The following is a 42,455-nucleotide window of genomic DNA, read 5'->3' as shown; positions in this document are numbered from 1 at the left end:
ATCAAAGGCGCCTGATGGCTTCCATCAGGCGCCTTTGATCCAACCCGGCAGCTCAATGCACAGCATTGAGCGGGAGGGGCATACGGCCGACGCCTTTAGGCGTCGGCCGTATGAGGCGTCGAGGGGGCACCAGCTTGGGCATCAAGGCGCCAGCCGGGCCGCCCATCCATGGGTACGCACGGCGCCCGACACCGTCGCCGCGACGCTGGCGGAGCTGGAGGCCCAGCTCTCGCGCGCCGAGGCGACGGCCGCCTCGTGCATCAGGTCAGTTCGGCGAGCGCCGCGGCGCGGGCGGACCGGGTCGCGGCGTGGTGGTCCTTGGCAAGCACCGTGTAGACCGCCGGCAGCACGAACAGCGTGAACAGCGTGCCGATCAGCATGCCGGCGACGATGACCAGGCCGATGGAGAACCGGCTGGCCGCTCCGGCCCCGGACGCCGTCAGCAGCGGCACGAGGCCGACCACCATCGCCGCCGTGGTCATCAGGATCGGACGCAGGCGGACGCGCGCCGCGTGCTCGATGGCGGTGCGGCGGTCCACCCCTTCGTTGATCTGCATCTCGCGGGCGAACTCCACCAGCAGGATGCCGTGCTTGCTGATCAGGCCGATCAGGGTGACGAGGCCGACCTGGGTGTAGATGTTCATGGTCGACAGGCCGAAGAACAGCGGCAGCAGCGCGCCGCAGATGGACATCGGCACCGAGACCAGGATCACCAGCGGATCGCGCAGCGACTCGAACTGCGCCGCCAGCACCAGATAGATGACGATCAGCGCGAAGACGAAGGTCACCATCAGCTGGTTGCCCTCCGTCACGTACTGCCGCGATTCCGACAGGTAGGCGTGGTTGAAGCCCGCCGGCAGCTGGGTGCGCGCCTGTTCCTCCAGGAAGGCCACCGCCTGCCCGATGGTGACGCCGGGCATCGGCACGGCGGAGAAGGTCGCCGAGGGCAGCTGGTTGTACTTGTTCAGCGCGTTCGGCTCGGTCCCCGTCTCGATGGAGACGACCGTGGACAGCGGGATCTGCGCGCCGGTGCCGGTGGCGACGTAGAAGGTGCTGAGATCCTCCGGGGTCAGGCGCTGGGCGCGCGGCACCTGGGGGATGACCTCGTACGAGCGGCCGTTCAGGTTGAAGCGGTTGACGTAGTTGCCGCCGGCCAGCACCGCCAGCGTGTTGCCGACGGCCTGCATGGACAGGCCGAGGTCCGCCGCCTTGGAACGGTCGATCTTCAGGCGGACCACCGGGCTGTCGTATTGCAGGTCGCTGTCGGTGACGATGAACATGCCGCTCTTCGTCGCCGCGTCCTTGATGCGCTCGATGGCGTCGAAGATCGTGCGGTAGTCGGTGGTGCTGGAGATCACCATCTGCACCGGCAGGCCGCCGGTCGAGCCGGGCAGGGCCGGCGGCGACACCAGGAAGACGTTGATGCCGGTGACCTTGCTCAGCTCCGCCTGGGCCAGCGGCTGCAGCTCCTTGGCCGAGCGCGCGCGCTCCCCCCACGGTTTCAGGATCATGCCGGCGAAGCCCTGGTTCAGCGTCGGCATGCCGGTCAGCACGAAGCGGGTGTCGGTCTCCGGGAACGACTTGAAGGTGTCGTCGATCTGCTTGCCGAAGCTGTCGATGTAGTCGAGGTTGGCGTACTGCGGCGCCTTGGAGATGCCGAACAGGATGCCCTGGTCCTCCTCCGGCGCCAGCTCCGCCATGGTGTTGGCGAACAGGTAGCCGACGCTCAGCAGGATGCCGACGGCGAACAGCAGCGTCGCCGCGCGGTAGTCCAGCATGCCGTCGAGGCGGCGGACGTACCAGCCGGCCAGCCGGTCGAAGCTGCGGTCGAGGAAGGCGGCGAAGCGCCCCTGGTGGCCGGTGTCGGTCAGGATGACCGAGCACATCATCGGCGACAGGGTCAGCGCCACGATGCCGGAGACGACCACCGACCCGGCCAGGGTGAAGGCGAACTCGCGGAACAGGGCACCGGTCAGGCCGCCCAGGAGGCCGATGGGGGCGTAGACGGCGGCCAGCGTGATGGTCATGGAGATGACCGGGCCGACGATCTCGCGCGCGCCGACGATGGCGGCGGCGACGGGGGACTTCCCCTCCTCCAGGTGCCGGTGGACGTTCTCCACCACCACGATGGCGTCATCGACGACGAGGCCGATGGCAAGCACCATCGCCAGCAGCGTCAGCAGGTTCAGCGAGAAGCCCATCGCCAGCATGAAGGTGCAGGCGCCGACGATGGACAGCGGGATCGTCACCACCGGGATCAGCACCGACCGGAAGGACCCCAGGAACAGGAAGATCACCACGATGACGATGGCGACCGCCTCCAGCAGCGTCTTCACCACCTCGTCGATGGAGGACTGGATGAAGCGCGTGCTGTCGTAGACGATCTCCATCTGCATGCCGGGCGGCAGGTTGCGCCGCAGCTCCGGCTCCATCTTGCGGATGTCGGCGACGATGTTCAGCGGGTTGCCGGTGGGGGTGGAATCCACGCCGATGAAGATCGCCTGCTGGCCGTTCATCGCGACGCTGGCGTTGAAGCTCTGGGCGCCCAGCTCGACGGTGGCGACGTCGCGCATGCGGACCAGCGCGCCGTCCTTGGCCTTCACCACCATGTCGCGGAACTGCTCGACGTCGGTCAGGCCGGTGTTGGCGGTGACGTTGGTGACGACGAACACGCCCTTGGTCTGCCCGGGGGCCGACTGGAAGTTGTTCGCCGCGATGGCCACCGACACGTCGCTGGGCGAGATGCCGCGCGCCGCCATCCGCACCGGGTCCAGCCACAGCCGCATGGCGAAGGTCTGGCCGCCGAGGATCTGCGCCCGCGCCACGCCCTCGACCGTCGACAGGTTCGGCTGCACGACGCGGGTCAGGTAGTCGGAGATCGCCGCCCCGGACAGCTCCGGGCTGGAGAAGCCCATGTAGAGGATCGACGTCGTCTCGCCGGTCGATTTCAGGATGACCGGGTCGTTGGCCTCGCGCGGGAGCTGGTACTTCACCTGCTGCACCTTCGCCATCACGTCGGTCATCGCGACGTTGGGGTCGAAGTTCAGCCGGATGTAGGCGGTCACCACGCTCTGCCCCTGGGTCGAGGACGAGGTCAGGTAGTCGATGCCCTCCGCCGTCGCCACCGCCTGCTCGATCGGCGTGGCGATGAAGCCCTGCATCAGGTCGGGCGAGGCGCCGGGGTACGAGGTGGTGACGGTGATGACCGTGTTCTGCAACTGCGGGTACTGCCGGATCGGCATTTCCAGCAGCGCCCGCAGCCCGACCAGCAGGATCAGCAGGCTGACCACCACGGCCAGGACCGGCCGGCGGATGAAGATGTCGGTGAACGTCATGGCGCCGGCCTCAGTTCCGCGGCAGGGTTTGCGGTGCGGTCAGCGGGTTGCCTTCCGCCGGTACCACGACCGCGCCGTTGGCCAGCTTGAGCTGGCCCGACACCACCACGCGGTCGCCGGGGTTGAGCCCGCTGCGGATCTCGACGCGGTTCGGCAGGCGGTCGCCGACCTTGACCGGCACGCGCTGGACCGTCAGCCGGTCCGCGCCGTCCTCCGCCTTCCCGTTCTTCGCGACGAACACGCTGTCGCCGTAGACCGTGTAGTCGACCGCGGTTTCCGGCACGGTCAGGGTGTCGGGCTGCGGCGGCAGCACGACGCGCACGTTGGCGAACATGCCGGGGCGCAGCATCCGCTCGCGGTTGTCCAGCGTCGCCTGCACCTTGATGGCGCGGGTGTCGGCGCTGACCTGGGGCTCGATGGTGCCGATCGTCGCCTCGAAGTCGCGGCCGGCGAAGGCGTCGGCGTTGATCAGCACCTTCTGCCCGACCGCCAGCCGCGGCAGGGTCTGTTCCGGCAGCGAGAAGTTGACGTACAGCGTCGACAGGTCGGTCAGCGTCACGACGGCGGCGCCGGTGTCGAGGTGTTCGCCGACGTTGATCTGCCGGATGCCGAGCTCGCCGTCGAAGGGCGCCTTGATCAGCTTCTGGGCGATCAGCGCCTGGGTGCGCTTCTGGTTCGCCATGATCTCGTCGAGCTGGGCCTGGAACTGGTCGACGCTGCTCTGCGGCGTCGCCTGGCTGCGGCGCAGGTCGCGGGCGCGCTCCAGGTTCAGTTCGGCCAGGCGGCCCTGGGCGCGCTGCGCCAGAAGGTCGGCCTGCTCGGTCGCGTCGTTCAGCTGCACCAGCGGGTCGCCGGCCTTCACCCTGGCGCCGGATTCGAAGGCGATCTGGGTGACGCGGCCGGCGACTTCTGGGGCGACCGTCACCTGGCGGGACGCGGTCAGCGTGCCGATGGCCGTCAGGTACTTGGGGATCGACTGCACCGTCGCCTCGGCCAGCGCCACCGGGGTGGGCGGCGGCTTGTTGCCGGCGAAGAAGTCGGAAATCGCCTTGTTCCGGAAGGTGTTGAAGCCGTAGAGCGCGCCGCCGAGCAGGGCGAGGATCAGCGCGGTGACGATCAGGCGGATGACCAGCCCGCGCCGGCTGACCGGGCGCCGCGCCAGCGTCGGCACCCCGGGATCCTCGGCGTCGGCCGGGTGCCCGAACGACGTCTCGGCCTTGGAATGGTTGTCCAGCATCACGATCGGTTACTCCGGTTTTCCGCAATCGTTTCGGGGCGCGTGGTTCAGCGGCGGGGTCGGATCAAAGGAGGGCATCGAACGGCGCGTGGGGGAAACGGTCGCTCCCCTCCTGGGCGGCGATGGCCTCCTCGCGCATTCCGAGGCCGCGCAGGATGAACCAGATGGCTTGGCGGGCGAGGTCGCGGCGGTCGCAGGAATAGGCAATGAGCGAGCGTTCGGACAGGCAGACCGCAGCCATCATGGTGCAGAGGTGATCGGCCATCCACATCCCCGTCCCGGCCTCGACCGGCCCGCCGGCCAGATCGCCGCCGACCTCCGCGGCATGGACGGAGGCGGTGAAGGCGGGATGGAAGCGCTCATGCAGGCCGTCGTAGACGCGGCGCATGAGTTCCCCATCCTCCAGCAGCCCGTAAAGCACAAGCCGTTGCCGTGCCCGCTCCTCCGGAACAGCCGGAACCTCGAACAGGAAGTACGAGACCAGCGCCTGGACGATCTGCACCAGCGTGGCGGCCGACGGCGGCAGCGCCACGAGGCGGGCGTACTCCGGGTCATTGTCGATGCAGCTCAGGAAAATCGCCTCGTACAGCGAGGCCTTCGACGGGAAGTGCTTGAAGATGAGGGCCTCGGACACGCCCGCCGCCTGGGCGATCTCCTTGGTCGTGGTCGCGGCGAAGCCCTTGCGCGCGAACAGCGGCAGCGCGGCGTCGAGAATCAACGTTCGGCGGGCGGAGCTGTCGAGACGGGGGGCCATGTCCGCGGTTCTTAGGGTTGTAAGTAAGTGCTTACTTACTATCTGCTCCGTCAGGTGTAACGTGAAGGCGCCCGCTTGTCCATACGCTTTGTCGTTCGGCCCCGTGGCAGGGGTCGCTATGGGGGCTGATACGGCCGGCGCATGGATGCTTCCATGATCGGCCGGCCGTATCACCCTCTCGCTCAATGCGTTGCATTGAGCTGCCGGGTTTGAATCAAAGGCGCTTGATGGAAGCCATCACGCGCCTTTGATATGAGATGGGGGTGGATGATTGATCGACGGACTCCAACTCAGGTTGGAGGAGTTTCCGTGGGGCGGGTCAAAATGCACCTTCCGCCAATTCCGGCGCGCGGTGGCGCTTCCGACGCAAGCCTCCTCGGCCCTTGCGGGATCTACCCGCGCGACGGCGCGGCGTCACCGGACGGCGGCGTTCCCGTTGCGGTTCGCCACACGCGCAGGCCGAAAACCGCGAACAGGATGGTGACCAGCGGGTTCAGGATGTTGAAGAAGCAGTACGCGGCGAAGCCGGTCGCCGGCACGCCGAGCGCCGCGGCCATGTAGGCGCCGCAGCTGTTCCAGGCGATGAGCGGCGAGGTCACGGTGGCCGAGTCCCCGACGACGCGCGACAACAGCACGGGTGCCAGCCCGCGCTTGGCGAACTCGCCCTTGAACAGCCGGCCGGGCAGGGCGATCGCGATGTACTGGTCCGAGGTGACGACGTTGGTCCCGATGCAGGTGGCCACCACGGCGGTCACCAGCCCGCCGACCGACTTCATCCGGTGGATGACCGGGTCGATCAGGCGGTTGAGCAGCCCGGCGTGCTCCACCGTCGCGCCGAAGGAGAGCGCGGTGATGATCAGCCACACGGTGTTCATCATGCTCGACATGCCGCCGCGCGTCAGGATCGTGTCGAGCGCCGCGTTGCCGCTGTGCGCGGTGTAGCCGGTGGCGAGCGCCATCCACACGCCCTTCACCGCGGCCACCGCCGGCGGCAGCTCCGGCGCGGCGGCGAACGCGACGACGCGCGCCGGCTCCTGAACGACCGCCAGGACACCACCGGCCAGCGCGCCGAAGAAGATGGTGATGAAGGGCGGGAAGCGGATGATCGACAGGCCGAGGACGAGCAGCAACGGCGCGAAGGCCCAGGGCGAGACCGCGAAGCTGCTTTCGATGCCGGACAGCATGGCCGAGGCGTCGAAGTCGCCGGGGGTGCCCAGCGCCGCGAACAGGGCGGTGGCGACGAGCAGGGAGGGAACCGAGGTGAACAGCGACTCCCGGATGTGCTCGTAGATCCCGGATCCGGCCACCGCGGTCGCCAGATTGGCGGTGTCGGACAGCGGCGAGGCCTTGTCGCCGAAGTAGGCGCCGGAAATGACGGCGCCGGCGGTGATCTCCGGCGACAGGTTCATGCTGGCGGCGACGCCCATCAGCCCGATGCCGACGGTGCCCGCCACGGTCCAGGAGCTGCCGATGCTGAAGCCGATCAGCGCGCAGATGAGCGCGGTCGTCGCGTAGAAGAAGTTCGGGCTGAGGATCTGGAGGCCGTAGTAGACCATCGCCACGATGGTCCCGCTGAGCGCCCAGGTCCCGATCAGCGCCCCCACCGCCAGCAGGATCATGATGGGGGCGAGGCCGGTCGACACGCCGTCGATCACCGCCTGGCGCAAGCCCTCCCAGGGCATGCCGTTCTTCCAGGCGATTCCCGCCGCGACGATCCCGGCGAAGAGCAGCGCGATCTGGTTGGGGCCGGCCGACGCGTCCTTGCCGAACAGCAGGTAGGACAGCATCAGCAGGCCGACGAGGGCGACCATGGGAATCAGCGCGTCGAGCAGCGACGGGGGGCGGACGTCCCGCACGGTCCCGTCCAGTGCCGTCAGGTGCAACGCCATGGCCGAACCCTCCCCGTCACGATCCGCGCACCTCTGGATCGGCGCCCCGCGGCGCCGGCCGCTAGGGGTGCCAGGACATCCCCGCGAACGATGTGCTGATGAGCGTGCCCTTGTCCCCGCGCACGATGGCCGGGATGTCGGCGAGGGCGCCGATCGCCGCCGTCCGTCCCGTGGCCGCGGCGAAGCGGCACGCGGCGTCCACCTTCGGGCCCATGGACCCGGCCGGGAAGCTGTGCCCTGCCATCGCCTCCGGACTGGCGCGATGGATGGCCTTCGCACCGGGCGTCCCCCATCCGACGAATACGGCGTCGGCATCCGTCGCCATGATCAGGAGATCGGCGTCCAGGTCGCGGGCCAGCAGCTCGGAGCAGAGATCCTTGTCGATCACCGCCTCCACCCCGACCAGCGTGCGCTCCGCGTCCTTCCGGTACATGGTCGGGATGCCGCCGCCGCCGGCGCAGATCACGATGACGCCCTGCTCCAGCAGCCAGCGGATCGGCCGGATCTCGAAGATCCGCTTGGGCGCCGGCGATGGCACGACGCGCCGCCACGCCGTGCCGTCCGGCTTGAAGACCCAGCCCTTCTCGGCCGCCATCCGCTCGGCCTCGGGGGCGCCGTAGACCGGTCCCACGAACTTGGTGGGATCCTGGAAGGCGGGATCGTCGCCGTCGACCTCCACCATGGTCAGCAGGGTGGCGAAGGGAACCTCGAACGGCAGCAGGTTGCCCAGCTCCTGCTCGATCATGTAGCCGATCATGCCCTCGGTCTCGGCGCCGAGGACGTCCAGGGGATACGCCTCGTCCGGCTTGTAGGCGGCACCCTGGAGCGCCAGCAGGCCGACCTGCGGCCCGTTGCCGTGGCTGATCACCAGCTGGTGTTCGCCGGCGACGGGGGCGAGCGCCTCGGCGGCGCGGCGGACGTTGACGCGCTGCACGTCGGCGGTCATCGGCTCGCCGCGTTTCAGCAGGGCGTTCCCGCCCAGGGCTACGACGATGCGCATGGCGTCATTCCCCCAGCGTGGCGACCAGCAGCGCCTTGATCGTGTGCATGCGGTTCTCCGCCTGCTCGAAGGCGACGTTCGCACTGGACTCGAAGACGTCGTTGGTGACCTCGAGCCCGTTGGGCATGCCGTAGTCCTGCGCGATCTGCCGGCCGAGGGTGGTCTCGGCGTCGTGGAACGCCGGCAGGCAATGCATGAACTTGACCTGCGGGTTGCCGCTCGCCGCCATCAGCTCGGCGTTGACCTGATAGGGCTTGAGCAGCGCGATGCGCTCCTTCCACACCTCCTTGGGCTCTCCCATGGAGACCCAGACGTCGGTGTGGATGAAGTCCACCCCGTTCACCGCCTCCTGGACGTTGTCGGTGATGGTCAGCCGCGCGCCGGACTCGCGGGCGAGGGTGTGGGCGATCTTCGTGTACTCCTCCGACGGCCACAGGCTCTTCGGGCCGCAGATCCGCACGTTCATGCCCATCAGGCAGCCGACGATCATCAGCGAATGGCCCATGTTCGACCGGGTGTCGCCGACGTAGGCGTAGGAGATGTTGGGGATCGGCTTGTCGCTGTGCTCGCGCATCGTCATGACGTCGGCGAGCATCTGGGTGGGGTGGTACTCGTCGGTGAGGCCGTTGTAGACCGGCACGCCGGCGTATTTGGCCAGCTGCTCGACGCCCTGCTGCGCCGCGCCGCGGTATTCGATGGCGTCGTACATGCGGCCCAGCACGCGCGCCGTGTCCTTGAAGGACTCCTTGTGGCCGATCTGCGAGCCGGAGGGGTCGAGGTAGGTGACGTTGGCCCCCTGGTCGTAGCAGGCGACCTCGAAGGCGCAGCGGGTGCGGGTCGAGGTCTTCTCGAAGATCAGGCAGATCTCCTTGCCGCGCAGGTGCTGCTGTTCGGTCTTGGCGTACTTCGCGCGCTTCAGGTCGCGCGCCAGATCGAGCAGGTAGCGGAACTCCTGCGGCGTGTAGTCCTGCACGGTGAGCAGAGAGCGGTTGCGCAGGTTGAAGCCCATCGGTGTCCTCCCTTGATCCGTGATCAGTAGGCCGCTTCCCGCCAGATCGGACAGGTCATGCAGTGACCGCCGCCGCGGCCGCGGCCAAGCTCGGCGCCGCGGACGGTGATGACCTCGATGCCGGCCTTGCGCAGCAGCGTGTTGGTGTAGGTGTTGCGGTCGTAGGCGACCACCACGCCGGGTTCGAGCGCCACGACGTTGTTGCCGTCGTCCCACTGCTCGCGTTCCGCCTCGTAGGCGTTGCCGCCGGTGCCGACGACGCGGAGCCTGGGAAGGCCCAGCGCCTCGGCGGCGACCTCGAGCAGCGGCTTCGTCTCGGGCCGCACCTCGAAGCGGCCGTCGTCGCCGGCGGGATAGGCGGTGTAGCAGCGGATCTGGTCGACGACCTCGCGGAAGACGGTGACCAGATCGCGGTCGCAGAAGCTGAACACCGTGTCGAGGTGCATGGCCGCGCGGCTCTTCGGCATCACGCAGGCGATGACCCGCGACGCCGCGCCGCTGCGGAACAGCGACCGGGCGACCTGCCCGACCGCCTGGCGGTTGGTGCGTTCGCCCATGCCGATGAGGACGACGCCCTTGCCGATCGCCATCACGTCGCCGCCCTCCATGGACGCGCCGGTGAAGTCCTCGTCGGAATCGCCCCACCAGATGGTGAAGCCGCCGTTCCGGAAGCGCGGGTGGAACTTGTAGACCGCGCGCTGCAGCAGCGTCTCCGGCTTGCGGGCGGGCCAGTACATCGGGTTGCAGGTCACGCCGTTGTAGATCCAGCAGGACGGATCCCGCTGGAACAGGGTGTTGGGAATCGGCGGCAGCACGAACTCGGTGCCGCCGATCGCCTCGCGCAGCAGCGCGCTCACGGTGGCTTCCGGCAGGTCCGAGACGGCGATGCCGCCGATCAGATGGATGGCCAGCTGCTTGGACGGCATCTCGTCCAGCCACGGGCGCATGACCGCGGCGGCGGCGATCCCGACGGTGTTGGCGGTGACGCGGCGGTCGAGCACGAACGCCCGCCCCTGCGGATCGTCGAGCGCCCCGGCGAGCAGGTCGTGCAGCTCCAGCACCTCGACCCCGCGCTCCTCCATCTTCAGTACGAAGTCGTGGTGGTCCTTCTGCGCCTCGTGCACCCAGATGACGTCGTCGAACAGCAGTTCGTGGCAGTTGCCGGGGGTGAGGCGCTGGTGCGCCAGCGACGGCCGGCAGACCAGCACGGTGCGCAGCTTGCCGACTTCCGAATGCACGCCAACGTCATGCATGTCACACCTTCCTATTCGGTCAGAGCGGGCCTGTTTTGTCAGAGCGGGCTGATCGTGCCCGTCCACATGAGCCAGGCGGCGAGCAGCGCGAGGAGCACGATGAGCGCGGCGATGACCGTCTCGGCGCCGCTGAAGGCGCGTTCGCCGCGTTCCCGCCGGGCCCGGAGATAGACGAGGATGCCGGGCGCGAAGAGAACCGCGCACATCAGCAGGTACTGGAGGCCGGCCGCGTACACCAGCCAGAGGCCGTACGTCGTCGCCAGTGCGCCGACGGCGATGTCCTTGGTCCGCGGTTCGGCGCCGTAGCCCTCTCCGGTCAGGGCGAGCTTCAGCGCGTAGGCGCCGGACAGCACGTAGGGCGGCAGGATCGCCACCGAGGCGATGAAGTAGAAGAACTGGTAGGCGCTCTGCGACAGGAAGGTGAGCCCGAGGAAAAGCTGGATGAGCAGGTTCGTCGCCCACAGCGAGTTCACCGGCGAGCCGTTGGCGTTCTCCGCCGCGAACCATTTCGGGAAGGTGCCGTCGCGGCCGCAGGTGTAGGGAATCTCGGCGCACAGCAGCGTCCAGGACAGGAACGCGCCGCCGACCGAGATGACCAGCCCGATGCTGATGAGCGCCGCGCCCCACGGCCCGACCAGGGATTCGAGCACGCCCGCCATGGACGGCACCTTGAGCCCCGCGAGTTCGGGCTGCGACAGCAGGCCGGTCGCCAGCAGCGAGACCAGGACGTAGATCCCCAGCGCGCCGACGAAGCCGATGACGGTCGCCCGCCCGACGTCGGAGCGCCGGGCAGCGCGGGCGGAATAGACGCTGGCGCCTTCGATGCCGATGAACACCCACAGGGTCACCAGCATGGTGCTCTTCACCTGCGCCATCACCGAACCGAGGCCCTCGGAACCAGCCGCCCCGGCGCCCCAGAAATCCAGCGTGAAGCGGTCCCAATGGAAGCCGATGATGGCCAGGACGATGAACAGGAACAGTGGCACCAGCTTGGCGATCGAGGTGACGACGTTCACGAAGGCGGCCTGCTTGATCCCGCCCAGCACGAGCGCGTGGACCAGCCACAGGCAGAGCGATGCGCCGACGATGGACGGCAGGTTGTTGCCGCTGCCGAACACGGGGAAGAAGTGGGAAAGCGCCGAGAAGATGGCCACCGCGTAGGCCACGTTGCCGAGGAAGGCACTCAGCCAATAGCCCCAGGCGCTGTTGAAGCCGACGAAGGGGCCGAAACCGGCCTTGGCGTAGGCGTAGGGGCCGGCGTTGAGATCGGGTTTGCGCACGGCCAGGCCCTGGTAGACGAAGGCCAGCATGAGCATGCCCACGCCGGTGATCAGCCAGCCGATCAGGATGGCGCCGGGGGAGGCGGCCTTGGACATGTCCGAAGGCAGGTTGAAGACCCCGCCGCCGATCATGGAACCGATGACGAGGGCGACGAGCGGAAGCAGCGTCAGTTTCTGCGACTGTCCGGTCGCGTGAACGGTCTCGGCCGGAGCCCGGCCCGTGAAGTCCGCCGTCGTCATTGCGTTTTCCTCCCGCGCCGGGTGGACATCGCCCGTCGCTCCGGCGAGCGAATTCCGCCGAATGGGATGTGAGCATCAGTGAAGCTTGAATGAGAGGTTGTTACGGTACATGATTGCAACCTAAAGTGTGAAGCTGTTACGGTAACGTCAGACCCGACGATTGGCCGGGGAACTGGGGTGCTGCGCTGGTTGGGTGTTCAAAGCACTCTGCATGAGTACAATATGGATGGGTGCTGCCTCTCGGTGGGGGCGCACTCCCTTTCCTTTAGGATCGCAAGCGCATGATCATTCTCCAGCGGCAGGATGATGCGCTCCATGACATTGACTCGGCGGCCGCCACGATCATAGGGGCCGAGAATATGCAACGGCCGCCGCCACTTCTGTATCAGTCGGTATGGGCCAAGAAGAATGTTCAGTGTGGTTGGCATTACTTCTATGAATTTCTTGCCAGAAATATCAATTCCGTAATAGTCGGATATTTTGCATCCGGCGGATATGACACTGCAGGTGGCGATATTTTTCCCAATTACGAATAGGATCGACGAGTCGGCCCACGCGGCAACGGTATTGCGTCGGGAAAGCTGAAGGGGTGGCAGTCCAGATTTGCGGCGCAATCTTTCGTGCTCCCAAAGCCTAAACAGCTTCATGAATTCAGGGCTTGCATTGTGTTTGTGCATGGATGCCCTTGGAATCGCAATCATTGCGCGGCCAATTTCTCAAATAGTACTTTGGAATGCATGGTGGCGACAATGGTCGATTATTTGAAAGATTGCCGGTGAAACTCAGGCATTATAAATTCGTGGAGTGGAAGGCGCATTGTGGCTCGGAATGAGCGAGGTTCGAATTTGTTCAATTTAAAAATTTTCGGAGCACAATATTTTCAAAATCAGGATCATGGGAAAAGTAAAAAAATTATGTTTCAGGTAAGCTACAGTAACCATATAGGATAAGACAGAAAATTACGTTCGTATAATGTTTCGACACGATATTGTATATTGGCAAGATCGTGTGGCAATTTTTGGGGAGATTGGTTCGATCGCCGCATTGCGGGGCTTGCATCGTTTGGAATAGGTGGAGGACTGGGAAATCTCTGGGTGCCACCGAGGCGCCAATCGCCACCCAAATGCTGATGTTGGCACATTAGCGCTCGCATACGAAAGTGGTGCTTGCGCGCCATCCATTCGCCCGTCAAGCAGGGCGCCCAGCCGCCCTCTCGTCCGCTGGTGGACCCGCGTTGTGAAGTGGCCGAGTTCGGTCGTGATCGGCAGAGTGCAGACATCGGGTTTTTGGCTTTTCTCTCCATCCACTGGAACGACAAACCCTAGGGGTCAGGATATCGTTGAAGGTTGACATGATCGAGCCGCCATCTGTTCCGCGAGCCGAGCGAAATGGTCGATGGTTCCTGCGCCCTTTGCAGGTGTGGACCTGGCTTGTGCTCGTCGTGGCGGCCAGTGTCCTGCCGCTTGCGCTGTTCTCCGGGAGGCTTCTCATCCGCGGCGCTGCCGAGGAAACCAGACAAACCGAACAGCTGGTGCGCGATCGGGCGCTGCTCGTGGCGGAGGACGTCGATCGCGGGTTGTCCCGCATCTTCGGTGCGGCGGAACGCCTGGCCTCCATCGGAAGCACCGTCGTGCTTTCAACACCGCGGTCCATCGTCGAGGCGCACGGCGGCCGGATACGGGCCGATGCCAATCCCGGGGGCGGCGCTGTCTTCCTCGTGACCATGCCGATGGCGGAGGCTCCCGCACATGCCTGAACACCTCGTTCACGTCGTGGATGACGACACGCCGTTCCGCCAATCCGTTGCCCTGATGCTTGCGGAATGCGGCTACGCCGTGATGGAGCATTCCGATGGCTGGAGCTTCGTCAGGGCAGTTCAGGCCCGTGCGGTGGGGTGCGGGCTCGTCGATGTCTCGTTGCCGGATCTGGACGGTATCGAACTCCAGCAAATGCTCAAGGATCGCGGCATCACGGTGCCCCTGGTGTTCATGACGGACCGGGCCGCGGTGCCGACGGTGGTTCGCGCCATGAAGGCCGGCGCCATAGACTTCATCGAAAAGCCTTTTGAACGCCGTACGCTGCTCTCCGCCATCGATGCGGCGCTCGCCCGATACGATGCCACGGAGGATCCCGAACTTGCGGAGTTCCGCACCCGGCTGGCCAGGCTTTCCCACCGGGAGCGGGAGGTTCTCGACGGCATCGTCGCCGGGCTGCCGACCAGGGTCATCGCCTACCGGCTTGGTATCAGTCCAAGGACCGTTGACGCCCACCGGGCGAAGATCGGGGCCCGGCTCCACGTCTCCGGGCTGCCGAACCTCATCCGCCTGTCGCTCGCTGCCGGCGTGACGGGAGAGCCGAAGCATTAGGGCGGCGGGCACGCATCGGTGCCGATGCGGCAGGTCTGCCGTATGCGGGAGCGAAGCCGCTAAGGCTTCACCGGTCCCTCCAGGGAGCTTCCTCCTTCGTTCCACAGCTGAAGTTCGGCCAGGATTTCCTGCTCGAGTTCCAGCACGATTTCCCGGCAGACGGCGTACTGCGCGGATGCGGAGGAGTCGCCCAGTCTCTCCAGGTGATGAAGCATTTCGACCGCTTCGCCGTAGTCTTCACACAAACCGTGGAAGAAACGGTTGTCCGAGGCATACTGCTTGATGGCCTGGGCCAGGTCGGGAAACCGCTCCGCCACATGTTGTGTCTTTTCCGACATGGATGCTCCCGCATGGGCATGGGGGCTTTCACTGGCTCTGGATCGATGTCGGATGCCTGCTTGGTGGGCGCCTGCCTTCGTTTCGATCTGTAGCAGCCTGCGGCGGGGGGCGTCCGGCTTTGAATAGGGCAACTGTTCACATTGATACGGTATCGGGCGCCACCCCGCATTTTTGTGCACGCTGCAAGACAAGATGGGTACATACCAATGGGTAGTGAAGGTGTCACCTGCACTTTCGTGCGGTCACTGTCACAGTCGGCGACTGAATGGACTGTCTAGCCAAACACAGTCGCTCCATCAAGGGGGTTGGAAAACCATAGCAAGTCAAAGTGGGTAGGTACATATACTGATTATCGATCATTTTATCAGTTGATCATTGCTGAATATCGCTCCTATGATTGTGGACGGGGGCGCTTGGGTATGCTGCGACATTTTCTCCGGCAGGCCTGCTGCCGCTCATGACGCGAACGCACCCGATAAGCCGGTAAGGCGCCAAGTTGGGGGGAGTTCATGCCTAACACCTCTGATGAATCGATCCCGCCGAAGTTGATCGAGGATGCGCTGGAGCGTGTTCTGGCCAGTCGGGGATTCCGCGGGTCCACCAGGAAGCGCCGGTTCCTGAAGTTCGTCGTCGAAGAGACGCAGGCCGGCCATGCCGACCGGATCAAAGCCTTCACCATCGCGATGGATGTGTTCGATCGCGATGCCAACTTCGATCCGCTGCTCGACCCGGTGGTCCGAATCCAGGCCGGCCGGATCCGGCGGTGTCTGGAGCAGTATTATCTGACCGAAGGCGCTTTGGACCGCATCCAGATCACCATCCCGAAAGGTGGCTACGTACCACGGTTCATCGTGAAGCAAGGGGCGGACCCGCTTGAGAACGCCGATGCGTTCGCGGATCCGGAACTGCCGGGCGCCGTCGGCGCGAGCACCGTTTCGACGCGGCCGGGCGTGACCGGCAGTTCCATGCCCGGCAACGCATCGAAGCGATCGTTGCGTGCGATGGTTGCGGCTGTTAAGCGCCACGGGGTTGCCGCCGGCGGGATTGTGGTTGCCGTCCTGCTTTCGCTGCTCGCGGTCGTATGGTTCTCCGCACCCGCGCCGCAACCGGTCAAAGGGGAAAAACTCGCCGCCAACGTACGTGGGCCGGCGCTCATGGTGCTGCCCCTTACGAATGGCACCGGGAGCACGGCGCAGGACGTGTTCGTCGAGGGCTTCACCGAGGATCTTATCGGCGCTCTGATCCGATTCAGGAATGTGTTCGTCTTCGGGGCGCGCACGACGTTCCGCTATGGATCCGAAACGGCGCTGCGCAAGGCCGGCGTCGACACGAACATCGACTACGTCCTGAAAGGCAGCGTCAGCCAGGCCGGCGACCAGATACAAATCAATGTCGCGTTGATCGATGCGCACGATCAGCGCTACGTCTGGTCGAACGGGTATCGCGGCACATTCAATTCCTCCAACATGATCGACGTCCGCCAGGACATCGCGGTTCAGGTCGCCCGCACCCTGGCGCAGTCGAACGGCGTGATCGACAAGGAGGAAATGCGGGCCACGGCCACGTTGTCTCCCACCGCGCTGTCCTCCTACGAATGCATGCTGCGGACGCGGCGGTATTGGCGGCAGCTGAATGCGGATCTTCACGGCCAAGCGAGGACCTGCCTGGAACGCTCGGTCCAGACCGATCCGCTTTACGCGGACGCCTGGGCGGCGCTGGCCATCGCGTACATCGACGAGGCCCGTCTGGGCTTCAACCCGGCCAGGTCTCGCCCCGATCCAATTGCGTCCGGCCTTCAGCTGGCGGAACACGCCGCGACCCTGGCGCCCGACAGTCCTTTGCCGCAGAAGGCTCTTGCCCTCGCGTATTGGCTGCGCCGCGAGCCCGACCGCAGCATCGCGTCCTATGAAAAGGCACTCGCGCTCAATCCCAACGACAGCGATATCCTCGCCGACCTCGGGCGGAGCTACAGCCTGATCGGCGAATGGGACAAGGGCATTCCACTGATCCGCGAGGCTTTCGCGCGCAACCCGGCTCATCCCGACTGGTACCGTATCACCTTTGCCGTATACCACTACGTGCATGGCCGATACGATGAGGCGCTCGCGGAAGCCAGGCGGGTCGATCAGCCGAACCTGGTCTACACGCATGTGGTCCTGGCGATGATTTACGGTCAGACGGGCCGCGGGGCCGACGCCGCCTACGAGGTCGGCGAGATCCTGCGCCTCGAACCCGAGTTCGGCGCCAAGGCCATCCCCGAATTCGAGCGTCGGAACATCAACCCGTCCACCATCGCCATGATCGTCGATGGGTTGCAAAAGGCCGGCCTCGCCATCGCTCCGCAATGGGCATCGACCGACGGGCGCTGACCAACGCGCCGAGGGCGCCACCTACCGTCGTCAGGAGGTTGGGCAACGTTACCGTAGCATGGGGCTGTGTTGGCGAATGCTACTTTTGTAGCGTTTACGTACTGAGGCTCAATGAGCTGCGGAACAACCTGCCACTTGAAGGATACGGCCATGAAAGCCTCGACTCATTGCTTTGGTGCTCTGATCGGAGTTCTAACCGTCGCCGGCCTGGCCGGATGCTCAACTCCGGAGATGACGCAGAAGCCCGCGGACATGGCGTCCGTTTCCGCCATGCGCCAGGACCCCGACCGGCCGGGGGCGTGGCTGTACAAGGTCCAGAACGTCGACTTCAAGCAGTACTCGCGCTTCATCATCGAACCGGCCACGATCTACCGCGGTCCCGAGGCGAGCTTCGCCGGCATGTCGGACGGGCAGCTCAACGAACTCGCGACCATGCTGACCGCCGAATCGCGCCGCGCCCTCGGGGACAGCTATGCGGTGACCACGCGTCCCACGCCCGGCACCGCGCGTGTCGTCCAGAAGATCGTCAGCGTCGAGGAAGGCTCGTCGGGCTCTTCGGGATCCCGGACGCTGCCCATCGGCGCCGTCTCCAACGCCGTTCAGGGGGCGCCCGGCGGCAGCAGCGGGTTCACCGGCTCGCTCGTCGTGGCCACCGAGATCTACGACGCCCAGTCCTCCAAGCTGCTCGCCGCGGCCGTGCGCCGCTACACGCCGCCGGTCTTCGACGTCGAAGCGACGATGTCGAGCATGGACACCGCCCGTACCGGAGTCCGCCAGGCGGCCGCCGACCTGCGAACCGCGGTCGACGTCGCCCAGGGCAAGCGGGCCCCCTTGAATCGCATGCCTGGTGGTGCAGGTACGGGCGGTTATGGCGGTTAGTGAGACGCGTGGCATCGGATGCCCACCGAGCACTAACGTCACCTGACGAACTCCCGCCCCGTTCAGCCGAGCATCCCATGGATGCCGGCGCGGGGCGGGGTCCGGGCAAGGTGCAGGATACATCCGGAGGCGGACCATGCACGCTCGATTCACCTTCGCTCTCGCCGCATTCGCGGCCGCCATGGGAGCCGTCACCCTCGGTGCGCAGACACCGGCGGGCCCGTCGGAAACCAACTTCCGCGTCGCCACGACCGGCGACCTGGTGCGGCTGTGCGAGGCCAAGCCGACGGACACCAACGGCGTCGCCGCGCTGCATTTCTGCCACGGCTTCGCGGTCGGGGCCTATCAGTACCATCAGGTCGTGACGGCCGCCGAAAAGAAGCGGCCGCTCGTCTGCGCTCCGAGCCCCACGCCGGCCCGCAACGACGTCATCGCGGACTTCGTCGCCTGGGCGAAGCAGAACCCCAAGCAACTGGAGGCTCCTCCCGTCGAAGGGATGTTCCGCTACCTGGCGCAGCGTTTTCCGTGTCACGCCTGATACGGCCGGCGCCTGATGGCATCGTCCGTACCACCCTGTCGATCAATGCCACCGCATTGATCTGTCGGGTTTTGCCGGCGGCGCTCACCGACAGTGACCATGCGCCGCCGGTATGACCGCCTCGCTACGCTCATTCAATGCCAGCCGTGATGGGGGGCGCCATGATCTTGAAGACGTTTATCGCCGTCGTCGCCGTAGCCGTTCCGCTTGCTGCCTGCAGTGACATGAACCCGACGCAGCAGCGCGCGCTCACCGGCACGGCCGGCGGTGCCGCGGGCGGAGCCGTCATCGGCGCCATCGCCGGCAACGCCGGCATGGGCGCGGCCATCGGCGCCGGGGCCGGCCTGGCGGGCGGCCTCCTCTACGATTACCACAAGCGGACCGAGGACACGGCCTACCAGCGTGGCGTGAAGGAAGGCTCGCAGAAGAAGAGCGGAGGCTGAGGCCGCGGCGCGGCTCACGGACCTCTCGCTTGCCTGGACAGGGGCGCGGAACGGCTATGGCTGAGCTCATGCGGCTCGAAATGCTCGACGGGCGGACCCTGGCGATCCATTGCGCCGGGGACTGGACCGTGCGGCACGGGATGCCATCCGTCGAAGCGGCGGCCACGTACGTGACGGGCCAGCCGGCGCCCGCCCGGGTGACAGTCCAGGCGGTCGGGCTGGGGCTCTGGGATTCCTCGCTGGTTTCCTTCGTGGCCGGCGTCGAGGCGCTGTGCCGCGCGCGAACGATCGCCTTCGACAAGGACGGCCTGCCGTCCGGCGTCCGGCGCCTGGTGGATCTGGCCCTGGCGGTCCCGGAGAAGACGGGGACGCGGCGCGCTGCAGGCCGAAGGCCCTTTCTCGACCTGGTGGGCGAGAGGACGTTGCGCGCGTGGAAGGGGATCGAGGATACGCTCGCCTTCCTCGGGGAGGCGACCCTGTCCTTTCTCCGGCTCCTGGTCGGGCGGGCGCGTTTCCGCGGCTCCGACCTCCTGCTGACCGTGCAGGAGTGCGGGGCGGAGGCGCTGCTCATCGCGTCCGTGATTTCGCTGCTCGTCGGGCTGATCCTCGCCTTCGTCGGCGCCGTGCAGCTGCGCACCTTCGGGGCGGAGATCTATGTGGCCAACCTCGTCACCGTGGCGATGACGCGCGAGATGGCGGCCATCATGACCGCCATCGTGCTCGCGGGGCGCACGGGGGCGGCCTTCGCCGCGCAGCTGGGCACCATGCAGGCCAACGAGGAGATCGACGCGCTGACCACGCTGGGGGTCTCGCCGGTCGATTTCCTGGTGCTGCCGCGCATGCTGGCGCTGATGCTGATGATGCCGCTGCTCTACCTCTACGCGGCCTTCGCCGGCATGGTCGGGGGATTCCTGGTCGGCATCGGCATGCTCGACCTGACCGGCACCGTCTATCTGGAACAGACGCGCGCCAGCTTCACCTTCACCGATTTCTTCATCGGCTGGGGCAAGAGCGTGCTGTTCGGCGCGCTGGTCGCCGTGGCCGGCTGCATGCGCGGCATCCAGTCGGGGCGCAGCGCGGCGGCCGTCGGCAACGCCGCCACGTCCGCGGTGGTCACGGCGCTCGTCTACATCATCATCAGCGACGCCGTGGTGGCCGTCCTCCTCAACATCATCGGCCTGTAGGGGAGGGGCGCGTGGAAGCGGAAACCCCCAGGATCGCCGTCCGGAATGTCGACATGGGGTTCGGCACCTACGTCGTGCAGCGGAACGTCAGCTTCACCGTGCGCCAAGGCGAGATCTTCGTCATCATGGGCGACAGCGGCAGCGGCAAGAGCACGATGCTCAAGCACATGATCGGGCTGATCCGGCCCGCGCGCGGCGACGTCTTCTACGACGGGGACAGCTTCTGGGGCGGCGGCACCGACCGGCAGATGGCGATCAGCCGGCGCTTCGGCGTGCTGTTCCAGAGCGGCGCACTGTGGAGTTCCATGACGCTCGCCGAGAACGTCGCCCTGCCGCTCGGGCTCTACACCGCGCTCGACGCGCGCGAGGTCGCGGAGGTGGTGTCGCTGAAGCTGGCGCTGGTCGGCCTGCGGGGGTTCGAGGAGTACTACCCCTCCGAGATCAGCGGCGGCATGCGCAAGCGCGCCGGGCTGGCGCGCGCCATGGCGCTCGACCCCGACATCCTGTTCCTGGACGAACCGTCCGCCGGACTCGACCCGCTGAGCTCGCACCGTCTGGACGACCTGATCCTCGAATTGCGGGACAATCTCGGCAGCACGGTGGTCATCGTCACCCACGAGCTCGCCAGCATCTTTGCGATCGCCGACAACGCCGTGTTCCTCGATGCGGAAAGCCGGACGGCCATCGCGCACGGCGACCCGCGGGTCCTGCTCGACGAGGCGGAAAGCCCGAAGGTCCGGGAGTTCCTGCGCCGCGGCGAGCCGGCGCACGCGTGACGGCGCCGGCACGGGAAGGAGACATCGCATGGCGGCAAAAGCCAATCCCAAGGTCGTCGGAGGGTTCGTCGTCGGCGCGGTGGCGCTGCTGGTCGCGGCGGTCGCCCTGTTCGGCGGCGGCAACATGCTGGCCGAGCGGCCGCGCGCCGGCAGCTACTTCCAGGGCTCGGTCTCCGGCCTGGAGATCGGGGCGCCGGTGACCTACCGCGGCGTGCGGGTGGGCGAGGTGAAGTCGATCCGCATCGAGGTGGACAGCGAAACCCTGGCCGCCCGCATGCCGGTCGAGTTCGAGTTCATCCCCGGCTCGGTCCAGTGGAGCGACGGGGCACCGCACTACGAGGAGTATCCGCGCCTGATCAAGAAAGGGCTGCGGGCCAAGCTGGTGTCGCAGAGCCTGGTGACGGGGCTGCTGGCGATCGAACTCGACTACGTCCCGGACACCCCGGCGACCCTGGTCGGCGGGTTGCCGCCGAAGGTGCTCGAGATTCCCTCGGTCCAGTCGGACCTGGAGACGCTGAAAACGGCGCTGGCCAACCTGCCGCTGGACAAGATCGCCGCGTCCCTGGTGCAGGTCCTGTCCCGTGTGGACGCCCTGCTCGCCGAGCCCGAATGGCGCAACGCGCTGATCGCGCTTACCGGCGGCCTGCAGCACTTCGAGTCCCTCATGGCGACGGTGAACGCGCAGTCGCAGCCGCTGCTGGGGGATATCGGGGGCACCGCCAAGGAGACCAGGGAGACCATCGCGACGCTGCGGAGCGACCTGCAGGGAGCCGTCGCCGACCTGCGCGGCGTCCTCGGCAAGATCGATGGGGAGGTGAAGCCGCTCAGCACCCACGTGACCGGGGCCGTGGCGGCGGCGGAGAAGGCGTTCCGGCAGGCGGACACCACGCTGCGGACGGTCGATGCGGCGCTGGACCCGCGCTCGCCCTTGCGCGGCAACCTGGAGCAGACCCTCAGCAACCTGTCCATCGCGTCGAAGTCCCTGCGCTCGTTCGCCGACCAGCTCGACCGCCGCCCGAACGTCCTGATAACCGGACGGTGACCTCCATGCCCCCACACGCGTTCCCGCGCCGATGGCTTCTGTTGGGCCTTGTGGCCGCGTCCACGGTGGCGGGCTGCTCCGGCGCGGAACCGCGTCTCTACGTGCTGGCGCCCATGGAGCCGGACGAGGTGGCCAAGCGCGGCGGGAACCGGTCGATCGGGGTCCAGCTCGTCTCCCTGCCCGAATACCTCGACCGCTCGGAGATCGTGACCCACACCAGCGCCAACGAACTGCGCGCCAACCGCGACGACCGGTGGGCCGAGCGGCTGCCAAACAACGTCACGCGCGTCCTGGCGGAAAACCTGTCCACCCTGCTGGCCAGCGACCGCGTGCACGTCATGCCGTCCCGGAACGGCGACCGGGCCGATTACGAGGTGCACGTCGACATCGACCGTTTCGAGCGGGCCGCGTCGGGGCAGAGCGTGCTCGACGCGCGTTGGACGATCTCCGACGGCGCCACCCAGAAAGTTCTGGTTCGGGACGAGACCCGTCTGGCCAACCGCGCGCGGGACCAGGGATATCCGGCGCTGGTGGCGGCCATGAACGACAACCTGACGGTGCTGAGCCACGAAATCGCGGGGGCGATCGCCAAGCTTCCGCAGAAGGGAGGCCGAAGGGCGAGTTCCTGACCTCCGCCGAGGGTGGTCGGACCGGCCCGCATTCCATTCCGATTCAAAAGGGGGTTATCGATGAAGAGCCTGATGCGGCTGACATGGCCGGCACTGTGCGTTTCCCTGCTGATCGCGCCCGCGATGGCCGCCGACGCGCCGCCGGCCGGCGACCCTTCCCAGGCGGCCGCTCCGGTGGCCGCTCCGGCGGAGGCCGACGAGAATCCCATCGACAGCGCGGCTCTGGAAACCCTGAAGCGCATGGCCGACACCCTGGCGAAGGCTTCCGGCTTCAGCGTGACCATCCGCGCCAACTACGACGTGGTGCAGGACACCGGCGAGAAGATCGAGTTCGGCGAGCGGCGCACCGTGAAGCTCCAACGCCCCGACGCCCTCATGGTCGATGCGCAGGAGAGCGACGGCAAGCGCACGCTCGTGACCTACGACGGCAAGGCGATCACCGTGTTCAACCCGGCGGACAACGCGTACGCCCAGGTCGAGAAGCCGGGCAGCGTGGACGACGCGGTGCGCCATCTGGTCCAGGACCTGCAGGTCAAGGTGCCGCTGGCGCTGATGCTGGTCAGCACGCTGCCGAAGGAACTCGAGGAACGGCTCGAGGCTCTCGACTACGTGGAGCGCGACACGCTGACCCCGGTTCCCACCGACCATCTCGCCGGCCAGACCGAGGACATCGACTTCCAGATCTGGATCTCCACCAGCGATCCGCCGCTGCCGCAGCGGATCACCATCACCTACAAGAACGACGAGGGGGAACCGCAGTTCCGCGCCGACCTGTCGGACTGGAACCTGAATCCCGGTTTCTCCCCCGCGCAACTCGCCTTCCGCCCGCCGGACGGAGCCGAGCGCATCCCCTTCCTCATCAGGGTTCCGCGGTCCATGACCGGGCAGGCGCCGACGCCTGACGACAAGAACCTTGGAACATCCGGTGCATCCGGCAGCACGGAAGGAGCTCCGAAATGACATCCCAATCGACACGGATTGCCCTTTCCATCGCCGCCTCGGTCATCCTGGTCGCCGCCTCGGTGGCGGACGCCTACGCCCGTGGTGGCGGTCGCGGCGGCGGTGGAGGAGGAGGCCGGGGCGGCGGCGGAGGCGGGTTCTCCCGCCCGAGCGGCGGCGGCGGCGGTGGATTCTCCCGTTCGGGCGCCGCCGCGAGCGGCAGCTTTTCGGCGTCGAGGTCGGCGGGCGGAGCCCGGCAGGCCGGCGGCGCCCAGTTCTCGGGGCAGCGCGCGGCATCCACGCAGGCCACCCGGCAGACCGGCGCCCGGCAGGCCGGGGCCACCGAGCGGTCCGGGCAGCGCGCCGAGACACGGCAGTCCCGCGTGGAATCCCGGGAGAGCTCCGGTTCGTCGCGCCAGGAGGAACGCACCGAGCGTCAGGGGCAGCGGCAGCAGGGGCAGACCGAACGCACGGAAGCCCGCCAGCAGGGCCAGACCGAGCGCACCGAGGCCCGGTCCCGGGCCGCGGAGAACATCTCCGGCAACTGGGACGGTCACGGCTACGGCTACGACTACGACGATGACCACTGGGGCTACGCCTTCGCCGGGGCGGCGGTCGGCGCGACCGTCGGCTTCATGGCGGGAGCCGCCGTGGCGTCGCCGACCTACATCACCACGCTCCCGTGCTCGCCGACGGTCGTGGCGGCGTCGGGCGTGAATTACTACGGCTGCGGCGGCACCTGGTACAACCGCAGCTATGTGGAGGGGAACGTCACGTACGTCGTCGTCAATCCGCCTCCCGGCCATTGACGAAGATCTGCGCGGCACCGGTCCGGGTCCAGGTCATTGCAGAGGCGCGGAATGATCCAAAAGGGAATACGATCAGCCAAAGGCATGGCCGTGTTCATGCTGCTGGTTTCAGGCATTCTCCCGGCGGCGTGCGCGACGGGCATCGACGCGCGGCCTGACCTGCACGCCGCCTTGGATCGGTACCGATACGAGTTCGTCAAGGTGCACCCGGGAGAGGTGCTTCCGGCCTCGGATCCCGATTACGTCCTCTTCGCCGAGGCGATGCGCCTGGTGCTTGGCGCGTATGTGAACCCCACCGCACCCCACCTCCTGGTCGATCGGGCGCTGGAGGGGATGTGGGCACGGAAGGAGAGCGAGCCCGAAGCCAGCCGCCATGCGCTGACGGAGGGTGCGATCGACGGCATGCTGGCGGGGCTCGATCCCTATTCGGGCTTCCTCGACGCCGAGCATGTGCACAATCTGCGGGAGCAGATGCACGGGGAGTACGCTGGCTTCGGCATGGACGTCGCGATGGACGACCGCACGGGATTCCTGCGCGTCGTCAGCTCCGACAAGAACTCGCCGGCGGCCCGTGCCGGCGTGCGCTCCGGCGACCTCATCGTCACCATAAACGGCCAGCAGGTCAGGGGGCTGACCCTGAACGACGTGGCGGCCCGTATACGGGGGCCGGCGGGCCGTGCGGTCGACATCCAGGTGCTCCGGTCCGACAGCAGCTCCCCGGTGCGGATCAGCATGATACGCACCGTCTTCAAGGTCCGTCCGCTCCTGTACCGGTTGGAGGGCAACGTCGCCTATATCAGCATCGCCTATTTCAACGAGCAGACGGCGCAAAGCCTGACGGAGGCCATCGACGCCATGCGCGTCCAGGCCGGAGGCCGGTTGGCGGGCGCCGTTCTGGACCTGCGGAACAATCCCGGCGGCCTGCTCGAGCAGGGCATCAAGGTCGCTGGGCGCTTCCTGGGAGGGGCGGAGATCGTATCGACGCGTGGTCGCGCCGCAACCACGCAGCACTACCGCAGCGGCGATTCCGCCGACGTGCTGCGCGGGGCGCCGCTGGTGGTGCTGATCAACGGCTTCTCGTCCTCGTCCTCGGAAATCGTTGCCGGCGCGCTGCAGGACTACAGGCGCGCTCTGCTGCTCGGGACACGCAGCTATGGCAAGGGGACGGTCCAGACGGTCTTCTGGCTGCCGACCGGAGAGGGCATCCGGCTGACCACGGCGCACTACTTCCGCCCATCCGGCGCCTCGGTGGAATGTTTCGGCATTTCCCCGAACGTCGAAATCATGCCCAGCCCGCATCAGAAAGGACCAGTGAACCCGGCCCCGGCCGTGACCGCCTTGCCCGACCACGCGGCGTGCGACCAGACCACCGCCCCACCCCCGCCGCGGAAGTGGCTCATGGCCGAACTCTGCCCGGACATCGCCCGCGTGGCATCCGGGGCAATGCCGGGCATGGTGTTGGACGTGCCTCTCGAATGCGCCCTTGCCACCATTCGCACGGGCCGGATGAAGACGGTCGCGCAACCGTAAACCGCCCGCGCTTCATGGCGGATCGAGGGAACCGAGGCGGATCAGCGCGCAGCGCAACGCCGACAGGCCGGCGTGCCCGTCGCGCGCAAGGCGCAGCGTGGCGGGCAGGCTCCGGGGCTCGCGCAGCAAGTGCATGACGAGGCGGAGCGGGCGGAGACGGCCGTCTCCCCCCACCCCGGCGAGAGCCAACGGGGGAACGGTGGCGTCCGGGGGATCGGCGACCGCCCGCAGCACCAGGAACGGCAGGCCGGCGTCCTGTGCCGCCAGCGCCACCGCCGCGCTTTCCATGTCGACCGCGGCCGAGCCGCTGCGCCCGGCCAGCGCCCGCTTGTCGGCCGGCGTTGCCGCCATCCGCGGCACGCTGGCGATGCGCCCGCCGGACAGGCTCACGCCGGCTGCCTGCGCGCGTGCCAGCACGGCGGCGCGCCACGCCGGGCTGACGGCGCGCTCGGAACCGTCGGGCAGGACGACCCCCGAGGCGAGAAGCAGCGTGCCCGCTTTCAGCCCGTGGGCCAGACCGCCGGCGAGCCCGAAGCTGACCAGCGCGGTGGCTCCGTGGGCCACCATCTCCTCCGCGAGCCGTTGCGCGCGGTCCGCGTCCGCACCGCTGCACGCGACCAGGGGCGCGGTGCCGGACAACGCCCGCAGGACCCGGGCCTCGGCCCGGACCCCGGTGAGAATCCCCAGGCGGGTCAAGGGTTATAGGCCCAAAAATCATAAACCATGGCCGACACGCCGGCTGTTGCGACGCTGGAGCGTGCGGTAGCGCGCCAGGGCCCACAGGGGGAAATAGGCCGCGTACCCGTGATAACGCAGGTAGAAGACGCGCGGAAAGCCCACCCCCGTGTACAGGTCCTCGGCCCAGCGGGCTCCCGCCCGCGGCGCCCGTTCCAGGTGGTCGATGCCGCGCCGCACGGCGTCGCTGTCGACGGCGCCGGCCGCCATCAGGCCGAGCACCGCCCAGGCCGTCTGCGACGGCGTGCTGGCCTTCACCTCGGCCTTGCGGTCATGCCAGTAGGTGGCGCAGTCCTCGCCCCAGCCGCCGTCCGGGCGCTGGCGGGATTCGAGGAATCCCACCGCACGCCGCACGGCCGGCGACTCCGCATCCTCGCCGACGGCGTTGAGCGCGCACAGCACCGACCAGGTGCCGTAGACGTAATTGGTGCCCCAGCGGCCGTACCAGGACCCGTCGGCCTCCTGTTCGCGCAGCAGGAAGCCGACCGCGCCGGCCACGGCCGGATGGTCGCGCTCCAGGCCGATCTGCGCCAGGAAGCCCAGGCAGCGGGCGGTCACGTCCGCTGTCGGCGGGTCGAGCAGCGCGCCGTGGTCGGCGAATGGGATGTGGTTCAGGTAGTAACGCGTGTTGTCGGCGTCGTAGGCGCCCCAGCCGCCATTGCGGCTTTGCATGCCCAGGACCCATTCGGCCGCCCGCGCGACCGCATCGGCGTAACGCCGGGGATCGGCGCGGTGCAGCGCCATGGCGACCACGGCCGTGTCGTCGACGTCCGGGTAGAGGTCGTTGCGGTACTGGAACGCCCAGCCCCCCGGCCGGGGCGCGCCGTTGCTCCGTCCCTCCGCCCAGTCACCGGCGCGGTCCAGGATCTGCCGGTCGCGCAGCCAGTCCAGCGCCGGCCGCAGCGCCGGGCCGTCCGGCGGCTCCCCGGCTTCCAGGAGCGCGTGCGCCGTCAGCGCGGTGTCCCACACCGGCGATGCGCAGGGCTGGCAATAGGCGCGGTCGCCGTGGCCGACCAGCAGCCGGTCGATGGCGCGCCGCGCGGCGACGGCGTGGGGATGGTCCTGCGGGTAGCCCAGGGCATCGAGGGCGAGGACCGCGTTGACCATGGCGGGAAAGATCGCGCCCAGCCCGTCCTCGCCGTTCAGGCGCTCCAGCAGGAAGGCCTCCGCCGTTCGGAGCGCACGCCGGCGCAGGGCCTGCGGGATCAGCGGCTCGGCCGCGCGCAGCGCCTGGTCGAGCAGGAGGAACGCCGTGCCGAGAGGCGACCCGGTGGGATTGACGTTGTAGCGGCGCTCCCGGTCGGGCGGCGTGACGAACAGCTCGCCGATGTGGACGTTCCGCGTGTTGCGGGCGCGCGGCTTCAGCGCCTGGAGGATGAGGAGCGGCACGAGCACGACGCGCGACCAGTAGGCGATCTTCGAGAGATGCACCGGGAACCAGCGCGGCGCGAGCATCAGTTCCACCGGCATCACCGGCACCGCGCGCCACGGCACTTCGCCGTAGAGCGCCAGGAGAACGCGGGTGAAGACGTTGCTGCGGGCGGCTCCCCCGGCGGCGAGGATGGCCGCGCGCGCGCGGCGCATGTGCTCCGCCTGCGGGTCGTCGCCGATCATCTTGAGCGCGAAGTAGGCCTTCACCGAGGCGCTGATGTTGGCGTCGCCCTCGTGGAACAGCGGCCACCCGCCGTCGCGGCGCTGCCTGGCCCGCAGATAGCGGCCGATGCGGGCCTCCAGTCCGGTGTCCGGGGGCGTGCCGAGGAAATGGCAGGTCAGGACGTATTCGGCCGGGATGGTGGTGTCGGCTTCCAGCTCGAACACCCAGTGGCCGTCGTCCCGCTGCAACGCCTTCACCGCCGCCGCCGTCCGGCCGACCAGCCGGTCGAGCGGGCTCGACCGGGTCTCCAGGGCCGGAGTGCGCGGGAAAAAGGGCTGTCCGTCCATGGGCGCCGGTTACGTCGACGGTCGCCATGCCGGCCGCAGCAGCCCCCGGCCGAGGGCCGCCCACAGCTTCCGCGGCTTGCCCAGCATCAGCGTCGCGTCCGCGCCATGCCAGCCGCGCGTCTCCAGGGCGTCGAGGATCCCCTCGTAGATGCCCATCATCAGCAGGGCCGGGCGCAGCCGGGCGCGCCGGCACTGGAGCAGGGCGCGGTCCGCCTCCGCGAAGCGGGCGCGCGCCCTGGCGGCCAGGGCGCGGCAGGCGGCGTCGAGGGCGGGATGGGCGAGCACCGCCGGGATGCCGGCGGCCGGGTCGATGCCGTGGCGGCGCAGCAGGTCGCCCGGCAGGTAGAGGCGGCCCCGTGCCGCATCCTCGCCGATGTCCCGCAGGATGTTCGTGAGCTGCAGCGCCTCGCCGAGAGCCCTGGCGAAGTCGCGCGCCTCCGGCTCATCCGCCCCGAAGGCCCGCAGCGACAGCATGCCCACCGCCCCGGCCACGCGGCGGCAGTACACCTCCAGCGTCGCCGTGTCCGGGGCGTACAGGCCGTCGCCCAGGTCCATCTCCATGCCGTCGATGATCGTCAGGAACTCGTCGCGCGGCAGGCCGAAGCGCCGCACCGCCCCGATCAGCGCCCGGCTGGTCGGGCGGGTCGGATGCCCGGCGTACAGGCGCGCGACCTCGATCCGCCATGCGTGCAGTTCCGCCCGCTTGACCGCGTCGCTGTCGTCCCCGTCGGCGATGTCGTCCACTTCGCGGCAGAAGGCGTAGATGGAATACATCGCCTGGCGCCGCTCGGCCGGCAGGATGCGCATGCCGAGATAAAAGGATGAACCGGACCGCTTCACCACGTCGGCGATGTAGGCGAACGGGTCGAGGCCGTCGGCGTCCTGGACGTATCCGGTCATTGTGCCGACACCTCCTCAGGGGCCGATCCGAACCGGATCGGCACGGAAACGAGCGTCCCTGGAAAAGCCGTCGTGCTGCGGCTATTCCCGGACTCGCCGCATCAGGGCGTTGAATTCCTTGCGGTCTATGGTGCTGTCGTGATTCGTGTCCGCGTTCTTGAAGGCCTTATCCACGACGTTGAGGAATTCAATGGTGTTGATCTTACCTTCCGGCCCGGCGATCTCGTCGAAGACGTCCGCCGGCAGCGCCGTTTCATTTTTTGTCAGAACAAGGTCTTTGTTGCGATCCAGAAGGTAGAATATCAGCATCTGATTGTTCTTGAATTCGGGCATCGAGATTACGCCGTCGTGGTTATCGTCGAGCAGATCGAAGATTGCCCGGTCGCGCTTCTCGTACGATGGTTTTCCGGCGCCCCACGCCGGAGTGACGGCGTGGGCGGCGAGAGCCAGGATTGCCAGCAGGACCATTCTCGCTCTCGCCGTCACGACCGACCTCCTGTTATGGCCTGCGCCATTCCCGTACCGAGGAGGAGCAGGGACAGGACGCCGCGTCGGGAGTGCACGCAGGCCTGCCCTGTGCGCCCATCAAGCCGTACGTGGGGGCGCCGCGGAAGTAACCGGCGGCGGCTGTGGCCGATGCTACGGTAACGCCCTGGTTTCCGGCATGGAGCGCGGGCGACGCACAGAGCTTCAGTCGATTGCGCGTGTCTGGACGGAGGCGGACAGCCGTCTCATGCGAAGCGCGGCGATCGCGCAGTCGAGGGGGCGGTCCGGGGCGTCGGCGGCGACCTCGGGGCAGAGCGCGGCGGCCGGCGTGGTCTCCAGCGGCGGGGCGATGGCGATGGAGCACGGCGGACGGCCAAGGTACGGCTTCCCTCCTGCGCGGCCTTCCGCCCCCGCCTCGGACGACGGGGCCGGCCGGATCTCGACGTTCGGTGCGATGCCGACGCAATCGACCACGCCGCCGGACGGCCGGAAATAGCGTGCGGTGGTGAGGCGGACGGCCTCGCCGCCGGGCAGCCAGTAGACGGTCTGGACCGAGCCCTTGCCGAAGCTGCGCGTACCGAACACGACCGCCCGCTGGTAGTCCTGCAAGGCGCCGGCGACGATTTCAGCCGCCGATGCCGACCGGTTGTTGATCAGCACCGCCATCGGAAGCCCGGCCAGCACGTCCGCGGATGCGCCCGAGAAATAGTGCCGCGTTCCCACCCCGTGTCCGCGCGTGGACACGATCTCCGCGGAGCCGACGAATTGTTCGGCGACCTTCACCGCCTGTTCGACAAGCCCGCCGGGATTGTCCCGGAGATCGAGAACCGCGCCCGCCAACTGGCCGCGGCTCTGCCGGCGCAGGCTCATCAGGGCATCGGCCAGCTGCGCGCCGGTCTGCTCGTTGAACTGCCGGATGCGGATGTAGCCGATGTCGCCGGCCAGCCGGTGGGTGACGGGACGGAGCTTGGAACGTTTGCGGATGGCGCCGCCCTGCCCGCCGGCATCGGTGGCGTCGGCGTCGGCCGTCGAGGGGCCCTCGACGTCGAGGCTGGCGCGGTCCCCATAGATCTCGTCGCGCAATTCGCGCACGCGCTCCGTGCTGAGGAACGCCGAATACGGGTCGAGCGCGGCCAGCATGCTGTCGATCGCCGCCTCGGTCAGCACCCGCGTCGATGCGTCGGGGTTGCCGTATCGCTTCATCCGATACCCATCGACGGCCGCGGCGACCAGCGCGCGCGGATCGGACGGCGTGACGTACGATTCCAGAACAAGGCGCAGCGCGTTTCCGAACAGCGCGTGGTCCGCATCCTGGTCCGGGTACGCCGCGCCGCGCGGCCGCATCGGGTCGACTCCGAGCCGGTATTGATCGAGGGCCACCCGCACGTCCGCGCGGTCGTCGATCCCCCGCGCGCACGCGCCCAGGAAAGCGCAGGACAGAAGCAGAGCCAATCCGACCACCAGCTTCGTGGGTTTGCGTCCCGCCTTCATTTCGCCGACCTGCAGCAAGTCATATATCTTTTTTGATAAATGTCATGCAAATGCATAGGACTGCAACGCTTCCGATGGCCTTTGCATCGGTGTCCTTAAAAGGACACGGGCGATCTGTTCTAAGCACCGCCCGTATGCGTCAGCCAAGCCACGGCGTCCGCCAAGGCATCGTTCAGGGGGCGTGGGCGGTAGCCGAGGTCGCGGGCCGCCTTGCCGCCGTCCACGCCTCCGGCGGCGAGCGCCAGACGCACGCCGGTGACCGGCGCCCGGGGAGGGCGATGGGAGAGGTGGTCGCTGACCCATTCGTCGAGGGTCGCGGCGGCCATGGCCAGCGGGGCGGGGACCGTCCACCGGCGCCGGGGGCGGCGCCCGGCCAACCGGTCGAGGCGGGCCGCAAGGTCGGACAGCCGGACATCGCTCCCGCCCAGGATGTAGCGCTCGCCCACCGTTCCGCGCTCTGCCGCCAGGATCATGCCGTCGGCAACGTCGCGGACATGCACGAGGTTGAGCGTGCAGTCCAGGATCAGCCGCGGCCCGGCGTGCAGGAAGAGGCGCAGCATGGCGGTCGGCGGCGTCGGCCCGCGGTCGCCCGGCCCGACGGGGGCCGTCGGATTGACCACCACGAGCGGCAGCCCCGCGGCGGCGGCGGCCAGCGCGTCCTTTTCCGCGAGGTATTTCGAGCGGCAGTAGGGACCGGCCATGGCCTCCAGGCCGGGATCGGACCGCTCGTCCACCGGCTGCCCGCCGCGCCCGGCCATCAGCACGCTTTCCGTCGAGCAGTGGACGAACCGGCGCACGCCGGCCCGGGCGGCGGCCTCCAGCACGGCCTGTGTCCCGCCGCGGTTGATGCGCTCGAACGTCGACCGGTCGCGGTGCCAGAGCTGCGCCACGGCGGCGAGGTGGAACACCCGGTCGACGTCCTCGAACGCCCGTTCCACCGCGTCGCGGTCGAGGACCGAGCCGTGCAGGACCGTCACACCGGGTGGCGGGGCCACGGGTGGGACGATGTCCAGGATGCGCACGCGCTCGCCGCGTTCCGCCAGCGCCGCGACGAGATGGCCGCCGATGAACCCGCTGCCGCCGGTGACGAGCGACAGGCCCATGCCCTCACCCCCCCCCGAGCAGCCGGTCGGCGGCGGCGTTGAGGTCGTGCGCCAGCCCCGGCAGCCCGCCGTTGCGCAGGATCGTCTGGAATTCCGAGCGCTGCGTGGCGACCTGGCTGATGGTGCCCTTGGCGAGCACGTCGAGGATCTTCCAGGTCTGTCCCTGCGGCCGAAGCACGTAGGTCAGGCGTACCGGCTCCTTCCCCGGCTTCTTCACGTGGGTGTCCACCAGCGTCGTTCCGCGCGGTCCGTCCCGCTGTCCGGTGATGTCGAAGCTCTGCCCCTCGTAGGAGTCGAAGCGATCCACGTACTGGGCCGCGCTGCGCCGGGAAAACGCGTCGAGCGCCTGCCGCTGTTCGGCTTCGTTCGCGCGCTCGAAATAGGGGGCGGCGGCGACGCGCAGCGCCGCCTCCAGGTCGAAGGTTTCCTGCATGACGGGCATGAAGCGCTGGAGCCGGGCGCGCGACGGTTCGCGCGTGCCGCCGCGCATGAGGTCCAGCAGTGCCTGGTTCAACCGGGCGACCGGTGCCGAAGCGCCGGCCTGCGCCGCCGGCGGGCTCTGGGCCCGTGCCGTAGCCGGGCCGCCGACCGGACCGGCCGCCATGGCCAGGAGCAGCAGGGCGGCAAGAGGGCGTATCCACGTCGGGGGTTCGGCCATGGCCGTCTCCATCGGTTTCCGTTCGCAGATCCCCGATATGGCGATGCCCATCGGAGAAGTCGCGTCAACCATCTGCATGAGGTGCGCCGGCCGGGTGGCCGGGCGTATCATGCCGGGCGCGTCGGTCAGAAGGAAGCGCATCCCCATGGAGCGAGAGCCGAACCGCTGGCTTCCCAGCACCGACCATCCGCTTTACGGCTGCGACGCGTTGACGCTGCTGACCGTCCTGGCGCGCAACGGCGGCGTGGATGCACGTCACCTTCCGACGCTGGCCGTTGCGGCGGCCTCGGCCCTGCTGCGCGCGCCGTTCTCGCTGGCGGAGACGGCCTGGGTCGCGTGGGCGCGCCGGCGTGGCGCCCCGCTGCCGGCGCCGGTCTTCATCCTGGGGCATTGGCGCAGCGGCACCACGCACCTCTACAACCTGCTCAGCCGCGACCCGCAGTTCGGCTTCATCCCGCCGGTCGCGGTGGGCCTGCCGTGGGACATGCTGGGGCTCGGTGCCGTTCTGCGGCCCCTCCTGGAGCGGGCGCTGCCGGAGCGGCGCTACATCGACAACGTCGCCGTCCGGCCGGATTCCCCGCAGGAGGACGAGATCGCGCTGGCGAACATGTCGCCGCTGTCCTTCTACCACGGGCTCTACTTCCCGCGGCGCTTCGACGAGAATCTGAGGCGCGGCCTGTACCACGAGGGATGCTCGCCGGCGGAGACGGAACGCTGGCGCCGCCGCTTCGTCCATTTCCTCGGGAAGGTGGCGCTGTCGCAGGGCGGGCGGCGCCTGCTGATCAAGAACCCGGTGTACAGCGCCCGCGTCGCCATGCTGCGGGAGATCTGGCCGGACGCCCGCTTCATCCACATCCACCGCGACCCGCGGGCGGTGTTCGTGTCCACGGTCCACTTCTACCGCACGCTGCTGGACAAGCTGGCGCTTCAGCCGCACGGCCACATCGACGTGGAGCAGGTGGTGCTCGACCACTATCCGCGGATCATGCAGGCGCTGCTGGACGACACCGCCGGCCTGCCGGCGGACCGCTTCGCCGAGGTCGCCTTCGAGACGTTCGAGCGCGATCCGCTGGCGGAGGCGGCGCGCCTCTACCGCACGCTCGGTCTTCCCGGTCATGAGGCGGTCGAACCGCGGTTCCGGGCCTATCTCGCGGGCGTGCGCGGCTACACCAAGAACCGCTTCCTGCTGTCCGACGCGGGGCGGGAGCGGGTCGAGCGGCGCTGGGCGCCGTTCGTGGCGCGCTGGGGCGAGCCGGCGGCGGCCCCGTGATCCGGGTGCTGCTGGCGCTCGGCCTGCTGGCCGGCGGGGTGGGGAAGGCGGTGGCCGACTGCCGGGTGGTGGCGGTCGTGGCGCAGGGGCGGCCGGTGGTCGGCATCGAGGATCTGGTCGTCGATGAAGCCTTGGGGCAGGCGGTGCTCTCCGCCTACGACCGCGGGGCCGATCCGGAGAAGGCCGGCGGCGGACTGTTCCTGCTGCCGCTCGCGGCGCTGGCCGGCGCGCGGGCCGAGGCCGTCGAGCTGACCTCCGGCTTCCGTCCGGCGAGCGGGTTCCGGCCGCACGGCATGGATCTGCGGGCCGAGGCGGACGGAAGCCGTTCGGTGCTGGCGATCAACCGGCGGTGGGACGGCGTCGTGGCGGTCGAGCGCTTCACCTTGCGTGGGACTACGCTGTGGCACCGCGGCTCGGTCGAGGATCCCCGGCTGTGCCGGGCCAACGAGGTGGCGTTCCTGGACGGCGACCGCTTCCTGTTCACCGGCGACCACGGCGGCTGCGGCTGGGTGGCGGTGGCGGTCGAGAACGTGCTGAACCTGCACCGTGGGTTCGTCGGCCTTGTGGATCAGGATCGGGGCCGGGACGGGGTGCGGGTGCTGGCCGACGGCATCGGGTTTCCCAACGGCCTGCTGCCGGACCCGGCCGCCGACCGCCTGTACGTCGCCGCGACGCGGGAGCGGGCGGTGCTGGTCTACCGTCTCTCCGCCCTGCTAGTCGGAAGCGCTTCGCCGCCGGTGGAACGCATCGCCGTGCCCGGCGGTCCCGACAACCTCAGCCGGGCGGCGGACGGCCGGGTGCTGGCGGCGGTGCATCCCTCGCTGTTCGCGCTGGCGCTGCACCGGTACGGCTGGCCGGGCGGCGTGGCGTCGACGCGCGTCGTCGCGCTGGGCGCGGACGGGGTGACGGTGGTCGCGGAGGACGACGGCCGGCGCCTGCCGGCCGCGACCGTGGCGGCGGCGTGGAGCGGCGGCCTCATCGCCGGGTCGGCGACGTCGGACCGTCTGCTGGTGTGCGGCGGCGGGTCCAGCGGTGCCAGCCGATCATCAGGCTCGGCAGCACGAGCAGAGCCGAAATAATGGTGAACAGGATGGCGACGGCCAGCAGGATGCCCATGCTGGACAGGCCGCGGTGGTTGGAGATCGCCAGCGTCGCGAAGGCGGTGCTGGTGGTCAGCGTGCTGACCAGGACGGCCAGCGGCGTGCTGGTGATCAGCAGTTCCACCCCGTAGTTCGCACCGGACGTCCCGGCGCGCTCCAGCTCCTGTCCGCGCGCGACCATGTGGATGCTGCTCGCCACGCCGAGCGCGAACAGCAGCGGGATGACGATGACGTTGGCGAAGTTGAAGGGAATGTCCAGCAAGCCCGCCACCGCCACCGTCCACAGCGCCGCCACCGCCAGCGGGACCAGGATCAGCACGACGCCCGACAGGCTGCGCTGCACCACCAGGAGCACGGCCGCGATCAGGACCAGCGTCAGCGCCGTCGCCTCCGTGAAGGCGCGCAGCACGATCCGTCCCGCCTGGGTCACCGTCACCGGCGCGCCGGTGGCGTGCGGCGCGACGGCCAGCACCGCGGTCGCGAAGCGCGCCATGTCGCGGCTGTCGGAGATGTCGTGGGTGGGCAGAACCTCCACCCGCGCCCGCCCGTCCGGCGCGATCCAGCGGCGGCGGATGCTGTCCGGCACGTCCCCGGCGGTCACCGGCCGCTCCACCTCCAGCCCCGCGCGCAGCCGGTCCAGCAGGGGCGGGACGCCGCCGGTGAGGGCGCCGTCGAGCGCCGCCAGGGCGGTCTCGCTTCCGGGAACGCGGCCGAGCGCCTCGGCGAAGCGGCCGGCGGCGGTCCGCGTCTCGACGCTGCCGTCGCTGCCCACCGCGAAGCGGCTCAGGTCGGCGCGGAGCGTCACCACGGCGTCGGCGCGTCCCGCCGGGGTCAGCGGAACCGGCTCCGCCGGCGCGGCGAGGCCCGGCCCCAGCAGCAGGGCCATGTCGGCGACGATGGGCAGCTTGGCGTCCTGCTCCTTCGGGACGAAGCTGGTGAAGGTGCGCACGCCGCCGACCTGCCCGTCGGTGCGCAGCCGGTCGGAGAGCGCCTGTGCCGCGGCCAGGTCGGGCTGCAGGACGTTGACGGCGTAGGGGGATGTGCGCGGCACCTCCGCCAGGTCGCGGTAGGTGCTGACGGCTTCGGTGCGGCGGTCCTGCAGGTTCAGCGGGTTCACGTCGAGCCGCACCCGCGGCAGCGCGGCGAGGGACCCGAGCACGGTGAGCGCGGTGAGCGCGAGCAGCGCGCCGTTGTGGCGGGTCATCCAGGCGGCGTAGGCGCGATCCTCGCGCTCGACCCGCACCACGCCGGGGCCGGGGCGCAGCAGGACGAACAGGGCCGGCAGCAGGGTCAGGCTGATGACCAGCGCCACCACCATGCCGAGCGCGGAGATCACCCCGAACTCGGCCAGCCCGAGATACTCGGTCGGCACGAAGGACAGGAAGCCGATGATGGCGCACACCGTGCTCAGCACCAGCGGCGGGCCGACGCCCCGCGCCGCCTCGATCACGGCGGCGCGGAGCGGCAGGCCGCGGCGCAGTTCCTCCTGGTAGCGCAGGCCGAGGTGGCTGCCGAAATCGTCGCCCAGGCCGAAGAAGATGACCGCGCAGGTCACCGAGATCAGGTTCAGCCGGCCCACCGTCACCGCCGCCAGCCCGGCGCTGAGCGTCAGGCCGAGCATCAGGGTGATCATCATGGCGGCGATCATCCGTCCCGAGCGCATCCCGGTGACCAGCACGGCCGTCACCAGGATGAAGGACAGCACGGTGGCGATCCAGGCCGTGTCCGCCACGGTGTCCAGCTCGGTCTGGCGGAGCGCGATGGCGCCGGTGACGCGGGCCGTGACGCCGCCGCCGTCCGGTTCGCCCTTCAGCGCCTCGATGCTCCGGCGCACGGCGTCGAGCGACGGCCGGCCGCGGCCGAAGGCGGTGTCGGCCAGCACCGCCTGCGCCGTCACGAAGCGCCGGTTGCCGAACCGCTCCTCGTCGTGCAGCTTGACCAGGGCGACCCACGACACCGGCTGCGGGGTGCCGGATGCCACCCCCTCCGTCGCCTCGGCGAGCCGGTCGAGCAGGTCGGACAGGGCGGCCGGCGCGTCCTCGCCCGCGTGTTCGAGGACCGTGCCGAACATGCCGGCGAGCCCGCGCAGGTTCGGCGCCTCGTTCAGCGTGCCGAGCGCCGCCTGCGCCCCGGCGAGCCGCGTGGCCAGATCCTGGAGGTCCGGCGGGTCGAGGAACAGGAGGCCGTTGCGGCGGAAGTACGGGTCCGCCGAGGGCACCTCGATGTCGGAAAGAGCCTGCGCCTGGCCGCGCATCAGCTCGGCGAGGCGTTGCGCCGCCGCATCCGAGCGCTCCGGCGAGGGTGAGTCGACCACCACGACGATCTGGTCGTCGAGGAACGGAAAGGCCTGCCGGTACGCCTCCGCGTCGCGGCGGAAGGGCACCTCGGGCGCGATCATGTCGGTGGTGCTGGTGTTGATGCGCAGCCCGTTCACCGAGACCCACCCGGCGAGCCCGGTCAGGAGCAGGGTCAGGACCAGGGTGGAGACGGGCCATCGGCACGCCGCCACGCTCATCGACGCCAACAAGGATTGCGCCAGAGTCACGAGGCGTGTTGTCGCTGGATGGGGCACGTGGACCGGTCCCGGCATTGAAATCACAATGCGTAGAAGCAGATAAATCTTGAACGTGGCGTTGATCCGCTTTGTCGGATCTTTGTAACGGTATAGCAAAGCGTAACATTCGAGAACCGGGTTCAGGAAAATCGGCGGTGGTACTCACGTTGCGTGCGCAAGGGCTTGGCGCCGCGATTGCCCTGGTGATCGCGCTGGACGCCGGAAACGCCGCCGCGGCGGAGGTGACGGTGCGCGTGCGCGGGGTGGCGAACGACCGCGGCTTCGTCGTGGTGGCGCTCTGTACTGCCGACGTGTTCATCGGCGGCCGTTGCGCGCTGCGCGGCTCGGCGCCGGCCCGCCTGGGAACGGTTCCCGTGGTCGTCGGCGACGTGCCGCCGGGAACCTACGCGGTGCGGGCCTATCACGACGAGAACGCGAACGGCCGCATCGATCGCAACATGTTCGGCTTGCCGCTGGAGGGGTACGGGTTCGGCAACGACGCCAGGGTCGTGCTCTCGCCGCCGAGCTTCGCCGATGCCGCCATCATCGTGGGCGAGCGGGGGACGGAGACGGCGCTGACGCTGCGCTACTGAAGGGGGAAGTCATGTCGGGCAATGGCAACGGCCGGGACTTATGTCCGCTTCTCTACGAGATCAACACGCGCGTCTGGCTGCGCCAGCGCGGCGTGGAACTTGGCCGTCCCGCGACGCTCGACGACATCGCCGACGCCGAACTCGACCGGCTGGCCGGGCTCGGCTTCCGCTGGGTGTGGATGCTTGGCGTCTGGCGGACCGGGGCGTTCGGGCGGCGGATGTCGCTCGACCGCATGGACTGGCGCCACGAGTTCCTCGACGCGCTGCCCGACCTGGAGGAAGCGGACATCTGCGGTTCCTGCTTCGCCGTTGCCGGGTACGACGTGTCCCCGGAGTTGGGCGGGGACGCGGCCTTGCGGCGGCTCAGGGCGCGTCTGCGCGACCGGGGGGTGCGGCTGATGCTCGACTTCGTGCCCAACCACACGGCGTTCGACCATCCATGGGTGCGGCAACGGCCGGACCTGTACGTCCAGGGCTCCGCGGACGATCTGGCGCGCGCGCCGGACGATCATGCCCGTGTCGATACGGAGCACGGCCCGGCGATCCTCGCCCGCGGCCGCGATCCGTACTTTCCGGCCTGGCCGGACGTGGCGCAGCTGAACTACGGCAACCCGGCGACGCGGCAGGCCATGCAGGAGACGTTGCTGGCCATCGCGGAGCTGTGCGACGGCGTGCGCTGCGACATGGCCATGCTGATCCTGCCGGAGGTGTTCCAGCGCACCTGGGGAATCGCCGCCGAACCCTTCTGGCCCGACGCGATCCGCCGCGTCCGCGACCGGCACCCCGGCTTCCTCTTCATGGCGGAGGTGTACTGGGATCTTGAATGGACGGTGCAGCGGCAGGGCTTCGATTGTGCCTACGACAAGCGCCTTTACGACCGGCTCGTCACCCGGACGGCCCGGTCGGTGCGCGATCACCTGTGGGCGGATCTCGGGTATCAGCAGGGGCTGGCCCGGTTCCTCGAAAACCATGACGAGCCGCGTGCCGCCGCCGCGTTTCCCTGGGACGTTCATCAGGCGGCGGCCGTGCTGTGCTATCTGACGCCGGGCCTTCGCCTCTTCCACCAGGGCCAGTTCGAAGGGGTGGCGAAGCGGGTGCCGGTCCATCTGTCGCGTGCTCCGGCCGCCGCCCCCGACCGCGCGGTGTCCGAATTCTACGCGCGGCTGCTGGGGGTCCTCCGGCAGCCCGTGTTCCATGACGGCGACTGGCGCGGCCTCGAACCGGTCGAGGCGTGGCCGGGCAACGGGAGCTGGGACGGCTTCGTCGCCTTCCAGTGGACGGGCAGGGCGGGAGCGCACTGGATCGTCGTGGTGAACTACCGGCCCGACCACGGCCAGTGCTACCTCCGCTGCCCCGGCATGGCCGGCGGCCGGGTCGTCCTGGCCGACGCGCTGGGGTCGGCGCGGTACGAGCGCGAGGGCGATGACCTCGCCTCACGCGGCCTCTATCTCGACATGCCGCCCTGGGGCCGTCACGTGTTCGAGCTGACGCGCCCGGCCGGCTGAGGATGCGGCGGGGCGGTGCCCGGTCCGCCCAACGCCACGCGGAGCAGCTTGAGCGGGTGTGCCAGGCTGTCGGCGACCGCCGTCGGCTCGTACCCGCAATGCGCCATGCAGTTCGCGCACTTCTCGTGCCGGCCCGTGCCGTAACGGTCCCAGGCGGTGTCCTCCATCAGCTCCCGGAACGACGCGGCGTAGCCTTCGCCCAGCAGGTAGCAGGGCCGTTGCCAGCCGAAGACGTTCCGCGTCGGCGTCCCCCACGGCGAGCACTCGTACGGCTGGTTGCCGGCGAGGAAGTCGAGGTACAGCGCCGAATGATTGAGCGGCCAGCGCATGCCCCGCCCCAGCCGCAGCACGGCGCGGAACAGCTCGTGCGTGCGGCGGCGGGTCAGGAAATGGTCCTGGTCCGGCGCCTTCTCGTAGGCGTAGCCGGGCGCGATGGTCACCCCTTCCACGCCCAGCTTGGTGAGCCAGTCGAGGTAGGCGGCGACCTGTTCCGGCCGGCTGTCGTCGAACAGCGTGGCGTTGACCCCGACCCGGAAGCCGCGCGCCTTGGCCGCCCGGATCGCGGCGACCGCCTGGTCGAACACGCCGTCCTGGCACACCGCCCGGTCGTGCTGTTCGCGGAAGCCGTCGAGGTGGACCGAGAAGGTCAGGTAGCGGCTCGGCGTGAAGAGATCGAGCTTCTTGCGCAGCAGCAGCGCGTTTGTGCACAGGTACACGTAGCGGCGGCGCGCCACGATGCCGGCGACGATGGCGCCGATCTCCTTGTGCAGCAGCGGCTCGCCGCCGGGGATGGAGACGACCGGGGCACCGCATTCGTCGACCGCGTCCAGGCACTCCTGCACACTCAGCCGGCGCCGCAGGACGGCGTCGGGATAAGCAATCTTGCCGCAGCCGGCGCAGGCAAGGTTGCACTGGAAAAGCGGCTCCAGCATCAGGACCAGCGGGTAGCGTTTCCGTCCGGCCAGTCGCTGCGCGAGGACGTAGCGCGCGACGGCGATCTGTTGGTGCAGGGGGATCGGCATCGCGCTCTCCCGGGTGAGGCGGTGGTCGGTCAGGCGGCCCGGTCGGGGTCCAGCTCGTCCGGCAACCGGAACCGGACGTTTTCGACGATGCCGCTGAGTGTTTCCAGATGGATCGGGCGCAGCGCGGCGAGGTGGTTCACCACCCCCTGCACGAGGAATTCGGGGGCGGACGCGCCGGCGGTGATGCCGACGGACGACACGCCCTCCAGCCAGGCGGCGTCGATGCCGCCGGCGTCACTGATCAGGTGGCAGGGCTTCCCCATGGCGGCGCCGATCTCGCGCAGCCGGTTGGAGTTCGAGCTGTTGGCGGCCCCGACCACGAACACCGTGTCGACCCGCCGCGCCAGCTCGCGCACCGCGGTCTGGCGGTTCTGCGTCGCGTAGCAGATGTCGTTCACCTGGGGGCCGACGATGCGCGGAAAGCGTTCGACGAGCGCCTCGATGATCTCGCGGGTGTCATCGACGCTGAGGGTGGTCTGCGTCACGTAGGCGACGCGGCCGGGATCGCGTGGCCGCAGACCGGCCACGCCGTCGGCGGTGGACACGAGGTGGACGGTCCCGCCGACCTGTCCCACGGTGCCCTCGACCTCGGCATGCCCCTGGTGGCCGATGAGGACCACGTCGTACCCGGCGGCGGCGTAGCGCCGGCCCTCGCGATGCACCTTGGTGACCAGCGGGCAGGTGGCGTCGATCACGTGCAGGTTTCGCGCCCGCGCCGCGTCCTCGACCGCCTTCGAGACGCCGTGGGCGCTGAAGATGGTCACCGCGCCGTCGGGAATCTCGTCCACCTCGTCCACGAACCGCGCGCCGCGCGCCCGCAGCGCGTCCACCACGTGCCCGTTGTGAACGATTTCGTGCCGCACGTAGACCGGTGGGCCGAAGGTGTCGAGCGCCCGCTCGACGATCTCGATCGCCCGCTCCACGCCGGCGCAGAAGCCCCGCGGCTGGGCGAGGATCACGGTCAACGGACGCTCGGACATGCTTTGCCCCCCGAACCGACACCCTGTTTCAACAGACATCACGCGGCCCCGGTCTCCGTTCCCGATCGGACCTGAGCCAAAAGGTGGGGATGGACGGCGTCGGTCATGATGCCCAGCGCCGCCAGCGCGGTGGCGACGATGGACCGGGCGTTGAGGCCGGCCTCCTCGTACTGCTTCACCGGCGAGTCCTGCGGCAGGAAGCGGTCGGGCAGCACCATCGGGCGGATCTTCAGCCCGCCGTCGAGCAGGCCGGAGGTCGCCAGGAACTGCAGCACGA

General features: G+C 68.8%; 38 protein-coding genes. 18 read left to right on the top strand and 20 right to left on the bottom strand.

What is annotated here, in order from left to right; genetic code table 11:
• Positions 1-260: 260 nt before the first annotated feature.
• The 8 genes from TSO221_RS13810 to arcD form a co-directional block, all read right to left on the bottom strand.
• Positions 261-3,335 carry a multidrug efflux RND transporter permease subunit gene (locus tag TSO221_RS13810; protein ID WP_109119081.1) on the bottom strand — a complete coding sequence of 1,025 codons (3,075 nt, stop codon included), beginning with the start codon at positions 3,333-3,335 and terminating at the stop codon, positions 261-263.
• A 10-nt stretch (positions 3,336-3,345) separates the two neighbouring features.
• Positions 3,346-4,572, bottom strand: a complete 1,227-nt coding sequence (locus TSO221_RS13805; protein ID WP_109119080.1) for an efflux RND transporter periplasmic adaptor subunit — start codon at positions 4,570-4,572, stop codon at positions 3,346-3,348.
• A 64-nt stretch (positions 4,573-4,636) separates the two neighbouring features.
• Entirely contained in the window at positions 4,637-5,326 is a 690-nt protein-coding gene (locus TSO221_RS13800; RefSeq protein ID WP_109119079.1) for a TetR/AcrR family transcriptional regulator, read from the bottom strand.
• A 392-nt stretch (positions 5,327-5,718) separates the two neighbouring features.
• On the bottom strand, positions 5,719-7,215 hold the full coding sequence (locus tag TSO221_RS13795; protein ID WP_109119078.1) for a Na+/H+ antiporter NhaC family protein: 1,497 nt from the start codon (positions 7,213-7,215) through the stop codon (positions 5,719-5,721).
• 61 nt (positions 7,216-7,276) lie between these two features.
• Positions 7,277-8,215, bottom strand: a complete 939-nt coding sequence (gene arcC / locus TSO221_RS13790; protein WP_109119077.1) for a carbamate kinase — start codon at positions 8,213-8,215, stop codon at positions 7,277-7,279.
• A gap of 4 nt (positions 8,216-8,219) precedes the next feature.
• Positions 8,220-9,224: an ornithine carbamoyltransferase gene (locus TSO221_RS13785; RefSeq protein ID WP_109119076.1), complete on the bottom strand. Its 1,005-nt coding sequence runs from the start codon at positions 9,222-9,224 to the stop codon at positions 8,220-8,222.
• Positions 9,225-9,247: 23 nt separating this feature from the next.
• Positions 9,248-10,477, bottom strand: a complete 1,230-nt coding sequence (gene arcA / locus TSO221_RS13780; RefSeq protein WP_109119075.1) for an arginine deiminase — start codon at positions 10,475-10,477, stop codon at positions 9,248-9,250.
• Positions 10,478-10,515: 38 nt separating this feature from the next.
• Entirely contained in the window at positions 10,516-11,997 is a 1,482-nt protein-coding gene (gene arcD / locus TSO221_RS13775; protein WP_109119074.1) for an arginine-ornithine antiporter, read from the bottom strand.
• A gap of 281 nt (positions 11,998-12,278) precedes the next feature.
• Here arcD and TSO221_RS34995 point away from each other — a divergent pair, with 281 nt between their 5' ends.
• The 3 genes from TSO221_RS34995 to TSO221_RS13765 all read left to right on the top strand — a co-directional run bounded on the left by TSO221_RS34995 (position 12,279) and on the right by TSO221_RS13765 (position 14,363).
• The gene (locus TSO221_RS34995) at positions 12,279-12,533 is read left to right on the top strand and encodes a hypothetical protein (protein WP_146208801.1); all 255 of its coding nucleotides are present in this window, start codon (positions 12,279-12,281) and stop codon (positions 12,531-12,533) included.
• An 815-nt stretch (positions 12,534-13,348) separates the two neighbouring features.
• Positions 13,349-13,753, top strand: coding sequence for a hypothetical protein (locus TSO221_RS13770; RefSeq protein ID WP_146208800.1), 405 nt, complete (start codon positions 13,349-13,351; stop codon positions 13,751-13,753).
• Entirely contained in the window at positions 13,746-14,363 is a 618-nt protein-coding gene (locus tag TSO221_RS13765; protein WP_109119072.1) for a response regulator, read from the top strand. The genes TSO221_RS13770 and TSO221_RS13765 overlap by 8 nt, the downstream gene beginning before the upstream one ends.
• Before the next feature lie 59 nt (positions 14,364-14,422).
• Here TSO221_RS13765 and TSO221_RS13760 read toward each other — a convergent pair whose 3' ends face one another.
• A complete protein-coding gene (locus tag TSO221_RS13760; protein WP_146208799.1) occupies positions 14,423-14,701 on the bottom strand; it encodes a hypothetical protein in 279 nt (92 codons plus the stop codon).
• A 510-nt stretch (positions 14,702-15,211) separates the two neighbouring features.
• Between TSO221_RS13760 and TSO221_RS13755 the strand changes: the two genes are divergently transcribed.
• From TSO221_RS13755 to TSO221_RS13700, 11 genes are all read left to right on the top strand, one after another.
• Positions 15,212-17,071: a tetratricopeptide repeat protein gene (locus TSO221_RS13755; protein ID WP_146208798.1), complete on the top strand. Its 1,860-nt coding sequence runs from the start codon at positions 15,212-15,214 to the stop codon at positions 17,069-17,071.
• Between the two features lie 150 nt (positions 17,072-17,221).
• Complete coding sequence (locus TSO221_RS13750) at positions 17,222-17,950, top strand: DUF3313 domain-containing protein (RefSeq protein WP_158284088.1); 729 nt, start codon at positions 17,222-17,224, stop codon at positions 17,948-17,950.
• A 136-nt stretch (positions 17,951-18,086) separates the two neighbouring features.
• A complete protein-coding gene (locus TSO221_RS13745; RefSeq protein WP_109119068.1) occupies positions 18,087-18,488 on the top strand; it encodes a Rap1a/Tai family immunity protein in 402 nt (133 codons plus the stop codon).
• Between the two features lie 161 nt (positions 18,489-18,649).
• Positions 18,650-18,931, top strand: coding sequence for a glycine zipper family protein (locus tag TSO221_RS13740; RefSeq protein WP_109119067.1), 282 nt, complete (start codon positions 18,650-18,652; stop codon positions 18,929-18,931).
• A 56-nt stretch (positions 18,932-18,987) separates the two neighbouring features.
• The gene (locus TSO221_RS13735; protein ID WP_109119066.1) at positions 18,988-20,115 is read left to right on the top strand and encodes an ABC transporter permease; all 1,128 of its coding nucleotides are present in this window, start codon (positions 18,988-18,990) and stop codon (positions 20,113-20,115) included.
• Positions 20,116-20,168: 53 nt separating this feature from the next.
• Positions 20,169-20,891 (top strand): ATP-binding cassette domain-containing protein, encoded by a 723-nt coding sequence (locus TSO221_RS13730; protein ID WP_109119065.1) that lies wholly within the window; start codon positions 20,169-20,171, stop codon positions 20,889-20,891.
• Between the two features lie 28 nt (positions 20,892-20,919).
• Entirely contained in the window at positions 20,920-21,933 is a 1,014-nt protein-coding gene (locus TSO221_RS13725) for an MlaD family protein (protein WP_109119064.1), read from the top strand.
• A 50-nt stretch (positions 21,934-21,983) separates the two neighbouring features.
• A complete protein-coding gene (locus TSO221_RS35415) occupies positions 21,984-22,562 on the top strand; it encodes a PqiC family protein (RefSeq protein WP_247878045.1) in 579 nt (192 codons plus the stop codon).
• 60 nt (positions 22,563-22,622) lie between these two features.
• Positions 22,623-23,522, top strand: a complete 900-nt coding sequence (locus tag TSO221_RS13715) for a DUF2092 domain-containing protein (RefSeq protein WP_109119063.1) — start codon at positions 22,623-22,625, stop codon at positions 23,520-23,522.
• Positions 23,519-24,310, top strand: a complete 792-nt coding sequence (locus tag TSO221_RS35410; RefSeq protein WP_158284086.1) for a hypothetical protein — start codon at positions 23,519-23,521, stop codon at positions 24,308-24,310. The genes TSO221_RS13715 and TSO221_RS35410 overlap by 4 nt, the downstream gene beginning before the upstream one ends.
• 84 nt (positions 24,311-24,394) lie before the next feature.
• Positions 24,395-25,840: a S41 family peptidase gene (locus tag TSO221_RS13700; protein ID WP_247878042.1), complete on the top strand. Its 1,446-nt coding sequence runs from the start codon at positions 24,395-24,397 to the stop codon at positions 25,838-25,840.
• 12 nt (positions 25,841-25,852) lie between these two features.
• Here the strand turns inward: TSO221_RS13700 and TSO221_RS13695 are convergent, their stop codons facing one another.
• From TSO221_RS13695 to TSO221_RS13665, 7 genes are all read right to left on the bottom strand, one after another.
• Complete coding sequence (locus TSO221_RS13695) at positions 25,853-26,479, bottom strand: nucleoside phosphorylase (protein WP_158284085.1); 627 nt, start codon at positions 26,477-26,479, stop codon at positions 25,853-25,855.
• Between the two features lie 75 nt (positions 26,480-26,554).
• On the bottom strand, positions 26,555-28,516 hold the full coding sequence (gene shc / locus TSO221_RS13690) for a squalene--hopene cyclase (protein ID WP_109119058.1): 1,962 nt from the start codon (positions 28,514-28,516) through the stop codon (positions 26,555-26,557).
• 9 nt (positions 28,517-28,525) lie between these two features.
• Positions 28,526-29,416: a presqualene diphosphate synthase HpnD gene (gene hpnD, locus TSO221_RS13685; RefSeq protein WP_109119057.1), complete on the bottom strand. Its 891-nt coding sequence runs from the start codon at positions 29,414-29,416 to the stop codon at positions 28,526-28,528.
• Between the two features lie 81 nt (positions 29,417-29,497).
• Positions 29,498-29,884 carry an EF-hand domain-containing protein gene (locus tag TSO221_RS13680; RefSeq protein WP_109119056.1) on the bottom strand — a complete coding sequence of 129 codons (387 nt, stop codon included), beginning with the start codon at positions 29,882-29,884 and terminating at the stop codon, positions 29,498-29,500.
• A gap of 222 nt (positions 29,885-30,106) precedes the next feature.
• A complete protein-coding gene (locus TSO221_RS13675; protein WP_109119055.1) occupies positions 30,107-31,411 on the bottom strand; it encodes a S41 family peptidase in 1,305 nt (434 codons plus the stop codon).
• Positions 31,412-31,512: 101 nt separating this feature from the next.
• Positions 31,513-32,496 (bottom strand): NAD-dependent epimerase/dehydratase family protein, encoded by a 984-nt coding sequence (locus TSO221_RS13670; RefSeq protein ID WP_109119054.1) that lies wholly within the window; start codon positions 32,494-32,496, stop codon positions 31,513-31,515.
• 4 nt (positions 32,497-32,500) lie between these two features.
• On the bottom strand, positions 32,501-33,301 hold the full coding sequence (locus tag TSO221_RS13665) for an ABC transporter substrate-binding protein (RefSeq protein ID WP_247878041.1): 801 nt from the start codon (positions 33,299-33,301) through the stop codon (positions 32,501-32,503).
• Between TSO221_RS13665 and TSO221_RS13660 the strand changes: the two genes are divergently transcribed.
• Positions 33,300-34,424, top strand: coding sequence for a sulfotransferase (locus tag TSO221_RS13660; protein ID WP_109119053.1), 1,125 nt, complete (start codon positions 33,300-33,302; stop codon positions 34,422-34,424). The two genes, TSO221_RS13665 and TSO221_RS13660, sit on opposite strands and share 2 nt — an antisense overlap.
• On the top strand, positions 34,421-35,503 hold the full coding sequence (locus TSO221_RS13655; protein ID WP_282187763.1) for a hypothetical protein: 1,083 nt from the start codon (positions 34,421-34,423) through the stop codon (positions 35,501-35,503). Before TSO221_RS13660 ends, TSO221_RS13655 begins: the two co-directional genes overlap by 4 nt.
• Here TSO221_RS13655 and TSO221_RS13650 read toward each other — a convergent pair.
• Positions 35,400-38,039 (bottom strand): MMPL family transporter, encoded by a 2,640-nt coding sequence (locus tag TSO221_RS13650; protein ID WP_247878043.1) that lies wholly within the window; start codon positions 38,037-38,039, stop codon positions 35,400-35,402. The genes TSO221_RS13655 and TSO221_RS13650 overlap by 104 nt on opposite strands.
• 194 nt (positions 38,040-38,233) lie before the next feature.
• On the opposite strand from TSO221_RS13650, the gene TSO221_RS13645 reads away from it, so the two are divergent.
• Positions 38,234-38,671, top strand: a complete 438-nt coding sequence (locus TSO221_RS13645) for a DUF2141 domain-containing protein (protein WP_247878040.1) — start codon at positions 38,234-38,236, stop codon at positions 38,669-38,671.
• A gap of 11 nt (positions 38,672-38,682) precedes the next feature.
• Entirely contained in the window at positions 38,683-40,176 is a 1,494-nt protein-coding gene (locus TSO221_RS13640) for an alpha-amylase family glycosyl hydrolase (RefSeq protein WP_109119051.1), read from the top strand.
• Here TSO221_RS13640 and hpnH read toward each other — a convergent pair.
• The 3 genes from hpnH to TSO221_RS13625 all read right to left on the bottom strand — a co-directional run.
• Positions 40,143-41,198, bottom strand: a complete 1,056-nt coding sequence (gene hpnH, locus TSO221_RS13635; RefSeq protein WP_109119050.1) for an adenosyl-hopene transferase HpnH — start codon at positions 41,196-41,198, stop codon at positions 40,143-40,145. The genes TSO221_RS13640 and hpnH overlap by 34 nt on opposite strands.
• A 29-nt stretch (positions 41,199-41,227) precedes the next feature.
• Positions 41,228-42,178 carry a 4-hydroxy-3-methylbut-2-enyl diphosphate reductase gene (ispH, locus tag TSO221_RS13630; protein WP_247878039.1) on the bottom strand — a complete coding sequence of 317 codons (951 nt, stop codon included), beginning with the start codon at positions 42,176-42,178 and terminating at the stop codon, positions 41,228-41,230.
• Between the two features lie 38 nt (positions 42,179-42,216).
• A partial coding sequence (locus TSO221_RS13625) for a hypothetical protein (RefSeq protein WP_146208796.1) occupies positions 42,217-42,455 on the bottom strand: 239 nt, incomplete at its 5' end.

Origin of the sequence: Azospirillum sp. TSO22-1 (assembly GCF_003116015.1) — a bacterium.
GTDB lineage: Bacteria > Pseudomonadota > Alphaproteobacteria > Azospirillales > Azospirillaceae > Azospirillum.
This window is presented reverse-complemented; position numbering and strand designations above follow the sequence as displayed.

Excerpts from the sequence above, each read along its gene's own strand:
- TSO221_RS13810 (WP_109119081.1), bottom strand. The coding sequence starts at position 3,335 with ATGACGTTCACCGACATCTTCATCCGCCGGCCGGTCCTGGCCGTGGTG.
- TSO221_RS13805 (WP_109119080.1), bottom strand. The coding sequence starts at position 4,572 with ATGCTGGACAACCATTCCAAGGCCGAGACGTCGTTCGGGCACCCGGCC.
- TSO221_RS13800 (WP_109119079.1), bottom strand. The coding sequence starts at position 5,326 with ATGGCCCCCCGTCTCGACAGCTCCGCCCGCCGAACGTTGATTCTCGAC.
- TSO221_RS13795 (WP_109119078.1), bottom strand. The coding sequence starts at position 7,215 with ATGGCGTTGCACCTGACGGCACTGGACGGGACCGTGCGGGACGTCCGC.
- arcC (WP_109119077.1), bottom strand. The coding sequence starts at position 8,215 with ATGCGCATCGTCGTAGCCCTGGGCGGGAACGCCCTGCTGAAACGCGGC.
- TSO221_RS13785 (WP_109119076.1), bottom strand. The coding sequence starts at position 9,224 with ATGGGCTTCAACCTGCGCAACCGCTCTCTGCTCACCGTGCAGGACTAC.
- arcA (WP_109119075.1), bottom strand. The coding sequence starts at position 10,477 with ATGCATGACGTTGGCGTGCATTCGGAAGTCGGCAAGCTGCGCACCGTG.
- arcD (WP_109119074.1), bottom strand. The coding sequence starts at position 11,997 with ATGACGACGGCGGACTTCACGGGCCGGGCTCCGGCCGAGACCGTTCAC.
- TSO221_RS34995 (WP_146208801.1), top strand. The coding sequence starts at position 12,279 with ATGATCATTCTCCAGCGGCAGGATGATGCGCTCCATGACATTGACTCG.
- TSO221_RS13770 (WP_146208800.1), top strand. The coding sequence starts at position 13,349 with ATGATCGAGCCGCCATCTGTTCCGCGAGCCGAGCGAAATGGTCGATGG.
- TSO221_RS13765 (WP_109119072.1), top strand. The coding sequence starts at position 13,746 with ATGCCTGAACACCTCGTTCACGTCGTGGATGACGACACGCCGTTCCGC.
- TSO221_RS13760 (WP_146208799.1), bottom strand. The coding sequence starts at position 14,701 with ATGTCGGAAAAGACACAACATGTGGCGGAGCGGTTTCCCGACCTGGCC.
- TSO221_RS13755 (WP_146208798.1), top strand. The coding sequence starts at position 15,212 with ATGCCTAACACCTCTGATGAATCGATCCCGCCGAAGTTGATCGAGGAT.
- TSO221_RS13750 (WP_158284088.1), top strand. The coding sequence starts at position 17,222 with ATGAAAGCCTCGACTCATTGCTTTGGTGCTCTGATCGGAGTTCTAACC.
- TSO221_RS13745 (WP_109119068.1), top strand. The coding sequence starts at position 18,087 with ATGCACGCTCGATTCACCTTCGCTCTCGCCGCATTCGCGGCCGCCATG.
- TSO221_RS13740 (WP_109119067.1), top strand. The coding sequence starts at position 18,650 with ATGATCTTGAAGACGTTTATCGCCGTCGTCGCCGTAGCCGTTCCGCTT.
- TSO221_RS13735 (WP_109119066.1), top strand. The coding sequence starts at position 18,988 with ATGGCTGAGCTCATGCGGCTCGAAATGCTCGACGGGCGGACCCTGGCG.
- TSO221_RS13730 (WP_109119065.1), top strand. The coding sequence starts at position 20,169 with ATGGGGTTCGGCACCTACGTCGTGCAGCGGAACGTCAGCTTCACCGTG.
- TSO221_RS13725 (WP_109119064.1), top strand. The coding sequence starts at position 20,920 with ATGGCGGCAAAAGCCAATCCCAAGGTCGTCGGAGGGTTCGTCGTCGGC.
- TSO221_RS13715 (WP_109119063.1), top strand. The coding sequence starts at position 22,623 with ATGAAGAGCCTGATGCGGCTGACATGGCCGGCACTGTGCGTTTCCCTG.
- TSO221_RS35410 (WP_158284086.1), top strand. The coding sequence starts at position 23,519 with ATGACATCCCAATCGACACGGATTGCCCTTTCCATCGCCGCCTCGGTC.
- TSO221_RS13700 (WP_247878042.1), top strand. The coding sequence starts at position 24,395 with ATGGCCGTGTTCATGCTGCTGGTTTCAGGCATTCTCCCGGCGGCGTGC.
- shc (WP_109119058.1), bottom strand. The coding sequence starts at position 28,516 with ATGGACGGACAGCCCTTTTTCCCGCGCACTCCGGCCCTGGAGACCCGG.
- hpnD (WP_109119057.1), bottom strand. The coding sequence starts at position 29,416 with ATGACCGGATACGTCCAGGACGCCGACGGCCTCGACCCGTTCGCCTAC.
- TSO221_RS13680 (WP_109119056.1), bottom strand. The coding sequence starts at position 29,884 with ATGGTCCTGCTGGCAATCCTGGCTCTCGCCGCCCACGCCGTCACTCCG.
- TSO221_RS13670 (WP_109119054.1), bottom strand. The coding sequence starts at position 32,496 with ATGGGCCTGTCGCTCGTCACCGGCGGCAGCGGGTTCATCGGCGGCCAT.
- TSO221_RS13660 (WP_109119053.1), top strand. The coding sequence starts at position 33,300 with ATGGAGCGAGAGCCGAACCGCTGGCTTCCCAGCACCGACCATCCGCTT.
- TSO221_RS13665 (WP_247878041.1), bottom strand. The coding sequence starts at position 33,301 with ATGGGGATGCGCTTCCTTCTGACCGACGCGCCCGGCATGATACGCCCG.
- TSO221_RS13650 (WP_247878043.1), bottom strand. The coding sequence starts at position 38,039 with ATGAGCGTGGCGGCGTGCCGATGGCCCGTCTCCACCCTGGTCCTGACC.
- TSO221_RS13640 (WP_109119051.1), top strand. The coding sequence starts at position 38,683 with ATGTCGGGCAATGGCAACGGCCGGGACTTATGTCCGCTTCTCTACGAG.
- hpnH (WP_109119050.1), bottom strand. The coding sequence starts at position 41,198 with ATGCCGATCCCCCTGCACCAACAGATCGCCGTCGCGCGCTACGTCCTC.
- ispH (WP_247878039.1), bottom strand. The coding sequence starts at position 42,178 with ATGTCCGAGCGTCCGTTGACCGTGATCCTCGCCCAGCCGCGGGGCTTC.